Annotated in this window: 60 protein-coding genes and 2 pseudogenes (2 of these 62 cut by a window edge); 12 read left to right on the forward strand and 50 right to left on the reverse strand. The window is 66.7% G+C overall.

Annotated features, from left to right (window positions below; translation table 11 throughout):
• A protein-coding gene (locus NDR87_RS31195; protein WP_251917512.1) for a PhzF family phenazine biosynthesis protein crosses the window boundary here: on the forward strand, positions 1–474 show its 3' portion. It extends 363 nt beyond the left edge of the window; only the last 474 of its 837 coding nucleotides appear in the window; its start codon lies beyond the left edge, outside the window; the stop codon is at positions 472–474.
• 19 nt (positions 475–493) lie between these two features.
• Here NDR87_RS31195 and NDR87_RS31200 read toward each other — a convergent pair whose 3' ends face one another.
• Positions 494–1,534: an S-adenosylmethionine:tRNA ribosyltransferase-isomerase gene (locus NDR87_RS31200; protein WP_251917442.1), complete on the reverse strand. Its 1,041-nt coding sequence runs from the start codon at positions 1,532–1,534 to the stop codon at positions 494–496.
• A 39-nt stretch (positions 1,535–1,573) separates the two neighbouring features.
• Positions 1,574–2,263 (reverse strand): SDR family oxidoreductase, encoded by a 690-nt coding sequence (locus NDR87_RS31205; RefSeq protein ID WP_251917441.1) that lies wholly within the window; start codon positions 2,261–2,263, stop codon positions 1,574–1,576.
• A 273-nt stretch (positions 2,264–2,536) separates the two neighbouring features.
• Between NDR87_RS31205 and NDR87_RS31210 the strand changes: the two genes are divergently transcribed.
• On the forward strand, positions 2,537–3,178 hold the full coding sequence (locus NDR87_RS31210) for a class I SAM-dependent methyltransferase (protein WP_251917440.1): 642 nt from the start codon (positions 2,537–2,539) through the stop codon (positions 3,176–3,178).
• Positions 3,179–3,228: 50 nt separating this feature from the next.
• Here NDR87_RS31210 and NDR87_RS31215 read toward each other — a convergent pair whose 3' ends face one another.
• The 5 genes from NDR87_RS31215 to NDR87_RS37475 form a co-directional block, all read right to left on the reverse strand.
• The gene (locus tag NDR87_RS31215; protein ID WP_251917439.1) at positions 3,229–3,663 is read right to left on the reverse strand and encodes a VOC family protein; all 435 of its coding nucleotides are present in this window, start codon (positions 3,661–3,663) and stop codon (positions 3,229–3,231) included.
• A gap of 112 nt (positions 3,664–3,775) precedes the next feature.
• Positions 3,776–3,913, reverse strand: coding sequence for a DUF6461 domain-containing protein (locus tag NDR87_RS37950; protein ID WP_372494349.1), 138 nt, complete (start codon positions 3,911–3,913; stop codon positions 3,776–3,778).
• Between the two features lie 161 nt (positions 3,914–4,074).
• Positions 4,075–4,263, reverse strand: a complete 189-nt coding sequence (locus NDR87_RS31220) for a tyrosine-type recombinase/integrase (protein ID WP_251917438.1) — start codon at positions 4,261–4,263, stop codon at positions 4,075–4,077.
• A gap of 94 nt (positions 4,264–4,357) precedes the next feature.
• Positions 4,358–5,038 carry a hypothetical protein gene (locus tag NDR87_RS31225; RefSeq protein ID WP_251917437.1) on the reverse strand — a complete coding sequence of 227 codons (681 nt, stop codon included), beginning with the start codon at positions 5,036–5,038 and terminating at the stop codon, positions 4,358–4,360.
• Between the two features lie 947 nt (positions 5,039–5,985).
• Positions 5,986–6,705, reverse strand: a complete 720-nt coding sequence (locus NDR87_RS37475) for a DUF4232 domain-containing protein (RefSeq protein ID WP_286014261.1) — start codon at positions 6,703–6,705, stop codon at positions 5,986–5,988.
• Between the two features lie 301 nt (positions 6,706–7,006).
• Between NDR87_RS37475 and NDR87_RS31240 the strand changes: the two genes are divergently transcribed.
• Positions 7,007–7,159 (forward strand): hypothetical protein, encoded by a 153-nt coding sequence (locus tag NDR87_RS31240; protein ID WP_251917436.1) that lies wholly within the window; start codon positions 7,007–7,009, stop codon positions 7,157–7,159.
• A 99-nt stretch (positions 7,160–7,258) separates the two neighbouring features.
• Here the strand turns inward: NDR87_RS31240 and NDR87_RS31245 are convergent, their stop codons facing one another.
• Genes NDR87_RS31245 through NDR87_RS31265 form a run of 4 tightly spaced genes read right to left on the reverse strand, consistent with a single transcriptional unit; the run spans position 7,259 to position 10,369 of the window.
• The gene (locus tag NDR87_RS31245; protein ID WP_251917435.1) at positions 7,259–7,975 is read right to left on the reverse strand and encodes an ESX secretion-associated protein EspG; all 717 of its coding nucleotides are present in this window, start codon (positions 7,973–7,975) and stop codon (positions 7,259–7,261) included.
• Positions 7,972–9,366: a hypothetical protein gene (locus NDR87_RS37480; protein ID WP_286014262.1), complete on the reverse strand. Its 1,395-nt coding sequence runs from the start codon at positions 9,364–9,366 to the stop codon at positions 7,972–7,974. Before NDR87_RS37480 ends, NDR87_RS31245 begins: the two co-directional genes overlap by 4 nt.
• 2 nt (positions 9,367–9,368) lie before the next feature.
• Positions 9,369–10,004 (reverse strand): DUF3558 domain-containing protein, encoded by a 636-nt coding sequence (locus tag NDR87_RS31260; protein ID WP_251917432.1) that lies wholly within the window; start codon positions 10,002–10,004, stop codon positions 9,369–9,371.
• Positions 10,001–10,369: a hypothetical protein gene (locus NDR87_RS31265; protein ID WP_251917431.1), complete on the reverse strand. Its 369-nt coding sequence runs from the start codon at positions 10,367–10,369 to the stop codon at positions 10,001–10,003. The genes NDR87_RS31260 and NDR87_RS31265 overlap by 4 nt, the downstream gene beginning before the upstream one ends.
• A gap of 231 nt (positions 10,370–10,600) precedes the next feature.
• Here NDR87_RS31265 and NDR87_RS31270 point away from each other — a divergent pair, with 231 nt between their 5' ends.
• The 3 genes from NDR87_RS31270 to NDR87_RS31280 are packed head-to-tail and all read left to right on the forward strand — an operon-like array spanning position 10,601 to position 12,617.
• Positions 10,601–11,485, forward strand: a complete 885-nt coding sequence (locus tag NDR87_RS31270; protein WP_251917430.1) for a helix-turn-helix transcriptional regulator — start codon at positions 10,601–10,603, stop codon at positions 11,483–11,485.
• A complete protein-coding gene (locus tag NDR87_RS31275) occupies positions 11,482–11,685 on the forward strand; it encodes a DUF397 domain-containing protein (protein WP_251917429.1) in 204 nt (67 codons plus the stop codon). The genes NDR87_RS31270 and NDR87_RS31275 overlap by 4 nt, the downstream gene beginning before the upstream one ends.
• Before the next feature lie 47 nt (positions 11,686–11,732).
• Positions 11,733–12,617 carry a helix-turn-helix transcriptional regulator gene (locus NDR87_RS31280; protein ID WP_251917428.1) on the forward strand — a complete coding sequence of 295 codons (885 nt, stop codon included), beginning with the start codon at positions 11,733–11,735 and terminating at the stop codon, positions 12,615–12,617.
• A gap of 72 nt (positions 12,618–12,689) precedes the next feature.
• On the opposite strand, the gene NDR87_RS31285 is transcribed toward NDR87_RS31280, so the two are convergent.
• Together NDR87_RS31285 and NDR87_RS31290 are read right to left on the reverse strand one after the other, a co-directional pair.
• Positions 12,690–12,890: a hypothetical protein gene (locus tag NDR87_RS31285; RefSeq protein ID WP_251917427.1), complete on the reverse strand. Its 201-nt coding sequence runs from the start codon at positions 12,888–12,890 to the stop codon at positions 12,690–12,692.
• Between the two features lie 108 nt (positions 12,891–12,998).
• Positions 12,999–14,303, reverse strand: a complete 1,305-nt coding sequence (locus NDR87_RS31290; protein WP_251917426.1) for a D-alanyl-D-alanine carboxypeptidase family protein — start codon at positions 14,301–14,303, stop codon at positions 12,999–13,001.
• A 280-nt stretch (positions 14,304–14,583) separates the two neighbouring features.
• On the opposite strand from NDR87_RS31290, the gene NDR87_RS31295 reads away from it, so the two are divergent.
• Both NDR87_RS31295 and NDR87_RS31300 read left to right on the forward strand, forming a co-directional pair.
• Positions 14,584–16,104 carry an MFS transporter gene (locus NDR87_RS31295; RefSeq protein WP_251917425.1) on the forward strand — a complete coding sequence of 507 codons (1,521 nt, stop codon included), beginning with the start codon at positions 14,584–14,586 and terminating at the stop codon, positions 16,102–16,104.
• A complete protein-coding gene (locus NDR87_RS31300; protein ID WP_251917424.1) occupies positions 16,094–16,714 on the forward strand; it encodes a TetR family transcriptional regulator in 621 nt (206 codons plus the stop codon). Before NDR87_RS31295 ends, NDR87_RS31300 begins: the two co-directional genes overlap by 11 nt.
• Before the next feature lie 87 nt (positions 16,715–16,801).
• On the opposite strand, the gene NDR87_RS31305 is transcribed toward NDR87_RS31300, so the two are convergent.
• A complete protein-coding gene (locus NDR87_RS31305) occupies positions 16,802–17,695 on the reverse strand; it encodes a phenylalanine 4-monooxygenase (protein WP_251917423.1) in 894 nt (297 codons plus the stop codon).
• Positions 17,696–17,917: 222 nt separating this feature from the next.
• On the opposite strand from NDR87_RS31305, the gene NDR87_RS31310 reads away from it, so the two are divergent.
• Entirely contained in the window at positions 17,918–18,691 is a 774-nt protein-coding gene (locus NDR87_RS31310) for an ATP-binding protein (RefSeq protein WP_251917422.1), read from the forward strand.
• Here NDR87_RS31310 and NDR87_RS31315 read toward each other — a convergent pair.
• A pseudogene (locus NDR87_RS31315) lies at positions 18,679–20,537 on the reverse strand (CheR family methyltransferase). The gene NDR87_RS31310 and the pseudogene NDR87_RS31315 overlap by 13 nt on opposite strands.
• 33 nt (positions 20,538–20,570) lie before the next feature.
• Positions 20,571–21,557, reverse strand: a complete 987-nt coding sequence (locus NDR87_RS31320) for a chemotaxis protein CheB (protein ID WP_251917421.1) — start codon at positions 21,555–21,557, stop codon at positions 20,571–20,573.
• A gap of 215 nt (positions 21,558–21,772) precedes the next feature.
• On the opposite strand from NDR87_RS31320, the gene phoA reads away from it, so the two are divergent.
• Entirely contained in the window at positions 21,773–23,254 is a 1,482-nt protein-coding gene (gene phoA / locus NDR87_RS31325; RefSeq protein ID WP_251917420.1) for an alkaline phosphatase, read from the forward strand.
• A gap of 58 nt (positions 23,255–23,312) precedes the next feature.
• Here the strand turns inward: phoA and NDR87_RS31330 are convergent, their stop codons facing one another.
• Positions 23,313–24,713 carry an alpha/beta hydrolase gene (locus NDR87_RS31330; protein WP_251917419.1) on the reverse strand — a complete coding sequence of 467 codons (1,401 nt, stop codon included), beginning with the start codon at positions 24,711–24,713 and terminating at the stop codon, positions 23,313–23,315.
• Between the two features lie 588 nt (positions 24,714–25,301).
• Between NDR87_RS31330 and NDR87_RS31335 the strand changes: the two genes are divergently transcribed.
• Complete coding sequence (locus NDR87_RS31335; RefSeq protein WP_251917418.1) at positions 25,302–25,922, forward strand: hypothetical protein; 621 nt, start codon at positions 25,302–25,304, stop codon at positions 25,920–25,922.
• A 95-nt stretch (positions 25,923–26,017) separates the two neighbouring features.
• Here NDR87_RS31335 and NDR87_RS31340 read toward each other — a convergent pair whose 3' ends face one another.
• The 7 genes from NDR87_RS31340 to sdhC form a co-directional block, all read right to left on the reverse strand.
• Positions 26,018–26,347, reverse strand: a complete 330-nt coding sequence (locus tag NDR87_RS31340; protein ID WP_251917417.1) for a hypothetical protein — start codon at positions 26,345–26,347, stop codon at positions 26,018–26,020.
• A 16-nt stretch (positions 26,348–26,363) separates the two neighbouring features.
• Entirely contained in the window at positions 26,364–26,756 is a 393-nt protein-coding gene (locus tag NDR87_RS31345; protein ID WP_251917416.1) for a hypothetical protein, read from the reverse strand.
• Between the two features lie 23 nt (positions 26,757–26,779).
• Complete coding sequence (locus NDR87_RS31350; protein WP_251917415.1) at positions 26,780–28,039, reverse strand: amidase domain-containing protein; 1,260 nt, start codon at positions 28,037–28,039, stop codon at positions 26,780–26,782.
• 138 nt (positions 28,040–28,177) lie between these two features.
• A complete protein-coding gene (locus tag NDR87_RS31355) occupies positions 28,178–28,951 on the reverse strand; it encodes a succinate dehydrogenase iron-sulfur subunit (RefSeq protein ID WP_251917414.1) in 774 nt (257 codons plus the stop codon).
• Positions 28,951–30,735 (reverse strand): succinate dehydrogenase flavoprotein subunit, encoded by a 1,785-nt coding sequence (gene sdhA / locus NDR87_RS31360; RefSeq protein WP_251917413.1) that lies wholly within the window; start codon positions 30,733–30,735, stop codon positions 28,951–28,953. The genes NDR87_RS31355 and sdhA overlap by 1 nt, the downstream gene beginning before the upstream one ends.
• A gap of 16 nt (positions 30,736–30,751) precedes the next feature.
• On the reverse strand, positions 30,752–31,192 hold the full coding sequence (locus NDR87_RS31365) for a succinate dehydrogenase hydrophobic membrane anchor subunit (protein ID WP_251917412.1): 441 nt from the start codon (positions 31,190–31,192) through the stop codon (positions 30,752–30,754).
• 2 nt (positions 31,193–31,194) lie between these two features.
• Positions 31,195–31,596: a succinate dehydrogenase, cytochrome b556 subunit gene (gene sdhC / locus NDR87_RS31370; protein ID WP_251917411.1), complete on the reverse strand. Its 402-nt coding sequence runs from the start codon at positions 31,594–31,596 to the stop codon at positions 31,195–31,197.
• A 308-nt stretch (positions 31,597–31,904) separates the two neighbouring features.
• Between sdhC and NDR87_RS31375 the strand changes: the two are divergent.
• A pseudogene (locus NDR87_RS31375) lies at positions 31,905–32,054 on the forward strand (cytidine deaminase); the annotation flags it as partial.
• 167 nt (positions 32,055–32,221) lie between these two features.
• Here NDR87_RS31375 and NDR87_RS31380 read toward each other — a convergent pair.
• The 26 genes from NDR87_RS31380 to NDR87_RS31505 form a co-directional block, all read right to left on the reverse strand.
• On the reverse strand, positions 32,222–33,166 hold the full coding sequence (locus tag NDR87_RS31380) for a hypothetical protein (RefSeq protein WP_251917410.1): 945 nt from the start codon (positions 33,164–33,166) through the stop codon (positions 32,222–32,224).
• Entirely contained in the window at positions 33,163–33,720 is a 558-nt protein-coding gene (locus tag NDR87_RS31385; RefSeq protein ID WP_372494348.1) for a M15 family metallopeptidase, read from the reverse strand. The genes NDR87_RS31380 and NDR87_RS31385 overlap by 4 nt, the downstream gene beginning before the upstream one ends.
• 637 nt (positions 33,721–34,357) lie before the next feature.
• Entirely contained in the window at positions 34,358–34,552 is a 195-nt protein-coding gene (locus NDR87_RS31390; protein ID WP_251917409.1) for a hypothetical protein, read from the reverse strand.
• Positions 34,553–34,638: 86 nt separating this feature from the next.
• Complete coding sequence (locus NDR87_RS31395; protein ID WP_251917408.1) at positions 34,639–35,307, reverse strand: hypothetical protein; 669 nt, start codon at positions 35,305–35,307, stop codon at positions 34,639–34,641.
• Positions 35,308–35,388: 81 nt separating this feature from the next.
• Positions 35,389–36,006: a hypothetical protein gene (locus NDR87_RS31400; RefSeq protein WP_251917407.1), complete on the reverse strand. Its 618-nt coding sequence runs from the start codon at positions 36,004–36,006 to the stop codon at positions 35,389–35,391.
• On the reverse strand, positions 36,003–36,590 hold the full coding sequence (locus NDR87_RS31405) for a hypothetical protein (protein ID WP_251917406.1): 588 nt from the start codon (positions 36,588–36,590) through the stop codon (positions 36,003–36,005). The genes NDR87_RS31400 and NDR87_RS31405 overlap by 4 nt, the downstream gene beginning before the upstream one ends.
• Entirely contained in the window at positions 36,587–37,204 is a 618-nt protein-coding gene (locus NDR87_RS31410; RefSeq protein ID WP_251917405.1) for a hypothetical protein, read from the reverse strand. The genes NDR87_RS31405 and NDR87_RS31410 overlap by 4 nt, the downstream gene beginning before the upstream one ends.
• Entirely contained in the window at positions 37,204–37,755 is a 552-nt protein-coding gene (locus tag NDR87_RS31415; protein ID WP_251917404.1) for a hypothetical protein, read from the reverse strand. Before NDR87_RS31415 ends, NDR87_RS31410 begins: the two co-directional genes overlap by 1 nt.
• Positions 37,756–37,874: 119 nt before the next feature.
• On the reverse strand, positions 37,875–38,882 hold the full coding sequence (locus tag NDR87_RS31420) for a hypothetical protein (RefSeq protein WP_251917403.1): 1,008 nt from the start codon (positions 38,880–38,882) through the stop codon (positions 37,875–37,877).
• Positions 38,879–40,135: a sugar transferase gene (locus tag NDR87_RS31425; RefSeq protein WP_251917402.1), complete on the reverse strand. Its 1,257-nt coding sequence runs from the start codon at positions 40,133–40,135 to the stop codon at positions 38,879–38,881. The genes NDR87_RS31420 and NDR87_RS31425 overlap by 4 nt, the downstream gene beginning before the upstream one ends.
• Before the next feature lie 3 nt (positions 40,136–40,138).
• Positions 40,139–40,294, reverse strand: coding sequence for a hypothetical protein (locus NDR87_RS31430; RefSeq protein WP_251917401.1), 156 nt, complete (start codon positions 40,292–40,294; stop codon positions 40,139–40,141).
• Positions 40,295–40,304: 10 nt separating this feature from the next.
• Positions 40,305–46,244, reverse strand: coding sequence for a hypothetical protein (locus NDR87_RS31435; RefSeq protein ID WP_251917400.1), 5,940 nt, complete (start codon positions 46,242–46,244; stop codon positions 40,305–40,307).
• Between the two features lie 41 nt (positions 46,245–46,285).
• The gene (locus NDR87_RS31440; protein WP_251917399.1) at positions 46,286–46,696 is read right to left on the reverse strand and encodes a hypothetical protein; all 411 of its coding nucleotides are present in this window, start codon (positions 46,694–46,696) and stop codon (positions 46,286–46,288) included.
• The gene (locus NDR87_RS31445) at positions 46,693–46,923 is read right to left on the reverse strand and encodes a hypothetical protein (RefSeq protein ID WP_251917398.1); all 231 of its coding nucleotides are present in this window, start codon (positions 46,921–46,923) and stop codon (positions 46,693–46,695) included. Before NDR87_RS31445 ends, NDR87_RS31440 begins: the two co-directional genes overlap by 4 nt.
• A 13-nt stretch (positions 46,924–46,936) precedes the next feature.
• A complete protein-coding gene (locus NDR87_RS31450; protein WP_251917397.1) occupies positions 46,937–47,458 on the reverse strand; it encodes a hypothetical protein in 522 nt (173 codons plus the stop codon).
• Complete coding sequence (locus NDR87_RS31455) at positions 47,458–48,210, reverse strand: hypothetical protein (RefSeq protein ID WP_251917396.1); 753 nt, start codon at positions 48,208–48,210, stop codon at positions 47,458–47,460. Before NDR87_RS31455 ends, NDR87_RS31450 begins: the two co-directional genes overlap by 1 nt.
• Positions 48,211–48,244: 34 nt before the next feature.
• Positions 48,245–49,492 carry an SGNH/GDSL hydrolase family protein gene (locus tag NDR87_RS31460; RefSeq protein WP_251917395.1) on the reverse strand — a complete coding sequence of 416 codons (1,248 nt, stop codon included), beginning with the start codon at positions 49,490–49,492 and terminating at the stop codon, positions 48,245–48,247.
• 2 nt (positions 49,493–49,494) lie between these two features.
• The gene (locus tag NDR87_RS31465) at positions 49,495–50,001 is read right to left on the reverse strand and encodes a hypothetical protein (protein ID WP_251917394.1); all 507 of its coding nucleotides are present in this window, start codon (positions 49,999–50,001) and stop codon (positions 49,495–49,497) included.
• A gap of 11 nt (positions 50,002–50,012) precedes the next feature.
• Complete coding sequence (locus tag NDR87_RS31470; RefSeq protein ID WP_251917393.1) at positions 50,013–50,813, reverse strand: hypothetical protein; 801 nt, start codon at positions 50,811–50,813, stop codon at positions 50,013–50,015.
• The gene (locus NDR87_RS31475; RefSeq protein WP_251917392.1) at positions 50,813–51,916 is read right to left on the reverse strand and encodes a hypothetical protein; all 1,104 of its coding nucleotides are present in this window, start codon (positions 51,914–51,916) and stop codon (positions 50,813–50,815) included. Before NDR87_RS31475 ends, NDR87_RS31470 begins: the two co-directional genes overlap by 1 nt.
• A 389-nt stretch (positions 51,917–52,305) precedes the next feature.
• Complete coding sequence (locus NDR87_RS31480; RefSeq protein WP_251917391.1) at positions 52,306–52,635, reverse strand: hypothetical protein; 330 nt, start codon at positions 52,633–52,635, stop codon at positions 52,306–52,308.
• 8 nt (positions 52,636–52,643) lie between these two features.
• Positions 52,644–53,003 (reverse strand): hypothetical protein, encoded by a 360-nt coding sequence (locus NDR87_RS31485; RefSeq protein ID WP_251941266.1) that lies wholly within the window; start codon positions 53,001–53,003, stop codon positions 52,644–52,646.
• Positions 53,004–53,077: 74 nt separating this feature from the next.
• On the reverse strand, positions 53,078–53,512 hold the full coding sequence (locus NDR87_RS31490; protein WP_251917389.1) for a hypothetical protein: 435 nt from the start codon (positions 53,510–53,512) through the stop codon (positions 53,078–53,080).
• Positions 53,509–53,835: a hypothetical protein gene (locus NDR87_RS31495; protein ID WP_251917388.1), complete on the reverse strand. Its 327-nt coding sequence runs from the start codon at positions 53,833–53,835 to the stop codon at positions 53,509–53,511. Before NDR87_RS31495 ends, NDR87_RS31490 begins: the two co-directional genes overlap by 4 nt.
• Before the next feature lie 3 nt (positions 53,836–53,838).
• Positions 53,839–54,579 (reverse strand): hypothetical protein, encoded by a 741-nt coding sequence (locus NDR87_RS31500; protein ID WP_251917387.1) that lies wholly within the window; start codon positions 54,577–54,579, stop codon positions 53,839–53,841.
• 99 nt (positions 54,580–54,678) lie between these two features.
• A protein-coding gene (locus NDR87_RS31505; RefSeq protein WP_251917386.1) for a major capsid protein crosses the window boundary here: on the reverse strand, positions 54,679–56,356 show its 3' portion. Its footprint extends 401 nt past the window's final position; 1,678 of the gene's 2,079 nt are visible here — the last part of the coding sequence; its start codon lies beyond the right edge, outside the window; it ends in the stop codon at positions 54,679–54,681.

Below are 56,356 nucleotides of genomic sequence, written 5' to 3' on the forward strand. Positions count from 1 at the left end.
ACGGCGACAGCGAGCGACCCGGTGCTGACCGCCGTGGGCATCGACCCCGTCGAGGCGTCCGCACCGCGCATCGCCTCGCTGGGGCGGCCACGGATGCTGGTGCAAGTCCCCGACCATGCCGCCTTGACGAGCCTCAGACCGGATATGGCCCGGCTACGCGACGCGTGTGACCGGCTGGGACTGCTGGGCTGCTACGTCTACAGCACGCCGACGCCGGACGGGCACGCCACCGCACGCATGTTCGCACCCTCGATCGGGGTACCCGAAGACGTCGCCAACGCCAACAGCACCGCCTGTCTGGCAGCACATCTCGCCGACCACGGCTTCACCACACTGCGAATCGATATGGGCGATTCGCTCGGTCGACCATCGACCATCACCGCCACCACCCGCCCCGGACCGCGAGGCCCACTGCTGCGAGTCGGCGGCACGGCAACAATCCTGGGGCCCATCGACGCCCGATCACACACCTGAGGGCCGAAATTTTCCACGGTCAGGACAGGGCTCGGCCGGCGGCGAACAGTAGTGCGGTGTCGCCGAATTCATGCCAGAGATAGCCGGTGTCGAGGGCGGCGCGGTAGGCGGCGCGGACCGACTCGGCGCCTGCGACCGCTTCCAAAAGGTGCAGATGCGAAGCCCCCGGCTCGTGCCAGCCCGTGATCAACGCATCGACCGTCCGAACCGGGCGGGTGCCGTCGAGGACCAGATCGGTCCAGCCGGCCCGGGGACGGACACGACCGGATGGCTCGGCGGCGGACTCGAGTGCGCGAGTGACCGTGGTGCCGACGGCGACGACGCGGCCACCACGGGCGTGGGTCGCGTTCACCAACCCCGCGGTGACCTCCGGAACCGCGTAGCGTTCGGGACTCGGTGGCTCGCCGGTCTCGGGTGAGGACACACCGGTGTGCAGGGTGATCGGTGCGACGGTGATACCGGTGGCCACCAGGTCGGTCACCAAGGAGTGCGTGAACGGCCTTCCAGCACTGGGCATTTCCGCGCTTCCGGGTTCGCGACCGAAAACGGTTCGGTAGTACTCCGGCGACCATCGCTGAGTCACATAGGCATAGGCGATCGGGCGGCCGTGTCGGGTCAGTAGTGGTGCGATATCGGTGTCGGCAGCGGCGATCCACAGCCGTCGCGCGGGCGGCAGCCAGGGGTTGCGCAGCGTGACCTGCGCACCCGGTAGCTCGATGCGCGCACCGGATGCCACGACGGCATCGGTGAACGGCATGCGATTCGGCGAGCGCAGCTCCACCACCCAGGTGCCGTCATCGAGCCAGGTCGCGAAGTGCAGCACTACCGGATGACCGCGATAACGTCCGTCCACGGCCGCGGCCAGGGTGGCCGAGTTGTTGATGACCAGAAGGTCACCCGGCCGCAGAAACCGCGGCAGTTCCCGGAATGTGGCGTGCGTGATGGTCTCTTCCACGGAGACGAGCATTCGCACCTCGTCGCGCATCAACCCACGCGCTTCCGGCGGTGCCGTCGCCGCGCGATCTGCGGGGACGGCGAAATCGTGCAGTGCGAGAGTCATTGCGCCCTATCTCTTTCGGTGCATCGAGGGAGTGAAGTCTCATGGCGCGACGGGCAGCTCCGCGGCCAGGTACCGCCCGCTCGGCGGGCGCGCATCGATCAGGTGGAGGAGAGCGGGAACGACGGTTTCCGGTTCGGGGCGATCGGAGATGTCCTCGTCCGGAAAGGCCGCCTGATGCATGGCGGTGCGCATATCTCCGGGATCGAAGGCGTAGATGCGCAGCTGCGGGTTCTCCGCGGCGAAGATCGCGGTGAGATGATCCAATGCCGCCTTCGACGAGCCGTAACCGCCCCAGCCCTCGTACGGGCTCACCGCGGCATCGGAGCTGATATCGATGGCGATGCCGTCGGACGCCCGAAGTTTCGGTAAGGCCATCTGCAGAACAGCCAGTGGCGCAATGACATTGGTGGCGAGAACGCCGGCGTACACGTCGAGCGGATAGTCGGACAACCGCGGCATGGGACTCGGGCCCAACGCGCTGGCATTGTTCATCACCAGGTCCAGCCGGTTCAGTCGAGCGACGACAGCGGCCAGCCTGGCGCGGTGTGCCGGATCGGCCACATCGCCGCTGAGCGTCGTCGCACCAGTAGCCTCTCGAACCTGGACGAGGGGGTCAGGGCGCCGGGCGGTGAGGATCAGATCCCAGCCCCGGTCGGCCAGTGCGATCGCGACCGCGCGACCGAAGCCGGCGGATCCGCCTGTGATGAGGGCAGTTTTCGTAGCAGGCATGCCACCATCGTCGAACCTGAAGATAACTTCAGGTCAAGGGCCCGGGCGACGGGCCGACGAATTCCGCGTCCCAACGCACTCTCCTGCCGTTGGCCGCGCGTTTGTCGAGTGGGGCCCGGACTTCGACCCGCTCGACGCATGCCGCGGGCTGGCCACCGACAGTCCGCCTCGATGAGTGCGCCGATTGCTGGCTCGGTTCCCAACCCCTGTAATGGTGATACACACCTTGCCTCGTTCTATCCTTGTCGGCCCCGGCGGGTTACCGTGAAGCGCATGTGTAGTCCGTTCTTCGGTAGGTGGTACTCGGCGTTGATGTCCGTGGCCGAGCCGGTCTTCCTCCGGCCCACGAGGAACAAGCTGCTGGCCGACGCGCGCGGCCGGGTATTGATCATCGGGTTGGGTCCCGGCCATGACCTGCCGTACTTACCGGAGGCCGTCACGTCGGTCGCGGCGGTCGAGCCCAACCCGACGATGCGGTCGGTGGCCTCCGCGCGAGCACGGCGACACGGCATCGCGGTCGATATTCACGATGCCTTCGCCGAGGATCTGCCCTTCGCCGACAACAGCTTCGACACGGTGGTGCTGCCCCTGGTGCTGTGCAGCGTGCGAGATATGACCGCCGCCCTCGCGGAGGTCCGGCGCATCCTGCGGCCGGACGGCCAGGTATTGGTGATGGAACACGTGCACGCCGGTGACGACGGCCTGCTGAACCGAGCGATCGGCGCGGCGCAGGACGCGATGGAACGGCCGTGGATGGCGCTGGCCGACGGCTGTCACCCCAACCGGCGCACACGAGAAGCGTTGCGCGAGGCGGAATTCGACGTGAGCGGGTTGCGTCGGGTGGTGCCCCGCGGGCTGGTCCCGGGCCCGATGAGCATCCTGCTCGTCGGTCGCGCTGTTCCCGCCGTGGCATAGCGGCGGAGTCCACCACCGGTTGCGAGGGTTTCCAGTCGTCGTTCACGCAGCTACTTGATGTTCGACAAATGTCGGTGGGCCGTGATGTTGAACATCCAGCTGATCCCGAACTTGTCCACGAGCGAGCCCGCCTCGTCGCCCCATACCTGCCTTTCGAGTGGCAGCGTCACGGTGCCGCCGACCGAAAGGTGCTCGAAGTAGCCGCGGAGTTCGTCGTCGCCACCGATGAAGATCGCAACGTTGTTACCCGGCCGATAAGGCGGGTGGCCAGGCCGGTCGTTCGGAAAATCCCACCCCATCAGCGTGTACCCCGCCGGTGTGTCGAGCCGGGCGTGCATGACGTTGTCGGCGCCGGGCGATTCCGGTGAGCCGTAATCCGCGATCGTTTCGACCTCCAACTCGCCGCCGAAGACCTCCCGATAGAACTCCATCGCTTGCCGCGCGTTGCCGTTGAACACGATGCATGGGCTGACTCCAGAACTCACTCGACGCTCCTTCGTGCTGGGACCGTTCGGGCCGTCCGACGGTCGCCAAGCCAGCGTTTCAAATAAACACGACACCTTCTGTCGTGATTATTTGTAGAACCCGGGTACCGCCTTAGCTGTTGGTGGCCAGGATCTCGTGCATAGCGGCCCCGCGCACGACAGTCAAGCAGAATGCCTTGAACAGCTTGTCGCCCGCGATCCACTCGTAGTCTTCAGCAACTGCCGTCGACCGTCCGTGATTCAATGCCACGGCATCAACCTATCTGCCATAGGCCCGCGACTGCTCCTGTCCCACCTCATTTTTCGATCATTCCGCTGCGCGGACGAGCAGGAGACCCAACGGCCATGCGTCGCTCGAGCTTCAGCACCCTGTGGGGCGCGCGCTTTTCGGCACGTGCGTGCGTCGAGTTGTCATGTGCCCGAAGCCATGTAGGCAGCGAAGATGCAGTTCGGATGCCGGTCGAGGTTGGTGCGGGCGCGGTCGTAGCGCATGGTGGTGCGGGGGTCGGCGTGGCGTGCGGCGATCTGGACGTCGCGCAGATCGACTCCGGCGTCGAGCATGGTGGTGACGAAGGTGTGGCGCAGCATGTGCGGGTGCATAGGTGACAGGCTCGAAGCTGGACGATCAGCCGGGCCGCTCGACAGCATGGAGTCCGAACTGGTCGAGGCAAATCAGAGAACCGCCCGCTCGAGGTTACGTGGCGAGTGCTCGCAGTGTTTCCAGGTCGCCGTGGAGTTTGTCGACCAGCTCCCGAATCGCGGCCGCCAACCCGGCTGCCTGATCGCTCATATGTTGTAGTTGCCCGGCCGCGAGCTCGTTCGCCACGGAGCTGGTCATCAGCTCGGCCAACTCGTCGTCCATGTCCAAGGCCTGCCGGGCGAGCCCGGCGTTGCGGAGTTCGGCATCGAGTTGTGCGAGATGGGAGGCGAACTCCGCCAATGCCGCGACTCGCCGACACAACGTCGCCCATACCACGTCGAGCTGGCGACGGGCGGCATCCTGTGCTGAGCGGGCCAGTTCGGCGGTGGTCGAGGTCCCGGTCGGTTCGGACCGCAGCTTGACCGACATGGTCTGGAGCCGGGCCGCGTGAGATGCGATCTGGATGACTTCTTCGCGTACATCGAACCGCGCCCGATGCGGTTGCAGATACCGGCTCGACCACGCCGGACTCGCGCCGATCGCCGTCCCCAGATGCGCTGCCACCGAGACGAGTTCGGGGATGGTCCCGGGAGCCTTGCCTGCCAGCAGCAACTCTCTCGCCGCCGCCCGGCTCACGATCGGCACCCGATGGGTGGCGGCGTGGATCAGCTCGATTTCGGAGTCGCCGAGACGCAATGGATCCCAGGAGCGTATGCGGCGTGCGAGCGCGAGCATCGCGACTACCGGAGGGACCGATAGCGCCAGAGCGGCCGCCATCACCGGCCCCGGACCCAGCTGCTGGACGCTTCCCGCCACGCTCGTACCGAAGAAGATTCCGCCTCCGACAAGCGGCGATGCCCACCACAAGGCCGTTGCCAGTATCGTCCGAGCCGGGCCGGCGGGAACATCGTCCGCCGATTGCAGCGCCCCGAATTCCTCGCCGGGCCCCGGCACCGGATCGGGGTATCCGGCCTGGGTGCGAGCAGTGAGCTTTGCCCGCAGTGGCGACGGCAGTGACCGAAAGTCGATGTACGACAGGCAGTGGTCGTCGATATGAAGATCCGTCACATCAATCACTAGGCCACAGGTCGCCGTCTACGGGCATCAAGGTGCACGAAGGTTCCTCCGGAGCGAGATCGGATGCATGATCCCCCAGCAACAACCGATCTGTCCATTTCTGTACAAGACTGACCCCATCCTGATGAGCGCTCGGTGAACACGCATCGGCGCGATGCATCAGTCAGGACCAAGCTTCCCTCCACCAATCGTCCAGCGCTGAAGCTGATCCGGAACTCGGCTACAGTGCCACTGGTCGTCGCAGTCAAGTCCCGGAAGATGAAGAAGTGCCGTCGGATTCACCTTGCCCCCCAGATGAGTTGCCGAAGATCGGGACCATTGACCGATTGGAGGGTATAAGGCGGACGATCTGGCTCAGTGCCGTGCTCGTCGCGGCCGCGATCATTGCTCACGGCGTGTTGACATGGCAGCCCTGGGCGAAACCCATCGAAGAGCGGGTGGGAAACCGCATGTCCCCCTGTGTGATCTATAAGAACTCGGTGACCTGCAACCAGTAGCGGCGCTGGGCAGTGACCACCGCCCACGTCGCTCGTTGCCGCCCGCGCCTGCTCCATGACGGGCGCGTTGCCGCATTTGCCGTGGCCGGGTGAGTCGCTACGCCTCGCCTACATTGGCGTGATCGCCCGGACGATGAGCATGCGCTGTGGGCTGGGGCAGATCAGGCCGTCCCAGGGTAGCCACAAGGACTCGGTGTTGTCGGGCGGGTAGACGCGCAGTGTGTTGGTGCGCAGGGCGGCGCACTCGTTGACCTGCTTGGGGTAGGTGATGAACTCGAATTGTGCTGCTCCGCCCGGTGCGAGGGTGACCGGGGCAGGTTTGGGCGCCTGCGGGCCCTGGTCCCGAACGGCGGGCTCGCCCACCGGCTCACCGATGGGGTCGTTGGTTTGCGAGACGCCCGGGAATCCTTGCAGGACACAGGTTCGTGAGCTGGAGTTGACGAACTTCAGGAACCAGGTCCCGCCCACCGGGCCGCCCCTTCCGGGATCCAGGGTGAGTTGGGCGGTCACGCATTTGGGGGGTGTGGTGTCGGCGGGAGGGTTCGGGCGTGCGGCGGGGGTTGCTGGCGCGGGCGCTGCGGGGGGTGCGGGCGCGGGTGGGGCGGGGGTGCCGGGCGCGGGTGCAACGCTGGGTTTGGGAGCGCTGCCGCCGGGTTCGCTCGCGTGCCCTGGTTGGGTGGGCTGTCCGGTGGGTGCCGGTGGCTGCGGGGCTTGGGTCGCCGGGGTGGCTGTGGGCGTCGGCGCGGGTGTGGAGGTCGAGCCGCAACCGCTGACGGTGATCGCGATGCCCGCCGCTAAGCCGGCGACGATCAGTGACTTGATCCGCATGAGGTCCCCCTCGAGTTCGGTACTGCAACCGTTCGTGTACAAGCTGCACATCGAGCCGTGTGAGCCCTTGTTACGTCATGTGTCGGTGAGGATCTGGGTAATCGGCTGCAAGGCCAATGCGGTTCGCCGTGGCTGCGCCCAAAACTCCCTGCTCCCGGCATCTTCGGGCAAAGCGTTGACAGCAGGCGGCGGGGCCCGCGCCCTAGGAAGTGGGGGCGGTGAGAAGCGGCCAAGCCGAGATGGCGGGCGGAACGTGAAGTCTGCTCGCGGTCGAATTGCCGTCGACACTTGATGATCGATCATGTCGCCGCTGTTCCGATCCACCTCCGCCGTCAACGTGCTCGCCAATCATCTGCTCGAGCATCGCCTGCTTGCTCCCGCTCGGATCGTGATCACCGTTGGTGGAGATTTCAAGCGCAACATGGGCTTTGCCGGGGGTAATCAGCTTCGCTAGCTTGAAAATCGTCGACAGAGAAATGTGCAGCGACGCTTGATGATTCCGTATGCCGTGGTCGGTTCGGTGACGAAGGTGGTTGCCGGTTGGTGTGGCGGCTCAGTCGGTGGGGACGGGTTGGGACAGGCGGGTGATCTCCCGGTGGAGGCGGTCCGGGGAGCAGGGTTCGATGTGTAGGTCGTTGTGCTGCTGGTAGTAGAGGTAGCGACCGTCGTTTTCGATGTCGATCCAGCTCAGGTAGCGCGGGGGGTGGGGGCGGGAGGTGTGCAGGGCCTGGCGGGCCTCGAGGTGGCCGATGGCGGTGCGGGGGAGTTGCAGGAGGCGGCGCATGCGGTCGGTGACCGTTTCCCTTGTGCCGGTCCAGGATTCGAGGTCCAGTTGGATGCGGTCGAAACTTTCGACCATGGCCGGGTAGCGGCCCGCGGGGGTGCTGCCGAGCACGGCGAGGAAGACCTTGGGGACGATGGCGGGGGAGCCGACCTCGATGACGACGTTGCCGCCGACCTCGTCCCGCGGCCCGGGGCGCTGGACCAGCGTCACGCCGACGGTGGTGTCGATCGCCGCGTAGACCCGGACCGGCCGCTTGCGACTGCCCGTAATGGACAGGGCCACATCGGGATTCGCCGCCACCCGCAAAACGGCCGACAGATCCGGATCGCCGCCCCTGGGCAGCCGATCATCCAACTCCCGGGCGAGCCGCTCGGCCTCGCTCTGCCAGGCCGTCGACGAGTACAGGCTCAGTGGGAACGGATACCGATCCCTATCGGTCTCCTTCCAGACATGCATGAACTCGTCGGGAGTGAACTCCCATTTCACTGCCGTCGTTCCTCACCATTCTCCGGCTGCGTCTGGGCCGCGGGAATATCCGCACCGATGGCCTGCGGAACCGTGCGCTCGCGCAGACCGAACAGCTCTTCCTCACGGTCCATGATCAGATAGTCGGGCGTCTTACGCTCCGACTCGTCGTCCTCACCCTTCCGCGCCCCCGCCCCGGGCATGCCCATCCCCGGCATCCCCGAGAGCCCAGCCCCGGCCCGTCCCGCGGCCGCCGCCGCGGCGGCGGGATTCCCGCCGCCCGGCACTCCGGCACCCGGCATCCCCGACGCGCCCCGCCCCGGACCACCGCCCGACCCGAAACCGCCGCCGCCCCCACCGAAACCACCACGGCCCCCGGCAGACCCACCGGATCGCGATCCCGGCCCACCACCGACACCCGCCGCGGTGGTAGCGGTATCCGCCCCCACCGGTCGAGTGCTGGCATTCGATCCGCCACCGCTGGAATTCGAAGCCCCTTGGCCGCCAGCGGAATCCGAGCCCTGCGCCGAACTCGGCGAGACACTGGCGGGGTCGGTCTGCTGCTGGCCTTCGGTGTTCGAGGGGTCGTTCGGATTACCGGACTGGCCGCCGGTACCGTCGCCCGCGCCGAGTCCGCCTGTGCCGCTGTTGGTTCCGCCTGTGCCGCCGTTGGTTCCGGGCCAGTTGGTGGTGCCGGGGGCGTTGTCACCGGGAGAGTCGACTGGGACGAAGGTCGGGACGTTCTCTCCCGCAGGGCGGTAGGTGGGGTTATACAACGTTTCCATGGCGAGGATGGCGGCCCGGCGTGCACTGTCTGCGGATCTGCCGCCGCTGTATACCTGGGCGGGTGCCTCGGCTCCTAGCAGGACAAGCGCCGCTGACATACCTGGCTGAGGATCCTCTTTCACGGGCGGCGGCACGCTGGCCCTTACTGCCTCGGCACCGTACCCTGCGGCGTGAATTCGAGCCCCGACGGTCTGCATGACCTCCTGCACATTGGTGCCCTGCTGGACGAACTTGCGCGCAGCATCACTCGCGGCGTTGGCGAACTGGCCTTGAAATCCGTCCGAGAGTGCCTTCTGAATGGACAGATTCAAGCCGAACAGCGCGCCACCGAGGGCGGCCGACATCTCGAGCCACTTCTTGGCCTGGGAGTGCATCGCCGTCGGACTCATGGTGTTCTGGACCGTGTCGTAGATCTTCTGGTGGGTCATGTCGACGCCGTCCCACTTCTCGAGATCCTTGATGTAGGTGGGATCTGTGCTCGAGTGTTGAAGACCGCGCTGAACTGCTTCCGCGCCCTGCTGACTCTTGGCGGCCTTCTGATGGTCGATCGCTGCGCCGGGGCCTACTGGCAAAGTCAGTGCGAGCGCTGCTAGCGGATCGGTAGCGGGATTGTCCTCATTGGCCACGGTCAGTTGTCCTTCCCTATGGACGGCTCGATGGCTGTAGCGGTTTCGAGGAGACCGTCACAAGGTTTCGCAAGTTCGCCGCGACCGCTGAGGGTCAGGGTCACCCCGACGTCTACGAACCCAGCCTTCGTTCGTAGATGAATATCGCAACCGATCGGAAGGCCAGGGTCCCGAACCCACATCGCCTCCCGGCCATTGATGGTGATCGGTTCGCTCCATGAGCTGTTCTTCTTAAGGTCCTCTTCCCAGCTCACGTTTCCCGAAAGGACGGAAAGGGTGCGTTGCTTGGAGGAAAAGTTGCAGATCAAGAACGTATCTTCGGCGATCTGATCGCCGCCGCGTGTGCGGCTCTGCGGGTCGTAGCCAGCCTTGGCGATTGCGTCCTCCGGTATCCACGTACAGGGATCGAAGACCACTTGTGGCCTTCTGGACGTGATAAACCGACTGGGTTGCGTCGGGGGTTGAAGACTGGGTGCCGTCAGGGTGGGGCGGGACTGCGCTGCGGAGGTTGAGGGGGTGCTCGGCTCGGACGATCCCGTGGTTGGGCCAGGGTCGTTGCCTTGGTTCGACGAGCACGCAGCTGTGAAGGCGGCGGTCAGTAGAAGCGGCAGACACCACCTGTACCTCGAACGCTTCATCCCTTCAGCCCCGCTGACGCCACATTGATCGCCCGGGTATTCATCGCTTCCGCCTCCTCGAACAAGTCGCCTGCTCGTAGGTACGCAGCCGCCATCCGTAGCGCGGCTTCCTGCATGCCGGTGAGGGCTGCGGTTAGTTCGCGGCCCTTTTTGCTGAACCCATTCTGTAGCTCTATCGACGACTCGAACTCACCGAATCCGGTCAGCCTCTGAAGAGTTGCGGAGCTCAGGACATGTGGATCCAGCGACTCCGCGAACCGCTTGAAGATATCCGCGCACTTCTGCGCCGCCCCCTGCTCCATCTTGAAGGTGCCGTCCACGGCCTGCTGGTACAGCGCGTTCGCAGTCGATTGGCCCACGTCCATCGAGCCGTCCCTCCCTTCGTGCGCTCAGATCCACTTACCTTACTGGACGCTGTGGGACCCAGGGTGGTTCCCCTTCGGGTTCAGATTGCTGTGGAAAGTGCTCGGAGGGTGAGAACTTTCCTGGGGTTATATGGGGATTGAATGAATCTGCTCGATGGCGGGGACGGGTGGGATGGCGTCGTGGTCTGCTGTCGGCGGTCAGGACGAGCTACCCGGGAGGAAGGCGGGGGTATGAAGGAGGATGATGAGCCGACCTTGGCTCGGCGGCAGCTGGGGAAGTATTTGCGGGATGGGCGGAACGCGTTGGGGCTGACGCTCGAGCAGGCGGGGGCAGCGTTCCAGCGGAGTGCGAGCACTCTACAGCGGATCGAGAAGGGGGTGGTGGTGAATCTGCGGGATGTGGACATCGAGGCGTTGTGTCGGATCTACGAGTTCGATGAGGAGAAGACGGCGGCGATGCTTGCTCTGGCGGTTCAGGGCAATGAGCTGAGCTGGTGGCGGGAGTACAGCGATCTCTTCCCTCGAAGCTTCGAGTTCTTCGTCGGGCTCGAGGCGACGGCGGATCGGGTCACCACGTATGAGTCCGAACTTGTGCCCGGCCTGCTACAGACGCCTGCCTACGCTAGCGCTTTGATCCACGCCGTCTTTCCCGACGACACAGCCGAAGAGCATGCGCGCCGTTTGGAGTTGCGGAGGCGGCGGCAGGTCAGGATCAAACGGAAGTACTCTCCGCTCAAGATCGATGCGATCTTGCGGGAGTCTGTGCTCAGAGGCGTGGTTGGTGGCCCTCGGGTGATGGCGGGTGCTCTCAGGCACTTGGCAGACCTAGGGACGCTTCCGCACGTGAACGTGCAAATTCTCCCCTTCAGTGCAGGTTCTCCGTTGGGGCTGCCCATCAGTCCGTTCGTCGTCCTCGATTTCGGAAAGGATCGGAAGGGTCGATCGCTCGAACCACCTCTCGTCTATGTGGAGCACCTCACGGGTGAGTTGTATCTGACGAGGTCGACAGCCGTGGAGCGATACCATGACGTCTACGAGAGCCTTCGGCGCAGCGCACTGGATCCGGCGGCCAGCCGAGCTCTACTCCGGCAGATGGCAAGGGAGTACGGGTCTTGACGACTGATTTTTCGGGTGCAAGATGGTTCAAGAGCTCCCATAGCGGCGGCGACCGCAACTGTGTGGAGGTCGCGTTCCTCCCCGACGACTCTGTCGCCGTACGTGATTCGAAAAACCAACCCGGCCCAGCTCTGATCTTCACCTCAGCAGACTGGGCGAGTTTCACAGCCGCCGCATCCCGCGGCGAACTGGACTACTGACAACTGACACCGGCAACCGCGAGGTTGTCCATAAAGGGGGTGCGGGCGTGGGGAATTCGGTGCTGGCTCGGAGGCGGTTGGGGAAGTCGCTGCGGGATGGGCGGGTCGGGTTGGGGTTGACGTTGCAGCAGGCCGGGAGATCCATTCGGCGCAGTGCGAGTGTGGTGCAGCGGCTGGAGAGGGGGTTGGCGGCGCAGGTGGGGGATGGCGAGATCGAGGGGTTGTGCCGGGTGTACGAGTTCGACGCCGAGCAGACGGCGGAGGTGCTGGCGCTCGCCGCGGAGAGCGAAGAGATCAACTGGTGGTCGGAGTATCGGGAACTGATGTCGCGGGAGGTCGCGACCTATGTGGGGCTCGAGGACGCCGCGTGCCGAATGACCAGCTACGAGGGCCAGCTCGTGCCGGGGCTGCTGCAGACGCCGGCGTATGCGCTGACGCTGGTGCAGACCGGTCATCAGAGCGAAAGCCCGGAGACCCACGCGCGCCGGGTGGCGTTGCGGATGCGGCGGCAGGCGTGCCTCACGCGCGAGGACGACCCGCTGATCCTCGACGTGATCATCCACGAGTCGATCACCAGAACCTGGGTCGGCGGGACGCGGGTGATGTCCGAGCAGTTGGAGCGATTGGCCGAGATGAGCACTCGTCCCAACATCACCCTGCGGATCCTGCCGTTCGTCGCGGGTTATCCCCTGGGCCGGGAGGACGGTCCGTTCGTACTCCTGGAATTCGGCGCGGACAACCGGGGACGTGTGATCGAAGCGCCGCTGATCTATATCGAGAACTTCGTGCGCGAGCTGTATCTGTATGAGCCGGAAGCGATTCGCTATCACCGCGAATCGTTCGAGACGCTGCGGCGACATTCGCTGGATCCCGACGCCAGCCGGGCGTTGCTGCGACAGGCGGCGAAGGACTGCGCGAACAAAGGTCCCTGACAGGCGAAAGCCCTTGGGAAGTAAGGCCTGTACTTCCCAAGGGGCTTTTCGATCAATCAGCCATAACGCTGATCAGCGGTTGGCGTGGCTGTGCTCGCCGCCCTTCACCTTCGCTTCGGTGGGCTGGGCCGCGGCACCCTTCTTGCCGGCCTCCGAAGGATCGGCGCTGTTCTTGTCGCCGAAGCTGCCGGTGCTGGCCTGACCGCCCTTGCGGGCCTGCTCCTCGGTGTCCGAACGGTTGCCGAACTGACCCGGATTGTTCTTGTCCGCCATTGCTTAGCTCCTTTCTTCGGTTCCTACTGAAGCCGTACAAGCGGCTCGTTCAGCGGATGCCCTGGCAATCGCGAGTCAAACAAACGGATTTGCGAAAAGTGACCCACGCTACCGTCGCGAACGTCCGGTGAGCGACCACGCGGCGATCACCAGCGCGATGACCAGCACAAGTGCGGCGACTGTCGCGAGCGTGCCCCAGTTGTCGTGATCGCTCGTCGGCATGGCGGTCGCGTTCGGAGTGTCGGGTCCCGGCGGAGAGGCAAGTGGCACACCGGTATTCGCCGACGTGCCGGTTTCGCTCGGCAGCGTGCCGACGCTCGCGTCGCGGGGCAGAGCGAAGCCGTAGTCGAGCAGCCGGGCCGCCTGTTCGGCGGGACGGATCGGCAGCACATCGGCCTTCAGCAACGTCACGACCAACCGGTGTCCGTGGCGCTGGGCGGCGGTCACGAACGTTTGCCGGGCGTCGTCTGTGTAGCCGGTCTTGCCGCCCAGATCGCCCTCGTAGTTGTAGAGCAGATGGTTGTCGTTGGCGATCGCGAAACCGGGATGGTCCTTGTCGCCGGGGATTTCGGGATTGGCGGGGTAACCGGGGAAGTCGGCCTGTTCGGTGCGGATGATCTCGGCGAAGGTGGGGATGGTCATCGCCTCGCGGAACAGCACGGCCAGATCGTAGGCCGAGGTGCTCATGCCCGGGCCGTCCAGCCCGGAGGGGGTGGCGGCGCGAGTGTCCAAGGCATGCAGGCGTTTCGCGAGTTCGTTCATCTTGGCCACGGTGGCGCGATCGCCGCCGAGCTGGCTCGCGATGGCATGCGCGGCGTCGTTGCCCGAGCACATCAGCAGCCCCTGCATCAGCTGCTTGTTGGTGTAGCGGCCGCCGGGGCCGATGCCGACGCGGGTGCCGTCGGCATTGGCATCGTCCTCGGTGCCGACCACGACCTTGTTCAGATCGATGCTGCGCAGCGCGACCGCCGCCAGCAGCACCTTGATGGTGGAGGCGGGACGGTAGCGGCCGTGCGGATCCTTCGCCGCGAGCACGCGCCCGGTGTCGAGGTCGGCGATCGCCCACGCCGTGGCCGAGATGTCGTCGGGCACCGGCGGCGCCTTGTCCGGCAGCACCAGACCGCAGTTGCCGAGCCTGGCCCCGCCGATCGGAGACGAGGGCACCGGCAGCGGAGGCGGGGCGGCCTCACCCGGCTCGGGTACCTCGGAGCTGTCGATGGCCGGGGGTGTGGCCGTCTTGTTCGGACAGGAGTCGGTGTCCGGGGTGATGAACGGCGTCGTCGTCGGCGCGGTCGGTTGCGCGACGGCGGTCGGCGACAGGGTCAGCGCCGACGTGCCGATAAGTCCGGCGGCCAGCGCGGCGGCCGCGAACGATCTGGTGCGGCGATCACGCCGGGTCATGCGGGTGCTCATCGCTTTGGAGCTTAGGGGGAAATGGGCGAGTCGCGCAGATTGCCACGCATGACATGACATGTGTTGACAGTCGCTACAAACTGGAAGCTACTATCAAAACCTAGTTGCTATCATATGGTGGTTACTGCCACAGGCTCTCATTCGCTGGTAAACCCGCGACTCAGAGTCGTAACCAGGGGAAATGTCCGCGAATCGGAGCGGCATGCACCGGTTGGGTGGCGTACTCGGACGGGATCTCGGGCGGTGTGTAGCCGTCTCGGGTGGCAGGAGAGGAAAGACAATGGCTGCGAACAGGGCGGGGAAGGGGCGATGGCTGGCGTTGGGTGCGCTGGCCGTCACCATGCTCACGATCGGCTTGGACATCACCGTGCTGGTGGTGGCGTTGCCGACCATGGCGGTGGATCTGGACGCGAATACTGCTGCGCTGCAATGGTTTACGACCTCTTATACGCTGGCGCTGGCGGGGTTGATGTTGCCCGCGGGGGCGTTGGGGGATCGCTACGGGCGTAAGCGTTTTCTGGTCGGGGCGATGGTGCTGTTCGGTCTGGCCTCGGTGTTCTGCGCCTTCGCGAGCACGTCCGGTCAGCTCATCGCGGCGCGCACGCTGCTCGGTATCGGGGCGGCGATGATGATGCCGCTGTCGATGGCGGTGCTGCCCGCGATGTTTCCCGACCGCGATGACCGCCAACGGGCGTTGACGATCTGGGTCACCTCGACGGCGATCGGACTGCCCCTGGGGCCGATCGTCGGCGGATGGTTGTTGCGGCACTTCTGGTGGGGCTCGGTATTCCTGATCAACGTTCCGCTCGTGATCATCGGACTGCTGGCCGTGGCCGCGCTGGTGCCGGAGTCGCGCAGTGACAACGCTTTTCGGATCGACCTGCCCGGTGTCGTACTCTCCGCCGGAGGCATGCTCGGATTCACCTACGGTTTCATCCGCTTCGGCGAACAGGGCTGGGGCGAGGCGATCGCGTGGGCCGCTGTTGTGGCGGGTCTCGTACTGCTGGCGGGTTTCGCCTGGTGGCAGCGGCGGGTGGCGCATCCGCTGATCGAACCGGGGATGCTCGAGATCGCCGGTTTCCGTTGGGGTACGGCGTATTCGGTGTTCATCTCCTTCGCGATGTTCGGCATGTTCTTCACCGTGCCGCAGTACTTCCAGGCGGTGCTGGAGGTGGATTCGCTCGGCAGCGGGCTGCGATTGCTGCCCCTGATCGCCGGGCTGATCGTCGGTACCCGCGTGGTGGACAAGCTGCTGCCCAGGGCAGGTTTGCGCACCGTGCTGACGGTCGGATTTCTGATCCTGGCGGGCGGCCTCGTGCTGGGCGCGCTGACCCGGACGTCCAGCGGTTACGGCTACACCGCCGTCTGGATCACCGTGCTCGGCGTCGGGATGGGTTTGGTGATGCCCGCGGCGATGGGCATGGCCATGGGCGAGCTGAGCGCCGAGCGATCCGGCTCCGGATCGGCTCTGCTGCAGGCGCTTCGGCAGGCGGGCGGCACCATCGGCGTGGCGGTGCTGGGTACGGTGCTGTCCACTCGGTACCGCTCGGAGCTGGGCGCCTACGACCGGGAGCCGGTTTCTGATGGGGTGAACGCCGGGGTCGAGGTCGCGCACCGACTCGGCGATGCGGTGATGCTGAGTCAGGTCCGGTCGGCGTTCGTCGGCGGCATGGGGGCGATGCTGTGGGTGTGCGCGGCAATCTGTCTGGTGGCCGCCGTCCTGGCGGTGATCTTCACCCGCGGTCGGGTGCCCGGCAGCGTGCCCGCGGCCGATGCGGGAGAATCGGTCCATGCCGGGTGAGACGAGGGTGACCGCGGGGTTGCGCGAGCGGAAGAAGGAGCGCACGCGCCGAACGATTCGCACCGAGGCGATGCGGCTGTTCAAGCGGCAGGGTTACGCCGAGACCACCATCGAGCAGATCGCCGAGGCGGCCGACATCTCGCCGAGCACCTTCTTTCGCTACTTCCCCTCCAAGCAGGACGTGGTGCTGGCCGACGACCTCGACCCGATCATGGTGGAGGCCATTCGTTCGCAGCCGCCCGAGATGCCGCCCCTGACCGTATTCCGGAACGCCTTCCAGAACACCATTGCCGCGCTCGACGACGAGGAGGTGCGGTTCGAGCAGGAACGGATGACGTTGATCTGGAACGAGCCGGAACTGCGCGGCGTCATCGCCCGGGAAACCGAGCGCAACGTGCAGATGGTCGCCGGACTCGTGGCCGAGCGTGTGGGTCGTGCGCCCGACGATTTGGAGGTCCGGGCGTTTTCCGGGGCGTTGATCGGTGCGGCCATGACGGCCTGGGGTCCGGACGGGCTCGACTTCGACAAGGTCGACAGGATCGTCGATTTCCTCGCGGCGGGCATGCCGCTGCCATCCGCCCCGAAGACCGACGAATCATCACCACGCTGAGGATTTCGGCCGCACCCCTGCCCGCGCTTCGCACCCCCTTCAATCGGCCGGGGCACGGCCGGTGCGGAGTGCGGGCAGGGGCGTCGGTCAGGCGGTCCGGTGGGCCGCCTGATCTCGGGCGACGACCTCATCGGTCATCGTCGAGAAGAATCCGCCGACCACATCCTCGATCTCGGAGATCGACTCGGCGCAGTACAGCACGGGCTGGTAGTGGGTGATGTCGTAGACCGCCGTGCCCATTTCGTGAATGTTCAACGGGCGCAACTGCGCGCTGCGGAACTCCTCGATCTCGCCGTAGGACGACAGCAGGCCCGCGCCGTAGCAGCGCACCTCGCCCTGCTCGCGCACGACGCCGAACTCCATCGAGAACCAGAACACATTGGCCAGGAACTTCAGTGCCGCTTCGGTTTCCAGTCGGGCCACCGCCGCGCCGACCTCGGCGTAGATCGCCGCGAAGCGCGGGCTGGCCAATTGGTTGGCGTGGCCGATGATCTCGTGGATGGCGTCCGGTTCAGGGGTGTACAGCGGGGCCGAGTGATGGCGAATGTACTGGGTGGAGTGGAAGGTTCGCTGGGCGAACGAGCCGAAGAACTGCCGCAGCGGCACCAGTCCGGCCGCGGGGACGTACTGGAAACCGCTGAGCGGCACCAGCTTCGCGGTCACCTCGTCCAGTTGCGGGATGTGATCGGTGGGAAGTCCCAGTCGCTCCTCACCGGCCAGCACCTCCGCCGAGGCGTATTTACGGTGCTTGCGGGCCAGCTCGGCGGAGACGATCCGCCAGACTTCCTGTTCCTCGTCGGTGTAGTCGACGTGCGGCAGCGGGTCGCCGGGCCGATACGACATCGCCATGGCGGCGATGGAATTGCGGCGAGCCCGATATACCTGATCGTGGACGCCCGGGTGCTCGTCGCTCAGGTGCACCGTCACGTCGCCGTCGGTTCCCGTGGTCACCGGAGAGTACAGCTGAGCTTCGTTGAACATACTTCGATGCAAGCACTACCGGACGATTCAGACAACAAACCCTCGTTTTGCTGTGCAGATTGAATAGGGGGTCGGTGTCGCGGGGAGTTGGCGTCGTATCTGTTCGAAACGAGTGGTACTGGGTACCGTCCAGACTGAGACTCGAACAATGGAAAAGGCCGTCGTAGTGGTGCCGAGCAGCGGAGGAGTCGGGGGCACGGTGGCCGACCGACAGTGGTGGGGATGAGCGATGTGACGGCAGAGCACGAGATCAAGTGGTCGGTGCACCGGCTGCGGGGATGCTCGGTGGTCCGACCGGTGGGTGAACTCGATGCCACGACGTATCGGGGCTTCGGTGACGACCTGGTCAAGTTCACCCTGGATCTGCCGCGTGCCGTGATCGTCGTGGCCGACGAGCTGGTGGTGCGGGCCGAGCCGCTGCTGACCGCCTTCGCCAATGCCTGGATGCGCGGCAACGACTGGCCCGGCGTGCCGATTCTGCTGGTCGTGCAGGATTCCGGCAATCGGCGGGTGTTCGAGTGCAGCGCGATCCGGCGGTTCGTCCCGGTGTACGCGTCGGTAATCGCGGCGCTGCGGGGAGCGGAGGAGCCGCCGCTGCGCCGCCGGATGAGCATCACGCTGGTGCGCACCGGGAACTGTGCGCAGCGGGCACGTCGCTTCGTCGACGAGGTGTGCGAGGAATGGAAGATCGTCCAGGTGCGTTCCGACGCCGAGCTGGTGACCACGGAATTCGTGGAGAATTCGCTCCGGCACAACCGGGTCGGCACCGATCTGAGCGTGCGGCTGGAGCTGCACCAGGACCTGCTGACCGTCGCGGTGGGCGACGATGATCCGCGCGAGGCCGTCCTGCGTGAGCCGCTGCCCGGCGATACCCGCCTGTACGGTCTGCATGTCGTCGCGCGCATGGCTCGGGCGTGGGGCTGCGCCCCGCGCTGGCCGGTCGGCAAGGTCGTCTGGGCGGCGCTGCCGATCGGACCGCGTTGTCAGCTCGGTTGAGCCGGAGATCCGTCGCCGAGGGGTTCCATCGAAAGGATCGCGCCCGTCGCGGCACCGCTGCGGTCACGCAGGGCCGTGCACACTACGCGCAGCAGGATCCGGCGACCGCGGCGATTGACCCCTTCGAGTCGAATCTCGCGGCGGTAGTGCGGATCGCCGAGCGCCGGGCGCACGATCGGGCGCAGTTCGGCCACGGGCAGCCCGATATCCAGATTCAGCAGGTGGTCGCCCTCGGCCTCCTCGGGGCGCAGACCCCACAGATTCTCCGCACCGGCATTCCACACCACGATGCGCATCGAGGTGTCAACCACGATCACACCCGCGTACCAGGAACTCATGACGGCGAAGAAGAATTCGTTGACCTCGTCGAGTTCGCTACTGCGCTCGCGTAATTCGTTGTTGATGGTCTGGAGCTCGTCGTTGGTGGACTGGAGTTCCTCGTTGGTGGTCTCGAGCTCCTCGTTGGTGGACTGGAGTTCCTCGTTGGTCGTCTCGAGCTCCTCGACCGTGGATTGCAGTTCCTCGTTGGTGGTCTCGAGCTCCTCGTTGGTGGATTGCAGTTCCTCGTAGGCCGATTCGCGCTGCTGGTTGGCGTGGTTGAGCTCGGCGAGCAGGCGACGGGTCGCGGTGATGTCGTGGAAGACCAGGGAGACGCCGAGAATGAGATCCTCGGACAGCAACGGACTCACATGCACCTCGAGCGTCAATGTCTCGCCCGGGCCGCGCTGCCATTCGATGTCCTTGATGCGCAACGCCCTTCGCTCGGCCCGCGCCTGCGCGATGTAACCGCGCAATTCCACGGCCGGTACGACAGCTCCAAATCCCGCATGGGACGGCCGATATCGCGCTCGGTCAGTCCGAACAGGTGCTTGGCCTGCTGGTTGACCAGCGCCACCGCATCGTCGTGGCCGAGCACCACCTGGGCGACCGGCCCGGTCGAAAACGACAGTCCGCGCAGGGTTTCCAGGTGATCCGGTTCGCGCCGATCCGCGACCACGGTACGGCCGAATACGTGGCCGACGTCCATTCGGCTGCTGGGCACCTTGCGGAAGATCCGGCGCTTGAGATCGACCGGATCGAAGATGCGGCTGTGGCTGAGCAGCATTTCGGCCTTGCCCAGGAATAGCAAACCCCGCGGCGAGAGGGCGAAGTGGAACTTGTCCAGGATCTTGGTCTGGGTCTCGGCGTTGAAGTACATCAACGTGTTGCGGCAGGCGAGCAGGTCGATCCGGGAGATCGGCGCGTCCTGCACCAGATCGTTGCGGCCGAAGATCACCGAGCGGCGCAGATCCTTACGGAAGGCGTAGCGCCCACCCGTCGGCTCGAAATAGCGCTGCACCAGCTTCTGACCGAGCGGGGCGACCTCCTTCTCGCTGTAGAGCGCGTGCCGGGCGGTGCTCAGGGCCTCCTCGTCCACGTCGGTGGCATAGATCTTGACCCGCTGGCGGAACTCGTCGATGCTCAGCGCCTCGGCCAGGACGATGGCCAGGCCGTAGGCCTCCTCACCCGACGCGCAGCCGGCACACCAGATTCGCACCGGCTCGTCGGGGCCGCGCTCGGCCAGCAGCGTCGGTACCACATCGGTTTGCAGGAAATCCCAGGCGTCCGGGTCGCGGAAGAAACCGGTCACATTGATCAGGATGGTATTGAACAGGGAGACGAACTCGTCCGAATTCGCCTGCAGCACATCGAGATATTCCGCATAGTCCTCGATGCCGAGCTGATTCATGCGCCGATCGACGCGACGCATGAGGCTGCTGCGTTTGTAGCCGGTGAAATCGAAGCCGCGGGCTTCCTTGAGGTACTGCAGGATCTCCTCGAAGCCAAGGGTGGCGATCGGCGACATGTCCTGGTCCACCAACCCAACGTACCGGGCTCGTCAGTCGGCGCGGCGGTCGACCAGCAGCTTTCGAAGAATTTCTGCGGCGTGGGAGTTTTCGGCGCTCTGGTCGGCGAAGCGAGTGGCCATGCGGTCGTCGCCGTGGCGCTGAGCGTCGGCGCGCATCCGGTCGGCCAGGTGCCGTCGCTCCTCGAGAGCCCGTAGCGCCGTCCACAGGGCCTTCTCCACCTCCAGGCTCTGCTCGAGCAGCAGCGCCTCCGCGGTCCAGGCGTGACCGACGCGGCAGCGATAGCGCTTGCCGTCAGCGAGGGCGTAGAGCGAGCCGTTGCAGTCCGGGCAGCTCAGACCCGCTGGTTGGGCCATGGTTGTCACCTCGTTGCGCAGCAGCCCACCGGCGTCGATGCGGGCTTCGAGACGATCGAGTTCCGATGGTGGGGCGGCGGTGAATTCGATCCGTTCGACCAGGCTTTTGGACACCGCGGCGCCCAGTTCGCGGGCGGGCAGCACCAGATCCGCGGCGACGTGGGCCAGTGCGTTGTCGGGCATGCTGCGGTACAGCGCCTCGGTGGGCTCCTGCACCGCGGCGAGCCCGCCCCGGGACTTGATCAGCGCCAGACCGGCGGTGCCGTCGTCGAGGGATCCGGACAGCACCACGCCCGCGACCCGGCAGTCCCAGGTCATCGCGGCGGAACGGAACAGCGCGTCGATGCCAGGACGGTGGCCGTTCTCGGAGGGGCCGTGCGAGAGCACGATGTGCTCGGCGGTGACCAGCAGGTGATGATCGGGGACGGCGGTGTAGATGATGCCGGGCGCCAGTGGCGCGCCGTGGTGCGCGGGCCGTGCGGGTATCGGTGCGACCCGCTGCAGGGTCGTGGCCAGGACCGAGGTGCCGCCCGACGGCAGGTGCAGCACCACCAGGACCGCGGCCGGGAGGTCCGGTGGGAGGCCGGATACGAATTCGCGCAGCGCCTCGACGCCGCCCGCGGAGGCGCCGACCACGATCACGTGGGTAGGCTTGGTGCTCACGGTCTTTCCTCTCGGTCGACCGGCCCTGCCAGTGTCCACGCTACGCGCGGTTTCCAGTTCATGGGTCTGGACTGCCCGTTGCGCACTACTCCACACAGGCTGCGAGCTTTGTCCCTTTCATCCAGAATTAACCGAAGTGTTGCTATCGGTTCAGTGTGGCCCGGCACTATCCGCACGGTTTGTGTCCGCCGGAAAGTAGATTGGGTATTTTTCGTATGTCGTTCTCCTCCTCCAGGTCTCGATGGATTCGGGTCCTAGCCGTTCCGGGCGTGGCCGCCGTGCTGATCGGAACGATGGCCGGTTGCGGGTCGGATTCCGGTAAGCAGTCCAATGGTTCGCTGATCACCCCGGGGGCGCAGGGCACGCTGTCCGACAATGGCGGCGCGCGGCGACTGACCGGCGATCGCAGTGCGGCGCTGCGGGATTCGATCAACGACAAGCAGGCCAAGAACGTCATCCTGCTGATCGGCGACGGCATGGGTGATTCGGAGATCACCGTGGCGCGCAATGTGGCCGAGGGCGCGGGCGGCTACTTCAAGGGTATCGATGCGCTGCCGCTGACCGGTTCCTACACCCACTACTCGCTGGACAAGAAGACCGGAAAGCCGGACTATGTCACCGATTCCGCGGCCAGCGGGTCGGCGTGGGCGACCGGCACCAAGACCTACAACGGCGCGATCGGGGTGGACATCAAGGGTGCGCCGCAGACCAATCTGGTCGAGATCGCCAAGGCCAACGGCAAGGCCACCGGCAATGTGACGACCGCGGAGATCCAGGATGCCACCCCGGCGGTGCTCGGGGCCCATGTGACCGACCGCAAATGTTACGGGCCGGACGAGACCTCGACGAAGTGTCCGACCAACGCGCTGGAGCAGGGCGGGCTCGGCTCGATCAGCGAGCAGCTGCTGGCGACGCGGGCCGATGTGACGCTGGGCGGTGGCGCCAAAAGCTTCGAGCAGAAGGCCAAGGCCGGGGAGTATCAGGGCAAAACCCTGCTCGAGCAGGCGAAGTCGCGGGGCTACAACGTCGTGTCCGATCGTGCCGGGCTGGACGCGGTGACCAAGGCCGATCAGACCGCGCCGGTGCTGGGGCTGTTCTCGCCGGGCAATATGCCGGTGCGGTGGGCCGGGGAGAAGGCCGTGCGCGACGGGCTGAACCTGCCCGCGCAGACCTGCAAGGACAATCCGGACCGCCCGGCGACGCTGCCGGATCTGGCGGGCATGACCCGCAAGGCGATCGATCTGCTGAAGGACCGCAAGGACGGCTTCTTCCTGCAGGTCGAGGGGGCTTCGATCGATAAGCAGGACCACAATGCCAATCCGTGCGGGCAGGTCGGCGAGACCGTCGATCTCGACGCCGCGGTGCAGGCGGCCCTGGAGTTCGCCAAGGCCGATGGCAACACCCTGGTGATCGTCACCGCCGACCACGCGCACTCGAGCCAGATCGTCCCGCTGGAGACGAAGTCCGCGTCGCTGATGAGCAAGGTGGTCACCAAGGACGGCGCCGAGATCGGCATCTCCTACGGCACCTCCGAGGAGGCCGGATCGCAGGAGCACACCGGCACCCAGCTGCGCGTGGCCGCCTACGGGCCGCGGGCGGCGAATGTGGTGGGGCTGACCGATCAGACGGATCTGTTCTTCACCATGACCGATGCGTTGGGGCTGGATCGGAGCAAGAAGTTGGCCGCGGCGAAGTAGTCCGCGGGTCTGCGATGGGCCGCCTTCGTCAATGAGGGACGAAGGCGGCCTTCGCGTTTCAGGAAGGGGAGCAGGTGGTTTCCGCGGGCGGCGGGGTGAGGTCGGTGAGGTAGCGGATCAGCGGCTCGTCGACGCACGCGGTGCCCCGGAAGGCGGCACCGTGCTGGGTGCCCTCGTAGGTGATGAGGGCGGCGTCGAGATAGCGGGCCAGGTTGCGGCCGCCCGCGTACGGCGTCGCGGGGTCGCCCGTTGTCGCGACGACGACGGTCTTGGGCAGGCCCGCGGTGTTGGGGACGTGCGGTTGGGAGAACGGGGGGAACGGCCAGAAAGCGCACACGGGCAGCGGGGTCAGCCCGGTGGCCCGGCCGTCGTCCGTAATCGGTGCGGCGGCGCGGGTCCGGAGGTCGAGGACAGTGGCTGTCACGTGGTCGGTGATTCGCGGTTCCTCGCCGCACAGGACGGCCTGTTGGAGATCCCGCTCGACCGAACTCTCGAAGAACTCGGTCACTCCGGCCAGTGCGTCGCCGCGGCCTTTACGTAACTGGTTGAGGCCCTTGGTGATCACCGGCCACAGCGAAGGCTGATACAGCAGGTTCAACACGGCCCCGGTCGCGCCGAGGTATCCGAGGTTCTTGCCGTCGGCCGCGGGTACGGGCTGATTCTGAAGCGGAATCGTCAATGCGCGGAACTCGGCGGTGGCTCGGCTCGGATCGGTGCCCAGCGGGCAGTCGGGCGAACGCGTGCAGTCGGCGGCGTATGCGTTGAAGGCATTCTGGAAGCCGGTGGCCATCGCCACTGGATCGAGCATGGTTGCCGTCGGATCGATCGCGGCGTCCAACACCATGGCGCGCACCCGATCCGGATACGTTTCCGCGATGGTCGATCCGAGCCGCGAGCCGTAGGAGCCGCCGAAATAGGTCAGCTTCTCGTCGCCCAGCACACCGCGGATCACGTCGAAGTCCCGCGCGACGTCGGCTGTTCCGATGTGCGCCAACAGTTTCGGATCGGTCCGGCGGACGCAGTCGGCGACGTAATCCCGGAATCGCTTTTCGGTCTGGGCGATTCCGATGGGCGACCTGTCCCAGACGGGATCCTCGCGATGCGCCCGATGCTCCTCCGGCGTACGGCAGGTCACCTTCGGCGTGGACGCTCCGAGGCCGCGGACATCGACACCGATCACATCGAAGCGTTCGGCGAGCGGCGTCTCGGCCAGCAGCTGGGGAATGCCCGCCAGCCCCGGCCCGCCGGGCCCGCCGGGATTGGTGAGGAGTGACCCGATCCGGTCGCCGCTCGCTCGATGTCGCGAAATCGCGATCTGCGCGGTCTCGCCGTCGGGTTCGGCGTAGTCGATCGGTACCGTGACGCGTGTGCATTCGAATCCGTGCGCGTCGAGTTCTTCTGCGCCGGAGAAGCTTTCGCATGAGCCCCAGGCGAGTCGCTGGTGGTAGTAGCGGTCCATGCCGAGATCCGATTCCGCGGCGGCGTTGCCGCACCCGGCTGCCAGTAGGACGGCAACGGCTGTGAGGATTCTTCGCGAGCGTCGTCCGTATTGGGCAGATACCTTGTGCCGGTTGGTCATTCGTCCCCCCTCGTAGATCGGAAGCGGCCTCATTCTGTCAGACCCGCTCGGCCTCCGCGATCTTCTTCCGGGGATAGCGGGCCGAGGGGGCTGTGGATGGCTGGGTGGTTCAATCCGCGCTCGAGCTGGTGGCCCGGTCCGTATGATCGCGACATGGGGGAGGTCTTTCATCATCTCGTTCGCCTGCTGGAGCCCTTTGCCGGGTTGCTGGATTACCTGAGCCCCTGGGGAATTCCATGGCCGTTGACCTTCGCGCTGGTCTTCCCGGTGGTCGCCGGGGTGCTTTCCGTGATGGTGTGGTGGTCTCGTGGGACCGCCTGGCCCGTTCGATGCGACTACCCGATCACGACCACGGGTCATCCGTGCAGAAACCGTGTGTTGGGCGAATGGGGGCGGTGCCGTTATCACCGTCCGGGTACTCGGCGGCGCAGCGGCCGTGCGGTACGGGAACTCTACCGGTGGCAAACAGTGCAGCGCGGTGGCCGTCTCGTCGAACGAGACGATGTCCACGGGCGCGGTTTCCTCCGTGATCGGTCAGGGATCCGCGGCCTGCTGTACTACCGGGGGTTCGCCCGGCCGCCGCGCAATGTACGGGGAATCTGGCGCACCTGGCTCACCGAGCGCGGCGATGATTGGCGCAAGCTCATCGCACAGCTCCGCGATGACGGCGTACTGGACTTTCGCGTGTTGTTCACGGGCGCGGCGAGTGCCTCGGCCCGCGTAGGGGTTTCGTCCCGGCTGACCCGAGTGATCCGAGCGACCAGATTGGTTTTGCTGCTGGCCACGGCCGGACTCGTGCTGGTCGGCTATACGGTGTGGCGGAACTATGATCCGAAGAGCACGCTCAGCTACGTCGCTGCCCTGATGTTCATCGCCGCCTGGGCCGTGGCTCGATGGGGTATCTGGGCAGAGGTGGCCTCCGACACCGAGATTCGGTGGCGTGGTGGTTGGTTGCGCAATGCGGCTATCCAAACCGTGAAATGGTTCGCCGCCTTCATGCTCATCTCGGTCCTGGCCGGAGAGCTGATCACCCGAATCGAAAAGCTCCTGCGTGGCCCCGGCCAGTTGGACATCGGCGGCATCTGGTAGCGAAGTGGCAACCCTTCCGGCGAGCGGCGAAAGGTAAGGCCGCACGATGTGGGTGCGAAGGTGCTCGGATAGACGGTAGGTCTGTGGCTGGGTGATTACTGCGCCATCGTGCCGACGGCGTCCTCGATGCGTTGCAGGTTGTCGGCGTACCTGGCGTCGACGGATACACGACTCTGGACGATCTCCACGATCTTCTGGCCGATGCTCTCCAACTCGGTCAGGCTGCTCAGGATTTCTCGGTGCCGCACGTGGGCGAAATCGACCAGGGCAGGTCCGGTCTTCCATCCCGGGTTGGCGTCGGAGGCGGGCTGGACATTGCGGAACTGGTTCTCCAGAAGGGCTTTGGCCTGGTTACCGTGATCGGTGATGGCGGTGCCTGCGTCGGTGGCCGAGGCCGGATCCACGCAGATGCCGATGTTTCCCATGGCCGGCTCCTATCTATCAGATGCGGGATGCGCAGGGGTGGTAGTCGGGTGACAGCGGTTCGGACGGGCTGGGGGAGATCACTCCGAACAGCACGATCACCGTGTAGAGGCCGGTAATCACGGCCGCGACGATGGCGACCGTGGAGCCGAGCCCGCGAAACCTGCTGGCACGCCTTGCGATCAACATCGTGAGCACAATGAAGGCCGCCGTCGATACGACCATCAGCACGACGCCGAGATAGTCACCGACGAGCGCGATGCCCGGCACATCGATCCGCATGCTGCATCGGCTGGCCACCAGATCGTCGGTGCGCTGCTGCAGCACCGAGTCGGCCCATACGAACAGGATCGTCGCGACCACGAACGAGAGGATGGCCGTAACGGCCGTTACCGCAACATCTTTCCGCATCCGCGTACCGTATCGAGGCTCGTTCACCAGGTCTCCTTGGGTCGTACCACTCGTACTTTTTGTGTCCCGCCGTCCTGGTCGGCGAACCCGATGCGGTCGATCAGACTCAGGTCCTTGCCGTTGGTGGTGTGCTGGGTGTAGAGGACGTCACCGTTCGGCAGGACCGCGGTGACAAGGGCGGTGTGATGCGCGTCGCCGGGGCTGTAGCTGCCCACGGACCGAGTGTGTTCGAAATACAGGACGTCCCCCGGTCTCGCCCCGGCGATGCCGACCTCCTGGCCGCCGTTGTTCAGGAAGAATTCCTTCTGCTTCTGGGCGTTGATCCAGGTGTCGCTGTGTGTGAGACCTTGGAGTGAACCGGGGCCGGGCGGGTCGAAATCGATATGTCGCTCGCCCAATTCGGATCTCATCCAGCCGTTCGAATCGAGAGTGGATGATCCCTTCTCGTCCAAGCCCGCATCGTGCAGTGCGGATGAGACGAAGTTGGCACAGTTGTTCTCGAAAATGTCGATCGAGGTGTCGTTCCAGTGATCGCGGGCGTACTCGACCGCCTTGACCGCGTCGTAGCCGTTGGAACCGCGCAGCTCGGCTTTCACGTTGTCGGGTATCCCGTTCAGATCGTTCAATTCGACCGGGACGGCGAGCATGAGCTGGCGGCGCCCGGTGTCGGACAAGGAGCTCCACCACTGCGCAACGATCTCGGGCGATTGGCCCTGGGGCAACGTTTCCCGGATGGCGGCCAGTGCGGCTTGTACGGCCTCGCCCTGCTGGCGGCGCGCCTCCTCGAGCGAGCTGCTGTCGACGCTGATGTTCAGCTTGCGAAGCGCTCCGGCCACATCCTCGTCCGCCTTGTTCGCGGCGTCCAACGCATCCTTGATGAGCGTGTTGCAGTGGTCCATCGTCGTGGTGGCCGCAGCGGGATCGGCATGGTCTTCGGGGAGTTCGAAGCTATCCCCGACGAGCCGCAGACCCGCAATGATGCCTGTGTCGATCGCGGATCGCACCTGTGACTGCGCGGTACGCGCTGCGTCTTCCAAGGTGTCCAGAGCGGTGACGGCGCCGCGCAGCAATACCGCGACCTCTTCGAGCCTGCCCGTTACGTCGGTAACGCGCTGGCGCACCAGTTCGCCCAGGTAATCCGGCCACGAATCCTCGAGTCGCTTGGTGCCGTTCGCATGAATTTCGCTCACTGCCTCCTCGCAATTCTTGGCGGAGGTCAACAGGTCGTCAGCCACGGTCTGCCATCGGCCCGGGTCGGCCGAGCGAAGTTGGTTGAGATCCAACGGTTCCCCCCTCCACGAAGAAGATGTAGATCAAGATCGTGACGATGCGGCACGCTATCACCAAAGGCCGCCTTCATCGCGAGATGAAGGCGGCCTCGGTCCGGGTGTTTTATGGGCCCGGCGTGCTTTCTGCCGGGGTCAGCGGGCGAACAGTAGGGCGCGCTTGACTTCCTGGATGGCCTTGGTGACCTCGATGCCTCGGGGGCAGGCGTCGGTGCAGTTGAAGGTGGTGCGGCAGCGCCAGACGCCTTCTACGTCGTTGAGGATGTCGAGGCGTTCGCGGGCGCCCTCGTCGCGGCTGTCGAAGATGAAGCGGTGGGCGTTGACGATGGCGGCGGGGCCGAAGTAGCTGCCGTCGCTCCAGTACACCGGGCACGAGGTGGTGCAGCAGGCGCAGAGGATGCACTTGGTGGTGTCGTCGAAGCGGGCGCGGTCGGCCTGGGACTGGATGCGCTCGCGGGTGGGCTCGTTGCCGTGCGTGATGAGGTACGGCTTGACGGCCTTGAACGCGTCGAAGAACGGCTCCATGTTCACCACGAGGTCCTTCTCCACGGGCAGGCCGCGGATGGGCTCGACGGTGACGGTCAGCGCCTTACCGCCCTTGGGCAGCATGTCGCGCATGAGCACCTTGCACGCCAGGCGGTTGACGCCGTTGATGCGCATGGCGTCGGAACCGCAGACGCCGTGGGCGCAGGAGCGGCGGAAGGTGAGCGTGCCGTCCAGGTAGGACTTGATGTAGATGAGCACGTTCAGGAAGCGGTCGGTCGGCAGGACCGGGACCTGGAACGAATCCCAGTGCGCGCCTTGGCCGTCCTCGGGGTTGAACCGCGCCACCTTGACGGTGATCATGGTCGATCCCTCGGGCACCGGAGCTGGTTTCTGGGCCGCAGGGGCCTCTGCTACGGCAGTCATCAGTACTTACGCTCCATCGGCTCGTAACGGGTCTGCACGACCGGCTTGAAATCGAGGCGGATATCGGCGATCAACTTGGCGTGCTCGCCGGGCTGGACGTCCTTGTAGGCCATGGTGTGGCGCATGAAGTTGACGTCGTCGCGGTCCGGGTAGTCCTCGCGGGCGTGGCCGCCGCGCGACTCCTTGCGGTTCAGCGCGCCCACCACGGTGACCTCGGCCAGCTCCAGTAGGAAGCCCAGCTCGACGGCCTCGAGCAGATCGCTGTTGTAGCGGCGGCCCTTGTCCTGCACGGTGATGTGCTCGTAGCGCTCCTTGAGCGCGTGGATATCGGTGAGCGCCTGCTTGAGGGTCTCCTCGGTGCGGAACACCGCGGCGTTGGCGTCCATGGTGGCCTGCAGTTCGGTGCGGATGTCGGCAACGCGCTCGTTGCCGTGATCCGACAGCAGCCGGGCCAGCCAGCCCTGCACGTAGTCCGCGGGGGCCTGCGGCATCTCGACGAATTCGCTGCGCTGGGCGTACTCGGCGGCGGCGATACCCGCGCGGCGGCCGAACACGTTGATGTCCAGCAGCGAGTTGGTGCCCAGGCGGTTCGCGCCGTGCACCGATACGCAGGCGCACTCACCCGCGGCGTAGAGGCCGGGGACGACGTCGGTGTTGTTGCGCAGCACCTCGCCGCGGATGCGGGTCGGGATGCCGCCCATGACGTAGTGACAGGTCGGCATGACCGGCACCGGCTCCTTCACCGGGTCCACGCCCAGGTAGGTGCGGGAGAACTCGGTGATGTCGGGCAGCTTCTCCTCGAGCACGTCCTCGCCGAGGTGGGTCACGTCGATGTAGACGTAGTCCTTGTTCGGGCCCGCGCCTCGGCCCTCGAGGACCTCCTTGACCATCGACCGGGCGACGATGTCGCGCGGCGCGAGGTCCTTGATGGTGGGGGCGTAACGCTCCATGAACCGCTCACCCGAGGCGTTGCGCAGGATGCCGCCCTCGCCGCGCACGGCCTCGGAGATGAGGATGCCCAGGCCCGCCAGGCCCGTCGGATGGAACTGGTGGAACTCCATGTCCTCCAGCGGAAGTCCCTTGCGGAACACGATGGCCATGCCGTCGCCGGTCAGGGTGTGGGCGTTGGAGGTGGTCTTGTACATCCGGCCCGAACCGCCGGTGGCGAACACGATCGACTTGGCGTGGAAGACGTGCAGATCGCCGGTGGCCAGCTCGTAGGCGACCACACCGGTGGCGACCGGGCCGCGATCGGTGTTTGTCAGGACCAGATCGAGGACGTAGAACTCGTTGAAGAACTCCACGTCGTGCTTGACGCAGTTCTGATACAGCGTCTGCAGGATCATGTGGCCGGTGCGGTCGGCGGCGTAACACGCGCGGCGGACCGGGGCCTTGCCGTGGTCACGGGTGTGGCCGCCGAATCGGCGCTGGTCGATCTTGCCCTCGGGCGTCCGGTTGAACGGCAGGCCCATCTTCTCCAGGTCGAGCACGGCGTCGATGGCCTCCTTGGCCATGATCTCCGCGGCGTCCTGGTCGACGATGTAGTCGCCACCCTTGACGGTGTCGAAGGTGTGCCACTCCCAGTTGTCCTCTTCGACATTGGCCAGCGCGGCGCACATGCCGCCCTGGGCCGCGCCGGTGTGGGAGCGGGTCGGGTACAGCTTGGTCAGGACCGCGGTGCGGACCCGGGGGCCGGCCTCGATCGCCGCGCGCATCCCCGCGCCACCCGCACCGACGATCACGACGTCGTAGCGGTGCTCCTGAACGGGACGGGATTCACTCATCGGAGGTGGCCTGTTCCTAACTGATGTTGGGGTCGAAGGTGAAGATGACGTAGGTGCCCACGCCCATGATCAGGATCATCGAGATGGCCAGCAGGGTCTTCAGCCAGAAGCGGGTCGAGTCCTTGCGGGAGTAGTCGTCGATGACCGTGCGCAGGCCGTTGCCGCCGTGCAGCTGGGCCAGCCACAGCATGGTCAGGTCCCACAGCTGCCAGAACGGGCTCGCCCAGCGGCCCGCGACGAAGCCGAAGTTCAGTCGCTTCACGCCGCCGTCGAGCATCAGCATGATCGTCATATGGCCCAGGACCAGCACGACCAGCAGCAGGCCCGAGAAGCGCATGAACAGCCAGGCGTACTTCTCGAAGTTGTTGCCCGCGGTACGCCGGGGCGCGCGGGGGGCGTCGAGGCTGGCGGGGCGGTCGTAGGACTTGCCCAAGACGGGCGCGGCAGGTGTCGTCATGATCAGTGCTCCGTCAGCAGGTAGAAGAACTGGCGTCCGACACCGGCGCCCGCGACCAGGATCCAGATGGTGAGCACGATCCACAGCATCAGGCGCTGATAGCGGGGGCCCTGGGACCAGAAGTCGACGAGGATGACCCGGATGCCGTTGAGCGCGTGGAACAGCACGCACACCACGAGGCCCATCTCCATGAGGGCGACGATCGGAGTCTTGTACGTCTCGATCGCCCGGTTGTAGGTGTCCGGGCTGACCCGCACCAGCGCGGTGTCGAGCACATGGACGAACAGGAAGAAGAAGATCGTGACGCCGGTGATCCGGTGCAGCGCCCAGGACCACATACCCGGGTCGCCGCGGTACAGGGTCTTCCGCTTCGGCTGAGCCGGAGCTTCGAGGGTGGTCGTCATAGAGTGCGGTGCCTCCAACGTCGTTGATGGACCCGGTCGCGGTTTCGGCGCGCGGGCGGGAGCCGTTGGATCTGGAAAACACCAGCTCGTGCCCGGAGCCAACACCCCGGAGGCTGTGGTCGACCCGCCGCCGGGAACCTGAACCGATCTGTCTGGAACTCTAATCCCCGGGCAATCTCGGAACTAATTCGGCGTGCCGCGCGTTGGAGCACAATTCGGCCTAGTTAGGTTTGCCTAGCCTTCGAGATTGACGTGGCGTTTTCCCCTTCTCTACGGTCGTGTTCGAGTCACTCGAGCGGAGGTCAGGTATGTCGGAAATCGATTGGAATGCCTTGCGTAGCAGGGCATTTGAAGTAATGCAGAAAGCGTATGCGCCTTACTCCCGGTTTCCGGTCGGGGCGGCGGCTCTCACGGCCGACGGCCGAATTGTGAGCGGGTGCAATGTGGAAAATGTCTCAATCTATCGCAACTGACCTACCATTCAGTAGGTGATCCACTCCACTCGATTACAGCGGGTTATCGTCCGTTATCGGTGGTTCGGAGTGCCCAAAACGCGACCCGCGCGACCCTTGCGGCACGCGACGACTGCGCCAACGGGACCGTAACGGGACGGTGGCGGGACGCGCTAATCCGCTCGGCCGCTTCGCACCTCATCCAGCATCGCCTCGATGCGCCGGACGCGCGCCGCGGTGTCGAGCACCCACCCCATCAACGACTTCGGTTCGTCGTCAACCTGCGCGGGCAGCGTGAACCCATCCCACACAGTCTCGTTCCATACGTCCGCCGACATGTCGTAGGGCCATGCCTCGTTCGGGTTACGGGTCGAGGGGTTGACGTGTTCGGGGTGGCGGATCTGGCGCAGGCGGCCAGGATGCGGGTGCAGCTGCCCGGCGGCCTCGGTGAGCGGGTCGGACATGGCGTTGTCTCCTATTCCGAGCAATGCCAGCAGGTCCGGCAGCTCTAGTCGGGAGTAGTTCAGGTCCACGTCGCCGGTCCATGGGGCGCAGCGCCCGGCGTTGGTGAACTGCTGCGCGAACGCGACGGATTCGAGCCACGGCGGCGGGGTCGCAGCCCACCGGCCCGGCGTGCCGGAGTAGGACGGGACCACGAACCGCATCCCTTGCGGACGGGTCTGCCACAGCTCGGGATCGGCGACGCCGTTCAGGTAGCCGACCACGCGGCGGGTATCGCCGTACCAGCTGGCCAGGCGGGTCGCTTCGTCATTCACCTCCACCGACTGGTCACCGGTGATGCGTTTGCGGCCGCCCAGGAGCGCGCCTTCCACATCGATCATCGTGACCAGCCGCGGATGCCCCCACAGCCCGGCCTGTGTCAGCAGCTCCCGGTGAAGGTCGCAGTTCGCGCCGCCGGGCCAGAAGAAATAGTAGGCAATGACCAGCTGGAGCCGTCCTCGGTCGAGCATGTCCAGCGCGCGGCGGGCGTTGTCCAGCGCCAGCGCGTCGGTGGTGTCGCCGGAGTTGGTGCGGAACGACCACACCTGATGCGGATATCGGTCGTCGATCGGCGCGCCTTGGTATTGGCTGGTGTCGGCCCAGAATGTGCCCGTCACATCGTCCTCCGGCTCGGCGGTAGCAGTTGCTGGAACCCCTCCATGACGTACCGGCTCACCGGCGGGGCCGCGGTCGGGTAGATGCCCAGATATCCGCGGCGCAGCTTGGCCGCGAACACGTCCAGTTCGGGCGCGCCCTCGCGGTAACCGATCTGGTAGTGCATCTCATCCGGCCGCGACCATGCCCGGCCCCAGAACACCGTGCCCTCGAACAGATCCAGGCCCTGATGCACGCGTGCGACACGGTCTATGGGCATCGTGAGGCGACCCCAGGGGTAGCGTGGTGCGTTGATGTCGATGGCGACACCAGCCAAATGGTTGGAATCGGGCACGGCGTTGGTGGCCGACCATCCCCATACCGGGGACTCGATTTCCTCAACGTGGCGGTCGTACCAGACCATCCACGCACCGAGGATGGTCAGCGGCGCACCGGATCGGATGGGCGCGGTGTCGATGAATTCCAGCGGCACATCAGCGATCTCGCATTCGTCGCGGTTGCACATCCGCCACCCGGCTTCGGACCAAGCCCGGTCGTAGACGATGCGGAAGCTCACGAGACCGGACGGTAGGAGGTGGGGGTGCATCCGGCGTCCGCTGCCTACCCCGCCGGACCGGGCAGCGAACCGGGCGCTGCGAGCGGCCGGGCACCCGGACCCCGGTCACCGCAACTGGACAGACGATCACCTACATGCTGTACGGCACACACTCACATATGTACATTGATCATCGGAAAGGAGGTCACCGTGACGCTGGAATGCCTTGGGAAAGCTGAGGTAGCGGCCATGCTGGGGGTCAAGCCCGCCACCCTGAACCGGTACAAGCTGCCTCACCCGACCGTACGTATCGGCAAGATCCGCGGCTGGCTGCCGCAGACCATCGAGGAACACCAGCAGCGGCGGCCCGGGAAACGCACCACGGACCCGAACTGGCATCTAGCCGAAACGCGTAGCGAAACGATCGAGATGTGGGGCAAATCCGAGGTGGCTGCCGCATTGGGCGTCAAGCCAGACACCCTGAACCGGTACAAGCTGCCCAACCCCGATGCTCGAATCGGCAAGATCCGGGGCTGGCTGCCCCAGACCATCGCGAAGCACCAGGCGCGGCGGCCCGGGAAGCGTACCGCGGACCCGAACTGGCATCTGCCTCCCGGCGACAGCGCCCGGCCCGCCGCCAACCGGGCAGCTGGCCGCGCTACCCGTCCCCGGCCATCTGCGCGAACGCGTCGAATGCCGCCAGTTCGGAGTCCGCGTCGAACCCCGCCGGTGCCGTAGTCGGCGCGCCATCCACTGTCTCCGGCCCGTATACCTGCCGATGGAACGCGACCAGCTGTTCTTCGGTCATGCTGTCGGTCAGCAGGCATTCGGCGACATCCAGAATTGCTGTCATGTCGGGTAGCTGCCGCAGCGGGTCCGGGATGCCCGACAGGATCAGGCGGCCCCGGATCGTGCGCCAGTTCCGCGCCGCGAACCCCGCTAGGGACGCGACGGCCCGGTAGGGCGCGCCGTCCCCAGGGTCGCAATCTTGGTCATGAGCTCCCCGAAGTGGTCGATGGTGAACGGGTCGTCCGGGTCCATCATCGCCGCCAGCAGCTCGTTGTAGGACCGGTCGGAGATGTGGTTGCGGACGAACATGGCGACCATTTCGTTCTGCAACCGCGGCGGGGTGCCCTTGGAGGTGGCCATCGAGAACGCCTGCAACGCGACCGGTTTCGGGGTCCGCGCCTGGATCACGCGGCCCTGCAACTCGACAGTGTCATACGGCCACGGGCGCAGCGGATTGCCATCGTGGTCGAGAACCACCACACCGTGCTCGTCGCGGTCGTAGTCGCCGACCGGAATCGGCTCCCCCCGGCCGTCGAGCAGCGGCGTGCCCTGCGCGTCCAGCTCGTATTCGCGGCCCTGAGGGTCGATCACCGGCCCCACCGCAGGCGGCGGCATCATCAGGCCGTGCTCGTCCACGGTCAGGGTGCGCGCGGCCACGTCTTCGCGGGCGCGTTGGGCGTCCGCGTCGGCCCGCCGCGTCCGCATCAACACCACATCGCGTTCGTAGTGAGCGCGGTCCCGTGCCAAGTTCTCGCGTTCGACATCGGCGGTCTGGCTGGCCAGATCTTCCCCGCCGTGCGGTGGCTCGAATGTGGTCATGCTGTCCTCCATCCCTCGTGGGCTGCCCTGGATCGGACGCGCACGGTAGAACGCAGGGGCGCACACACGGTGTTAACGCTGTTACGGGATCATCGGAACACTGAACAAGTCCACGCGTACCGGCCCGACTTTGCCGACCCGGTTCGGCACCGGGTCACCCCAGGCAGGGGTGTACCAGTCGATACCCCATGCCGACGTGGCCCAGGACACCTGAACCCGGGCCTTCATGGTCTGGCCGGTGGGCAGGGTGATCAGGTCACCGATCGGCACGCTGGCAGTCGGCTGCCGATCCTCCAGCAGCACGAAAATGGCTGCTACAGGCCCGCTGGGGGTCGCGTTCGCGCTGCCGAAATCCGGGTAGCCGCGTACCCGGGACTCCTCGGTCAGGGTCGGATCAGCCGGGGCCACACCGCTACTGGTGCCCCACTGGTAACGGATGAACATGTGTTTCAGCCCGTCCAGCACGTACCGGACCGGACCCTGTGTCATCACCGCGTATACCCGCTGGGAGACACCGGTGGTGTTCGTCCATGCGGCCTGCACCGTGAACAAGGTGGTACCGGCAGCGTTGTTAGCGGGTGTGAACGTCGCGCCGCCGCCGGTCGCGCTGGCGCGGTGCTGCCACTGCCACTGCCGTTTAGGTGATAACACCCCGCCGGGTACATCGAAGAAGGTGGTATCGACACACGGAAAGGTCATGGGGTGTCCTTCGGGGCAGCGAACAACCGCAACCGCGCCCAGTAGGCGCGGACCACCTGCAACCCCTGATTCGGGGCGCGCCACGATCCGGGGGTGGTGTAGAGCGCGGCGTATCGAACATGAACGGTGTGTCCAGCAGGCACATCCCCGATCTGATCGACACGTACCGAGTCGTCCCACCCTCGGAACAGCCGGGTGTAGCCCACCTGGTTGGCCGCGAACGGGGTGGTTTGGCAGCGCGCGCCGACCCCGTCCTCCGCCGCGAACGGGGCGGGCGCGTCCGGGGACAACGCGACATCCCAGCTGATCGCGTCGTCCAACACGTACGTGTTGGGGTTGGCCGCGACGATGACCCGCGGCGCACGGTGCGTTCCGATCCAGCATTGCTGTACCGCGCCGGTGGTGTTGGTCCAGGTCACCTCGCCCTGAATGAACGGCACGGGGTCGGGGGCGCGGGCAACGTCGCCGTCACGGGTGGAGGTCAGGAACCGTTCGGCCACGATGCGCGGGTACCAGCCGTCCGCCAGCGCGGTGCCGCGCGGCCCGGAGATCATCCACTCACTGGAACAAATCGTCACGCTCATCGGACCGCCTCATCCATGGTCGGAAACGCCCACAGCCGCAGCTTCACCCCGCGGCTGTGGGCCTCATGCAGCGGGTTGTTCGCGCTGGCGTTGTTCGACCATGGCGGCGGTGTCCACACATAACACCGGTAGTGCACGTTCAGCGTCGACCCGGCCGGGAGCTCGTACCATTCTTCCGACGCGGTGACCGGGTAGTCCTGATGCACGCGCCCGTACACCGGCTGCGCGACATTGTCGGTGCCGATGTCGATCCCGAGCGTGCACAGGCTGTTGACCAGGTTGTAGGCGTCCGGGACGCGCGCGGCCCGGTCGATCCCGTAATTCCAGCTGTCCCAGATCTGGACGGCGTTCGGGTTGCTGCAAACGATCGTCCGGTAGGAGCGGATCACCTGCAACCGCATCATCGACGGCAACGGGCTGTCGGATACCCAGCTGATCTGCGCGTTGATCATCAACCGGCCGGGCTGAGTGGTCAGCCCCGCCCCGGTGATTGCCCCGTCACCGGTCGAGGAGGCCGACACCTGCGACACCATCCGCGGCGCTGACCACGGTTCGAGTCCCAGCTGTCCCGCATCGGTCGACAGGTCCCGCGCTACGCATACTTGCGGCGGCATCAGCCGCTCCTCTCCGACATCACCAGCGACATTTCCGTAGGCACGTTGGGCGTGAAGAATTGGCTGGACCCGATATTCATGTTCGCCCCGGCGTAGGCGAACATCTGCACCGACTGGCCCGCAGTCAGCGGCATTCGCGCCGCCACGGTGACGGTCGGCCACACGTTGCCGCCGCTGTCGGGGCAGCGGCCACCCTGGAGGAATCGGCCGTCCACGACGATGCCCGCCGCCAGCACGCCAGTACCGGAGGCGAAATGCACTGCGCCGGTGATGGTGTAGGTGCCCGACACCGGCACCGTGACCGCGTCGAACACGGTTTTCCCGGCGGTCCAGTCGCCGCCGTTTTCCGCCCGCACCCCGTCGAACACGACGTATGCGCCGTTCGTGCCGATCGCCTGAGAGGCTGACCGCACCACTGTCACCTCCGGGATCACGTCGTCGGTGATCTCGTCCGGGTCCACCTCCCCGCCTTCGGGTTTGCGGGCCAGGACGACGCTGCCGCCGTCGACATGGCTGGCGATCAGGTGGCCCTCGTTGGAGGTGGACAGCACCCACTGCCCGACCCGCTGGCTGGTCGGGTTCTCCAGCGAATCCAGGCGACGCGTGGTTTCTCGAGCCCATTCCGCGTCATCCTTGGCGGGTCGTACCGGTTCGTCTGTCCCGCTCATCCCTACTGTTCCCCCGCCTGCTCCAGCTCGGTACGGTTGTCCGGGGTGGACAGCGTCACTGCCACCTCCATGCCAGACGGTGATCCAGTCATCTGGACCTGGTCCAGGCGCAGGATGGTACGCAGCCCCAGCGCACTGACCGCCAGATTGATGCCCGGTACCAGCATGTCCAGCTCCACCGGAGCGTCCGGTGTCAGCGTCGCGGTCTGCGGTATCACCAGCTCGTCGCGGATCGTCGCCGACCGGGCCACATAATCCTGGGTCGCGCGCCGAATGTTGGACACCCCGAACAGGTCATCGAGGCTGACGATCGACTGGAGATGCAGGCCGCCCAGCGGCACACGTTCGGTGTGTGCCCCGTTCTTGCCCTGCACCCGCACATCGTTCGCGGTCTTCGCGCCGGAACGGCTGATGGTCGCGGCGGCGGTGAAATCGCAGTCTGCCAGCTCTGCGGCGAGATCGGTCGGCTGAGTGCCCAGGATCGGGCGGCCACGAACCACGGTCCACCGCAGTCCCAGCTTGGACAGCTGGGCCATGTCCTGCTGCACCAGCTTCATGTCCGCTTGTACCGCCACGTCGTAGCGGCCGTGGGACGCCAGCGCGGGCAACACCACCGGGTCCGCGTCGATCGCGTGGAAGGTCAGCATGTCCCGCCACATGTCGGCCGCGATCTCGGCAACGTTCAGCTGGCTCCACTGCCGCGTGATCTGGGTGCGGGTATGCCACATCAGCACCGACACGTCCCGGGCGTCTACCGTCATCGCGGCCCGGTCCCGGGTCACCGACACCACCGGGCCGATCCACTGGAGCGCCTGACCGTGCCAGCACGACACCCAATGCAGCCACGGCGTCACGATCTCCGACAGCTCTTGAATCGGGGCCTCCACCCGGCATCGGCTGACTTCGTTGAGCTCCCGCGACCAGGTCAGTTGCGTCGGGCATTCCAGGACACCGAGTGTGGACCCGTCCACGATCGAATGCACCGCCACCGCGGCGGCCTCCAGCTTCATGCCTGCCTCCCGCGCACGCTCACCTGCACGGTGAAATCGATCCCCGGTTCGTGCTGGGCCACCAGCTCCCAGCAGCCTCCCGCATCCAGCACGGTCGATGTCCATGGCGCACCGGAGGGGGTGTGCACGATGCCCACCTGACGCACCTGCTGCCCGGACACCAGCCCGTACGCCCGCCCCGACACGCTGTCCGCAACCACGGTCGCGCCTGCCGGGAGCCCGGCCAGCGACAGAAACCCTGTGCGGTCGCACAGCGCGGTGGACCCGCACGGCCTCACCCAGAAATTCACGCTCACCGGCTCAGCGCCTGCCGTCACCGTGTAGGAGACCACCTGGTCACGGCAGATCACCCCGGCCGCCGCGGGCAGCGCCGCCACCCGGGTCTGTACCTGACACAGCGGGACGCAGCCCGCGCACACCGGCGGCTGCACCGGGGTGATATCGACGGTGGCGGGAATGCAGGTAGCCGATGCCAGCAGCGGGATTTCCGAGCACGACTCAGGGGCTTCACAGTTCGGTGGGTGCGCCCATTCGATCTGCTCGACGACGCTGCTGGCCCAGGTGATCGTCTGGTTGGTGGCAGGCCCATACGTATACGGGTCCAGCGCCCCCATCTCCCAATCCACCGCCGCCACCGCGCCCTGCCGATGTTCGCTGCGCCGGGTCCCGAACATCTGGGTGATCCGGATCTCCCGGGTGAGTACGACCCGGGACAGGGTGCGCCGCAGCGACGCCGGGTCCGCGGCCGAATCCTCCGGGTGGGCGGCCAGATACTCCAGGGTGGTGCCGGACAGCCCGGCCGCGTCACGCAGTCGGCACGCCAGCCATTCCGCGCCGTAGGTGACACCAGCGTGGGTGCAGCCGACCAGCACCGCCTCGATGGTCAGCGCGCGGGCCTTGTCCCGGTGCGGGCCAGTGACCCCGCCCGCGCAGATCGCGTCGCTGACTGTCCGCTCCACCGGGGCTTGCCCGAACCCATCCACCTTGACCACCCAAATACCCAGGAACTCGCTCGATTGCGGGATATCGGGGTCGTACCAAGGCGCATTGTCCAGAACGTACGGGTCGTCACCGAGGAACGCGGCCAGCCCCGGCCAGGAATCGTCGTAGCGCACGTAGTCACGCACCCCGGCGCACCGGCATTGCGCCAGCGCCTCCTCCATCGACTGCGGCACCCCCGGCCGGGCGTGCGCGACCAGACGGGAGGTGTTGGTCAGCTCGGCACCGGCCAGCGCGAGATAGCCACGGAACACCCGTTACTCCTCTTCACCAGTCGGGGGAGTGACCGTGGGGGGCGGGGACAGCCCCAGCACCCCGTACCACACCATGGGCGGCTCGGTGTCCGGCTCGGACACGGCGTCCGGGTCGGAGAACGAGCGCGCCGCCAGGTCAGCGACTTGTCCTGCGTCCATCACGGTCTCCTCACAGCAGGCTCAGCAGATGGTTTTGCACGGCCTGCCCGGTATTAGGCCCGCCGCCCACGACGTGGATCGGCGCGTTCACATGGGTCGTGCGGTGGGTGGACCGGTCCCCGGACTCCAGCGCCGACACCATCCGATCGAACAGCTTCGTCTGAGCGGGGGACAGGACGCGTTCTGGCTCGACGACATCCTTGGCTAGCAGGCCCTTGCCCACCGCGACACCACCGGAGTCGAAGCTGTCGATTGCCGCGCCCGCCCCGATCGCCAGCGCCCCGGTGAACACGGCCGCGACCCCGGCGAGGGCGGCACCGATTATCGCGCCGATCGCCGCGCCGATGAACGTGCCGATGCCGGGGATGATCGACCCGATAGCGGCACCGATCGCGACGGCGGCCAGCTGGATCATCGCGCCCAGGATCGCGGTAATGATCGGCAGCAGCACGTTCAGCACCAGGTACCTGAGCACCGCCTTGATCAACTCGCGGTTCAATCGGTTCATCTCGTTCACGACCAGCTGCAACGATGATTCGTTGCGTTGGATCAACTCGGCGGTGTCGGAGATGATGCGGCCAGTGGAGTCGAACGCCTGGACCTGATCGCCCCGGAATTTGCGCACTTCCTCCAGGGTGTCGATCAGGGTGTCGAGGATTTCGATTTCCACGCCGGTCAGCCGGACGATCATGTCCACCAGCGGGCCACCGGAGATGTCGCGCCCGAGCACGCCCTTACTCTGGTCGACCCGCGACGGCTTCTGCGCCAGCGCCGCGTTGGCCACCTGCTGCGCCACCTGCTGGAAGACCTGCTGCGCGGTGTTCGCCACCGATACCACGGCGTCGCTGATCGCCTTCGCCGCGTCGAATGCCGACCCGGGCGCGCCGAACGGGGCGGGCGCACCTGTGCCCGGATCGGCGCGGATGTCGAGGTTCTGCACCGCGGCGGTGGTGCGGTCGGTGCCTTCGCGGATCACCGACGCCGCCGCCCGTAACCAGTCCTCCACCACGCCGATTGCGGCGTCCACCGCCGACTGGACGATCGGCCGCAACGCGGCGTCGGTGAGCTTGTCCGCGATCCCGTTGAGCAGCTGGCGCAGCTGCTCGGTTTGTTCCTTGATGACCAGCTCGTGATTGGATTCGGTGCGCTGCACCAGCTCACGGGTTTCGGCGGCCAACCGCCCGGTCTCGTCGATCGCGGCCTGAGTCTGTTCCCGCTGCGCCGCCTCCTCCGGAGTGGGCGTGGTCTTGCGCCGCTCCAGTTCGATCCCGAACGCTTGCGCCAGCGCGTCGATGCCCGCGCTGAACACCGTGTTGGTGAGCAGGTCGAAGTTCTCGCCCGACACCCGGCTACCGCCCGCGATCTGCTGCAAGCTGATCACCAGCGCCTCGAACAGCCGGGTCTGCTCCGGGGACAGTACCCGCTCCGGGTCGATGACATCCTTGGCCAATAAGCCGGTGCCGCGTGCGATACCGCCGGAGTCGAACGGGTTGACCGCGTCCAACGCGCGCCCGGCCAGCTCCCGCGCCGCCGTCCACGCCCTCGGCAGCCGGTCACCCAGTCCGCCGACCAGACCGGACAGGTAATGCACGGACCCGTCTTGAACGGTGGTCAGGAAATCGCCTGGGATCTTCCGGAATTCAGGCGGCGGCGGCCCGATCTCGGATTCGATCCGACGCCGCAACGGACCCACCACAGCGTCGAACACCTTCGCGATCTGACGTTCGACAAACCCGCGCTGATCGGCCGGGGCCGGACCCACCGACCCACCACCGCCGCCGCCCGCGCCGGGCTGGAAAAACCCGTTCGCACCGATGGGCAGCCCGTACATCGCCGCGAACGACCGCGGATCTGTGCCCGACCCGTAATGCACATCGCCCAGTGCGCCACCGGATTCCACGCGCATCGGGGATGGGATACCGAGCTCCGGCAGCGCACCGAGCACGCCCGCGGTGTGGCCGCCGCCGGGGCCGCCCGGGTCGTCGGTCACACCGATGACCATCCCGCCATCGAGCGCGCTCTTGACGAACCCCTGGGGGCCGACCGGCGGGTAGCCAGCGAAGCTCGCTGTGGCCCAATAACGTTGCCACGGATTCAGGCCCAAAATCACCGCCGCGATCGACCCCATGAACCCCGAGCAGTCGAACGAGTCACCGGCGAACCGTGGCCCCGCCCACTGATACGGTCGCCCGTGCTGCGCGCGCGCGAACTCGTGCCCGCGCAGCAGCTGATACATCCACGGCAGCACCGCGCCGCCTTCGGCGAACCGCGGCGACAGCGGGCCAAACAGTCCTTCCGGTGGCACGTTGCCGATGCCGCGGGTCTTCACCGCGGCCCCGTAGGCGTCGAGGTTGTCGCGGCCCAGCAGCGATACCACCCGGCCGCCGTCCCACTGGAACGGGATTCCGCGCGCGATCATGTCGCGGATCGCGTACAGCACGTTCTGGCCGCCCGCCTTGATCACTTCGGCGGCGGTGACGACGTGCTCTCCGTTGGACAGCCATGCCAGGATGTCGTCACTGGTGCCGCTGCCGGGTCCGGACACCGAACCACCGGTCGCGAATCCCAGCTGCACCGGCGCGAGCTCGCCGACGCCGGGCAGGAACTTCGCCACTGTGTTCCACGCCTTCAGCAGGCCCTGGTTCCACACCGTGTTCACCACGAACCGGACCGGTGCGGCGGCGGCCTCGCGCAGACGATCCCAAGTGCTCGTGATCGCGTCGACACCTGTGGTGAACCAGCCCTTGACCCGCTCGAGCGCCGATCCCAGCGCCGGGAACACGGTATCGGTGAACCAGTCCTTTACCGCGGTGACCGCGTCCGACAGCGACCCCCACGCCGATTTGACCGCGTTCAGTACTCGGTCGACTATCGCGTTCCAGGTCTCGAACACGTTCCCGACGAATTCGAGGTTGCTGGCGATCTGGTCGGCCATGGACTGGAAGTAGGGCAGGACCAGCGGAATTATCACCTCGCGGATCAGCCATGTCAGTACGTCGATGATGCGCAGGAAATGCGGCGTCATCTGAACCAGCACGTTGATCAGTGGGGGCAGGATCTCGGCCGCCAGGCGCGCGAATTCCGGCAGCAGCGGCAGCACGGCCAGCAGCAGCTGCGAGAACGACCCCACCAGCTCCGGCAACATTGGCGCTATCTGCCGCAGGGCGTCGGCCAGGGCCAAGCCGACCGTCCGCGCGACTTCGGCCAGGATGGGCGCGATCTGGGCGATGACCGGCCGCATCTGATCGGCAAAGGACCTGATCACGGGGGCCAGGGCGCGCGCGATTTCGGACAAAGCGGGCGCGAGTGCCTGAAGGGCGACGGACAGGTTTTCCGCGATCAGCGGGACCAGTGGTGCGGCGGCGGTGATCAGATCGGCGAACGCCTGTCCGATCGGCCCCATACTCGGTGCAAGGGCGCGCAGCGCATCGGCCAGGGCGGTGCCGACGACCTGCGCGACCTGCGATATCGGGCCGATCAGCGGCTCTACTGCGGTCAGCAGTGATCGAATCAGCTCGGCAATCACCGGCAGAACCGGCCGCAAACCCTCAGCAAGCGCACCGATGAATCGGGACAAATCCGGCATAATGGCGGACAGGGACTGCGCGAACACCGCCCCCAGATCGCCCAGTTCCGGCGCGATATCGACCAGCGCCGCACCCAGCGACTCGAACAGCGGGGAAAGCGACGGCAACACCCGATCGGCCATCGTCAGCAGGCTCGATATCAGGCCGCCCAGCAGCGGACCGGTCGACTCGAGCAGCTGGGTGAATCCCCCGAACACCGATTGCAGCTGACCGCTAGCGGCGGCTTCGGAGAACACGCGCCCGATCGCGCCGCCGATACCGGACAGCGCCGACCCCATCCCTTCCAGCGCGGGCTCGGACACTGCGACGAAATCCAGCAACCCCTGCGTGGCTTCGCCCGTGCCCGATCGCAGGCCAGCGAGGAAATTAGCCGATCCGGCGAAGGTGGACCGCAGTCCCTCCAGTCCGCGCGCCGTGCCGATGAAGTTCGTGAATTGTGTTGTTGCGCCGTTGATCTCGCGGGCTACCTCGATCATGCCGTCTCGCACGACCGGGATGGCGCGGCCAGACACATCGGCCAACGTCGCGCCCAGCCCCGCGAACCCGGTGTTTTGCACCGCACGCGCCGCGTCCTCGAACGCAGGCTTGATCCCCCGCACCGCGGTGACGAACTCCCGCGCGTTCGGTGCCAGCTTGGCCATGGCCGCCGCTGCCTTCTCCGACGCCGGAGCCGCCGCGTTCTGCGCCTCGGCTACCGCCGCCGCGGCCTTCGCGACCTGCTCACCCGCTTTCGCCGCAGCCTGCTGGGCCTGCGTGACGCGTTCCTCCGCGGCCTGCTGACGTTCCTTCGCCGCCACCACCGCGTCCGCGCCCTCGAGGCCCTTGGCCTGCGTCTCGGCATTGTCCTCGTTGGCGCGGGTGGACTCGCGTACCGCCCGGTCATACGACAGCTGCGCCCGCTCCAGCCGCAGCATTGCCTGCTCGTGCTCAGCCGGGTTGAGTCGAGATTCCCTCTCCTCTTTCTGCGCTTCCCGCAGATCGAGCGCCGCCTCTTTCTGGCTCAGCGTCGCGCCGCGCGCCCGTAGCGCCGCGTCCTCGATGTCCCGTCCGGCCTGCCGATAGGCTTCCCCCACATCCTTCGCCGCGCGGGTCGCGTCCTTCTGCGCCGCCGCCACCGCCCGCTGCGCCGATTCCGCTGATTCGGCCGCCGACGCGAGCTGTTCTTGCGCTGCCGCAACAGCTTTGGTCTTCGCGACCGCTTCGGCCGGGGCCGCTTCGGCTGCATCGGAGACGGCTTTGAACGCGTCTTTCAGCCCGGCCAAGCCAACCGCGGCAGTAGCGGCGATAGCCCCGGCCGCCGGACCGATCGCTGACAGCCCTACGACGAGGCCACCGACCGCACCGCCAGCCAGCCCGGCCGCACCGCCGATCGCCGCCACCGCGGCGGTCACCGCGGACAGCCCCGCCGCAGTCCTGGTCGCCGTGCCGATCGCCGACCCCAGTCGCGTGAAGGACGCGCTGGCGGCGTCGGCGCGGCCACGCAGCCGATCCACATCGGCACCCCCGCTCACCGTGGGGGCGACGATCCCGATACCCCTTGCCCGCTGCGCCAGCGTTTCGGCCTGCCGCGCCAGATCGATCCCACGTCTACGGGCCTCAGCGACACGGTTTTCCGCCTGCTCCACCCGCAGCGCCGCACGCTCGCGACGCAGCGCCGCCGCGTCCTCGTCCGGCGCTGCTGCCGCCGCGGCCCGCTTCGCTGCCGCAACCGACAGTTCCGCCGCGGCCACCCGCTGCGCCGCACGCTCGCGCGCCTCTGCCTTGGCGTCCGGGTCATCATCGACGGCCGCCGCCGCCTTCTTCGCCGCTGCGAGCGCCGATTCGGCGCGGGCCACGCGCAGCGCTGCCCGCTCCTGTTTGAGGGCCTGCGCCTCGGGGTCCGGCACAGCGGACGCCGCCGCCAACTTGGCTTGCGCCAACGCGAATTGAGCGTTCTTCTCGGCATCCGCCGACCGCCGCATCTGCTCGGACACCCGGTCCAGCTGAGCGGCGGCCCGCGCGCGTTCGGCCATCACCGCCCGCGCCGCGGCGGCCGTGTCGCGATGCGCACGCTGCATCGACTGCTCACCGGCCACCACCCGGGCCGTAGCCGATTGCGCCGCAGCGACCCCGGCGCGGTCCACGTCGACCACCACCCGCTGGGTGATCGGACGCGCTTCGGCCTGGAGCCGGTCCCGCAGCTGCCGAAGCTGCGCTTCGCTCCCGGCAGTATCGAGGTTGACCGACGCCGACACCTCGAGAGGGGACGCGTCCAGACGGACCTGCACGCGGCGCATCGCTTGGATGACGACCCGGGTCAGATCCTCCGGGAATCCGCGACCGTCAGCAGTGATCGGGATGCGGATACCACCGGGCGCAGTCACGCGCGCACGGTGGCAAAACGGGGTGCAAACCCCCGGTCAAATCAGGTCAATTTCGCGCGCGCCAGCTCGTCGCGGACCGCCGACGACAGAAACGGGTTGCCGCGATATCCGGGATGCTGGACGCGGCGCGCGAACACGGTCCGGCCGCCGACCTCGAACCGCAGTACGGCGGCGCGGCGCGGGGTGATCACATGCGGGCGAGTGCCGTCGTGCACATACCGGGCGTGTCGGGCGGTAGCGAACACGTCCAGCCGCACCACCGGTCCCGCTGGTGTCACCCGGTGGCCGATTGTGGACCGTAGCCGCCCCGACCGGACGTTGACCCGCCGCCGCGCGGTCGTCGTGATCGCGCGCCCGAGCCGCCGCATGATCGGTACCGCCTCAGCGGCGGCCCGCTGCCCGGTTCCGGCTGGCGCGGACCAGTCCTGGTGCACTCGGATTCTGATCGTCATTCGCTGGTCTGCCGTCGCCCGCGCCGTTTCCGCGACGCCGGGGCGGGCTCGGACTCGGACTCGGACTCGGGCTCGGGCTCGGGCTCGGTGGTGTCGTGGTGCCATTCGACGACCTTCACCACCCGCGACTGCACCAGCCCGGCCAGCCGCGGCGTCCACTCCACGGTGTGCCGCTCACCGCGCCCACACACATCCGACGCCACCACACCTTCGATCGTCACCTGCATCGGTCAATCCCTCCTAGAGTTGTGCGTGCGCTACTTGAGTCCAGGCCAGCACCAAACCCTCCGGCCCGTACGGCTCCCCGGGACCGAGTGCGGAATCAGTGGCCGCCCCGGCGTCTTCGGCGTCACGCAGCGCCGCGCACAGCGCCGCGTCGATCCGCCACGAGTCGTCCCACTGGACTGCCGCGGCCTGCTCCAATGCGGCCGGGGCCGCCTCGAACGGGTGACAGCGCGCTATTCCGGCCTCGATCGTGCAGGCCCGCCGATCCATGCAACTGCCGGTGGCGGCCTCAGCCGGGAAATCGCCTGTCCGCCACCGCCGCACCAGCCGCACCCACAGATACGGGCCGCAGCCTTCGCACGACGCTGAGGAGTCGTCACTGAAACCGACCCACGGGGGAGGCACCACCACCTCCCCGGCCAGGATGTGCACCCTGTCGGTTCCGCCGCCCAGCGGCGGCACGTCCTGGGTGGGGTCGAACTGTGCCCGCAATCGGGTCACAGTCAGACCGACGATGGTGGCCACCTGATCCGGCATTACACACCCGCCCGGTAGTCCGGAGACGACACCGCAGACGGCGCGGACAGGCGATGCGGATTCACCGAGGCGATCCACAGATCGACCTCGGGAATGCCGGTAAGCATGTCCTCGAACACCGCCGCCGGGTCTGCCATCTTCACTGAAACACCCTGCCGGACAACAGATTCCACGCGTCTCGGAAGTTGGCATTTCTGCTCGCCCGTGCAGGCGTTCCAGAACTCGCGGGCCAGCAGCGCCACCGACCGATCCGCCCCGGCAGGCGGGGGCGTCCCCCGAAGGTAATCAACTGTCCAGGTGCCGGGGGAGCCTGCCGCGACTGTGAGATCCTGTCGCGGCCACCGGCCACTGGCCGCGTACAACCGATCACCCTCGAGTGTGTAGGCACTCTCATCGACCACCGCGCCGTCGATGACGACCCCGGTCAGCTCACACACCGGTCCGGGCAGATGCACCACCCCCGGGCCGCTGGCCGTGCACCGCGGTCCACACCCGCACGGCCACTCCCGCCACACCGGATCGACCCACAGCGTGGACAACGCCAGACCGGGCAGCCACGACACCGGCCACCCCTGATCGTGCTCGCGCGGGCACGGCCGGAACGTGATCGGGCAACAACCGAACTGACGACCGGTGAAGCTCCACAGCACGGCTACCGCGGTGTCGACTGCCGATTGCAACCGCGCTTGGTCCTCCGGCGCGGTGACCGCGGGCAGGCAGGTGCGGTCGACAGGCCACGTGCAAGTGCTCACGGCCCGGAACCGTAGCTACGGGCGGCGCAACCGCTCAGTCCGGCAGCGCTGCGAGCAGCACGTCACGCATGGCGATATTGCCCAACCAGGAGGGGTGGATCGAATCCGGGGTGTACTGGTCGACAAGGTTCTGTGCGGACGTGCCCCGCGTCGCGCCGTCCCAGTCGATCACTTCCGAGCAGAACGTGGGATACGAGGATATCCATTCGTTGAACGTCAGACGAACCGCGTCGCCGGTCGCGCCGCGAGCCAGGTTGGTGGCCATGTAGAACTTCGGTGACAGGCCCAGGGTGGACTGGATGTAGTTCACGATGGTGGTCACGTCGGCCTGCATGTTCGCCAGCGTCCGTGATGCCTGACTCCAGTCGTTCGATCCGGCCGACAACAACACCTCGTCGACGGGGTGGGCGGTGATATCGCGGCGCGTCCACAAGTAGTTCGTCGCGGGGGAGGTAGCGAAATGCACGTAGCCGACACCGGCCAGCGACAGATTCACGATGATGCGGCCGGTCCGCGCGGCCCATTGTTCGACAGCGTTACGCCACAGGCTGGTTGAGCTGAGCGAGGAGTTTCCCCCAGCGATGCCTTCGCTGATCGAGTCGCCGACCACAACGCACACCTTGCGCCGAGTGGTCGTGGTGTATTCGATTTTCCAATCGAACGGGATGTAAGTTTGGGTGGCCCCGCTCCCGGCCGTGCCCGGGGTAGTGCCGGAGGTGCTGTTGCTCCACCACCAGGCCCGACCGGCACCCGTCTGGAGCGAGGTCAAAGAGCCGAAGGTATAGCCCACGCCCACCAGGAACTCGGTGTCCGCGGTGAACAGATCATCGGCAGAAAATCCGTTCGCGACCGACACCCAGGGCGAAAAATAATAGCCCGTCCCCGACGAACCAGGAATGGTCTGATCGGTGGATACGATCGTCGTAGCGGTCCCGCCGACGAAGTCCCCGGTTTCGCCCCATGTGCCGCTCGTCGACCGGGCGTGTTTCCCAACGATCAACTTTTTCAGGGTGGCCGAATTCTTGGCCCCGGCGCTGTATTCCTGATTTCGCAGACCGATCCGCCATTGGTCCACGTTGCACGGCAGCTTGACGACGAATCGGTAGCTGCCCGCGGTGCCAGCCGAAAGCGTGGTGGCCACGCTGCCGCCAAGCCCGCCGTTGCTGTGGGACAGCGTCATCGTCCGCTTCGGGGTGTAGAGCTGCTGGTCATAGAGCACGTCGGCGTCGGCCAGTTCACGGACGACTCCGCCGGATATGACCAGCGGTAATTTCGATGCCACGGTCAGGCCAGAACGATCGGCGGCTGTGCCTCGAAATTGAAAGCCGTGGCGCTGGTTGCGACGCCGACCACCTGCACCACCTGCCCCGAGCCGGAGGGCGCGGTAGAGGTGGCCTGTCCCGGTGTGGTGGACAGGAACAGCTTCCCCGGGGTGAGGCCGGTCAGCCCGGCGTTGGTGCCCTCGCTGTATACGTCCGCGTTGTTGCCGGAGGTGACCGCGGCGAGAACGAATCCGTGTGCTTCCTTCCCGGCGGCGGACGCGTCCGCTTTGCGTACCCGCGCGCTGCCGCCGACATCGTGAATGTTCACCAAGTCGTTCGCCGCTAGGTTTTCCGATGCCTGGATGGAGTTCACGTCGGCACCGAACCCGGTGGGCATCATGTTGGCCGCCAGCTTGCCGTTGCCGTCCAGGGCGGGGATCTTGCCTGCGCTGCCCGCACCAGCGGACGACACCGTGGCTTCTCTTTCGGTGATCGTGCCCGCGTTGTTGTACAGGTATTTGTCGGCCATGACTTTTCCTCCTAGGTGAGCGCGATGCTTGGCAGGCGATCGACGAACACGGTGTCCGCCGCGGTCGCGGCGGCAAGCTGGGTGAGAAACGCGGCCGTAGGGCCGGTGGGTGCGGACTGGGTCAGGCTCCCGCCGATGCCCAGGAAAACCGGTCCCGGCGTCCAGGCCCACGATGATTCGGTCATCTGGCCGAACATGACGATCTGAACCTGATCGCCCATCATGGCGGCGGCGGCGGTGATCCCGATCGGCAGCGCCATATGGGTGGGGTCGTCACAGCTGGCATACACATAGGTACCGTCCGGGAGCTGCACCACGGCCCGATGCCCCGACAGGGCGGCCCCGGCCGTGCCGGTGACGATGACGGTTCCGGCTCCGCTGCCGGGCGGCCCGGGGGGTCCGGGCGGGCCGGGCACGGGTACCGCCACCGCGCCGCTGTCGGGCAGCGGCACCGCGGCGACGTACCCGAACCCGCTGGCGTGGCACGACCCGATCAGGACGGGACCCTCCAGCCACACCAGTGGGGCAGCGTCTTGGTAGTCCAGCCACAGCTGGCCGTGCGCGTTCAGCGGGATCTCGTTCACGTCGTCGGGCTGCACAGACCACGACATGACCGCGCCGTCGATGTCGGCGGGCCAGATCCGTTCGAACGTGCTGCCGGGCACCGTGATTCGCAGCCAGGCCGACAGCCCCGGCGGCCACGGGGCCGGGGTGCCGGGTGGAGATTGGTATTCCACCCGGCCGGTGAACGTCGCGCCGGGCTGGAGGGTCAGACGGAGCGTGCCCGCTGTCCACCCCAGAGTCAGCGTCATCAGCTGTAGACGCCGCCCGCTTGAGTCTCGGTGACGGTGACAGACGGACTGGTGCCGCCGGTCAGGCCCGCCCCGCTCCCGGTCATCAGCGGCTGATTCACGCCCGCCAGATCACCCACGAACTCGCACGCCCACGGGCCGCTGCCGGTTACGGCGATATTGCCGGTGCCGATGGTCGACAGCGCCTCCAGCGCGGACTCGACCGCGGCGGCGGCTGCGTTGTACGCGATGTTCGCTGTGGTCTGCCCCGAGAAAGTCAGCGTGAATGTGCCGCCCGTGGGGGAGCCGGTCAGCGCGACGGTCTGGATCTCGTTGGACGCGACAGCGTCACAGTCGGGCTGGTCGGGTGCGATGGCGGCGGCGGTGGCACCGTAGTACGGGGACGGCAACACCAGCGGGCACGCGCCATCGGTGACATCGGGCGGCGCGATCGTGGTACGGAACGACCGGAAATGCTGCCCTTGCTTGATCGCGGTGAGCAGGCGGCCCGGGGTGTTGTCCACGTCGGTCGGCATGACGTTGTAGGGGCCGCGTCCCCAGCGGGTCCCGGCCGCGGTGATCCCGGACAGCGTGAACGTGCTCGCTTTCGAGCCGATTTCGACATCGCCGACCTGAGCCTCTTTCAGGACCGGCCACAGCAGATACCCATACGGCAACACGAGGTCACCGCCCGCGCCGACCAGGATGTCATCGGTGGTCGGTACGTCGCACGCGTCGTCGGAGCCAACGCCAGACCACAGTTCGATAGCGACACCGGTATCGGACGGCACTTCCTTTTGATCGGAAAAACCGATCGGCTTACCGTCCCAGGAGGTAACGACCTCCCAATCCAGCAGCATGTTGAACAGGTCGGTGTCCACGCCGCACAGCTCGATCGACAGAGCCCACCACTTTCGTTCGGGGGGCGTGCGGTCGGCCACACAGACGCGGCCTTCGGCGTTGGTCTGTTCGATGTCGTCGGCGTCTCGCATCACCGGCGACGCCTTCAGGGTCACAAAGCCTGAGGTCACGAGCCGCGAGCGCGGTCCGGCCAGGGGCATTCCACACGCATCCACCAGGGTTGCGCGTAGGCGCTTCCCCTTGACGACCGCGAAGTTCGCCACTTCAGCTCTCCTCTATATGTGCATGTCAGAGCGTTTCCGTGGCTGCCCAGGTCCACGCCGCGCACGATAGAGAGCAGGGGTGCAGTAGTCCCACATGCCGGATGTGAGTCCGGACGGACGCCGGACAGCAACCCGTTGTGGGATAGGTCGGGCGACTGGTTGAGTGGATGGTGTCGAGCTCAACGCAATCGGGTGTAGCGAGTCGACGCCGGGCGGCCCTCGTTGTGGTAAGCGGGGGCCGCCAGCTTGTGGCCCGGAGGGACGGGCACGCATAACGTGCCGACCGCCGCTGAGTCGGAGGTCAAGTCTCGGTTAGCCAGCCGACCGGCGGATTTTCGGGCGAAGAATTATTATAACCCGCTTGACCTGCGCGAATAGCGGTTCGAGGGTCAAGTCTTGTTGGGGTTGCCGTTGAGCACGGCCCGCATGGCGGATGCGTCTTGGCCGGTGGACTCGATTTGGCGGATCGCCAGCCACAGCGCATCGGTGAGTTCACTGACGCGACGCGCCAGCGCGTCCACCTTGTTCTCGAGCTTCTCGTTTTCCCGCCGCAGATCGGCCGCGATTTTCTGCGACATTTCCGCGCCCATGTTCGATACGCGTGCGGCGATTTCGGCGTAGTCGGCGGACTTCAGTCGGCGGGGGCGGCGGGCGGCGACGGCCTGGACCAGGGAGACGAGAACGGCTGACACCCCGCCACTGACCAGGATTGTTGACACATCAAATATCATGCTCGGACTTCTTTCACCAGGCGGGCCATCTCTCGCGCCCGCCGTAGATCCCGCGTCAGCAGAAGCACGGAATGCGCGGTCATCGCCGCCCCCGACCATGCGGCGAAGCTCGCTCGTTCGGCCCATGTCGATTGCAGGACAGCGACCACAAACGCGGCTGTCGCCGAAGCTGCCCCCGCCTCAGCCGCGATCTGCACCCATATCCCGCTGGGGTGCCGACGCAGCAGGAAGCCCAGCAGCAACAACAGCGGGCAGCAGATGAGCAACCCCGTCCACATGCCCGCTGCTATCGCTCCCATGGATTGCGCGACGGCGGTCGGCGGTGACCCCAAGATCAGACTCTGGATGCCCGCCACCAAGTAACCCGCGTACAGCACGGCCTGGTACGGGCGTACCGATTCTGAGTCGATTGCCCTGACGAGTCGCCGCCTCATTCCGTTTCACCCTCCCTGGGCACGTGCGGGGGTGACACCAGCCGCTGCACATACGCCGCGCCAGCAGCGATTCCGGCACCGAGCGCCGCCCCGGCCACCGCTTTCCAGTCACCGCTACTGGCCCAATCGAATCCGTCGCCGCTGATCGCCCCGGCTACCGCGAGCAGCACGGCTACCGCCACTGTCGCCACCGCGCCCTGGACCGCGGTGCGCTGCGCACGCTCCCGCGCGTCCATCTTCGCCGGGACCGCCGCCGCCGACCCCGGCGCGGGCAGCGTGGCCAGGAACTCGGCGAACTGCTGACGCGCCGCGGCGTGCACGTCAGCGCGCGCCATGTCTGCCGCGTAGGCGATGTGCGAGGCGATCTCCTCGCGTAGTCGTGCGATCACCTCATCCGCAACGAGGTCCACCACGTTGCGGGGATTGGTCACGACGCACCGGCAGGATCAGGCGACGCCGTTTTCCTGCTGGATCGGGCACCCGAGCGGCGGGCGGTTTTTTCCGCGGCCGGAACGGCATCGTCGGCCGGGGCCGGATCGTCCGCCGGTTCGTCGGCCGGGTCCGGGATGAACCCGGCGGCCTTGGCGATCTCCACTGGCACCTGGAAGCCACGCCCGCCCGTGGTGACGGTCCGCACCTGCCGCACCCGGTCCGGCCCGGCAGCGGCCAGCAGCGCCTGCGCTACCTGCCCATGACCGCCGCTCAAGGGGCGAACGATCGCGATGTCACCGCGAATCTCCGTGTTTGCCTTCATAATTCACGCTCCAATCGTTACCGCTTCGGTCCAGCATTCCCAGGACACGAGCACTTCGCGTTCCGCTACCGATAGCCGCGCGTTGTGGGGGTAGTCCGGGCCGTGGGTCATCGACACCGGGCCACGGTGCACCGTCACCGGTCCGGTGGCGACGATGGTTTCGCCAAGATCGGCATACCCCGCGCCGAACGCCCACCGGTGCCCCATCGGGCTCACCAAGTACGCGCCGGACCGGGTCACCAACTGCGCGGCCTGTACCGCCGCCGCCAGATGCGGGGCGGCGTGCAGCACGCCTGTGATCCCGAACTCTGCGACGGTTTCCTCCAGTGCCCCGACCGCCGCCACCAGCCCAGCTACCGTGGCCGGTGCCCCGGCCGCCGTCAGCAGTCGCGTCGTGAGCTGCTGCTCAACTCGCACCGGCTCGTGCAGCCGCAACAGCTGTTGCGCCCGCTGGGCCGCTTCGGTTTCCGGCACCAGTGCCGAGCAGTTGTCATCGGCCCCGATCACATCCCCGGTGAATGGGGTGTCGAGCCAATCAGTACGCGGTTCAGTGCCTTTTGGTGATGGATCGGGCTGTTCCGCCTCGCAGGCGATCGGCCACACCCAGCTGGGGCCGCAGTTCCAGGTGTCGACCACCACGCCGTGCGCCAGCCGCGGCGGGTCCCCGGCGTCGATGATCGTGGCCGCGGTGTAGAGGCCGCCGCCGGACGGATTGGCCAGCGGTGGCTTGTAGACCTCCACCATTGCCTCCCTTCGGGATTGAGGGGTCCGGCCGGGGCGGGTGAGTGTGGGCAGCCACCAGGGACATACTCACCCGCCCCGAACCGGAGATCAGGGCCGAACTCAGTTCGGCGCGCCCGCCGTGGTCTGCGCGACCGTGATATCGGGATCGGTGCCGCCGGTGAACGACCCGGTAGCGGTGATCAGCGTGACATTCGTTCCACCGAGCAGGCCCTGGAACGTGACCACGTACGACGTGCCCGGAGTTCCGGTCACCGCGACGTTGCCTGCGCCGATGGTGGGCAGGCCCGCCAGCGCGGACTGCACCGCGGCCAGGCTCGCGTTGTGTGGCAGCGCGGGCGTGGTCTCCCCGTCGTACGACATGGTGAACGTGCCGCCGGTCGGGGAGCCCGAAATGGTCGCGGTCTGCACCTCGTTGGTGGTCGCGGTGCAGGTGATCTGTTCGCGCGCACCCACAGAGCCGTTGGCGCACAACGGCACCGTCACCATTTCCGAGACACGGCACCGCTTGTCCACCGCGTACTCGTCCTCGGTGAACAGCTCCATGTATCGGTTCTTCTGGAGCATGGCCTTGTCGTAGAGGGTGCCGACCTCGATCACATTCTCCAGATGCTGCACGAACGCACCGGCCGGGTACAGCAGCGCCTGCACGCTGGTGGGCCACCGCACAGACGCGGTGGGCAGCTGCTGCCAGTGCTGCACCCACTGCATCCGAATGTTCTTCGTGGACAACCACGAGTCGATTTGCTGATCAGTGATGCCCTTGACATCCACGCCCTGCTGCAACGCCATGTCCGCCTTCGCGACCTCGAGCGCCCACGCCGGGGCTACACCCTCGATAACGGCGTCATTCGCGATGCGCTCTTGCTGACGAATCAGCGTGGCCCGCAGCGACAATCCGTTGAGGAACGCGCCCGCCGCGCCGACCGCACCCGCCGCCGGGATGGTGTACGGCGTCGACATCGCGACCATGTCCAGGATGCTCCACACGCTGACCTTGATCAGGTGCGCTTTCAGGACCTCCTGAAGGAACCGCTCCACCGCTTCGGGAAATCCGCGCTTCTGGAGGATGCCCGCGGTCACGCACAGGCCGATGGCCTCGACCTGGATCTCCTCCCATTCCACGCAGGGGATTTCGATACACGGCTTGGTCACCACCGCGGTGCCGTCCGGATTGGTTGCCACCAGCTCTTCCTCGGTGAACCGCCACGGCAGCGTGTTGTACAGCTCGCTGAAATCCGGTTCCTTCGGCCGCCGCTGCCCGCCCCGCGGCCCGAAATTCGCCGCCGGGAGCGTCAGCAGACCCGATGCGGGGGTCACGTCGCAGAACGTGTAGATCGTCTCCGGGACGGCGCAGTGGCCGCCCGACGCAACGAGCGCGCCGTCACGGTCGAACCGTGCGCCGCGCCACTCGGTCGAGCGCACCAGCTCATCGATACGGTGTCGCAGCTCCTCTTCGCTGCCCACGTCGATCTGATGGCTAGCCCCGAACCCGCGATCCAGCGTGGCCAGCGACAGCGGCACCATGCTGCCTCGTTCCCGATGCGGTGCCCGGTTGGCGTGCACACGAGTGCCGACCGCCATGGCATCGATCGACAGCGCCAGCTCACGGAACCCCACGGGGCCGTCCACGAACTTGGGCACCTGCGGGCGCATCCGGAAACCGATTTCGGGCGCAGGCGGCGCGGCAGCAGGACCCCGGCCGCGCCGGGCTCCCAGACCTCGGAACGACGGCGGCGGCGCGCTGGCAGCGGTCACCGGGGCCGCTGCATCGGCGACG

This window comes from Nocardia sp. CDC159 (assembly GCF_023740735.1).
In the GTDB taxonomy this organism is placed as follows: Bacteria; Actinomycetota; Actinomycetes; order Mycobacteriales; family Mycobacteriaceae; genus Nocardia; species Nocardia pulmonis.

Bases quoted from the DNA above. Each gene is read 5' to 3' on its own strand.
- NDR87_RS31495 (WP_251917388.1), bottom strand. From the start codon at position 53,835: ATGAAGGCAAACACGGAGATTCGCGGTGACATCGCGATCGTTCGCCCC.
- NDR87_RS31445 (WP_251917398.1), bottom strand. From the start codon at position 46,923: ATGCAGGTGACGATCGAAGGTGTGGTGGCGTCGGATGTGTGTGGGCGC.
- NDR87_RS31410 (WP_251917405.1), bottom strand. From the start codon at position 37,204: ATGCCGCCGCAAGTATGCGTAGCGCGGGACCTGTCGACCGATGCGGGA.
- NDR87_RS31365 (WP_251917412.1), bottom strand. From the start codon at position 31,192: ATGACGACACCTGCCGCGCCCGTCTTGGGCAAGTCCTACGACCGCCCC.
- NDR87_RS31240 (WP_251917436.1), top strand. From the start codon at position 7,007: ATGTCGCCGCTGTTCCGATCCACCTCCGCCGTCAACGTGCTCGCCAAT.
- NDR87_RS31270 (WP_251917430.1), top strand. From the start codon at position 10,601: ATGAAGGAGGATGATGAGCCGACCTTGGCTCGGCGGCAGCTGGGGAAG.
- NDR87_RS31205 (WP_251917441.1), bottom strand. From the start codon at position 2,263: ATGCCTGCTACGAAAACTGCCCTCATCACAGGCGGATCCGCCGGCTTC.
- NDR87_RS37475 (WP_286014261.1), bottom strand. From the start codon at position 6,705: ATGCGGATCAAGTCACTGATCGTCGCCGGCTTAGCGGCGGGCATCGCG.
- NDR87_RS31260 (WP_251917432.1), bottom strand. From the start codon at position 10,004: ATGAAGCGTTCGAGGTACAGGTGGTGTCTGCCGCTTCTACTGACCGCC.
- NDR87_RS31355 (WP_251917414.1), bottom strand. From the start codon at position 28,951: ATGACTGCCGTAGCAGAGGCCCCTGCGGCCCAGAAACCAGCTCCGGTG.
- NDR87_RS31285 (WP_251917427.1), bottom strand. From the start codon at position 12,890: ATGGCGGACAAGAACAATCCGGGTCAGTTCGGCAACCGTTCGGACACC.
- NDR87_RS31430 (WP_251917401.1), bottom strand. From the start codon at position 40,294: ATGGACGCAGGACAAGTCGCTGACCTGGCGGCGCGCTCGTTCTCCGAC.
- NDR87_RS31500 (WP_251917387.1), bottom strand. From the start codon at position 54,579: ATGGTGGAGGTCTACAAGCCACCGCTGGCCAATCCGTCCGGCGGCGGC.
- NDR87_RS31405 (WP_251917406.1), bottom strand. From the start codon at position 36,590: ATGAGCGTGACGATTTGTTCCAGTGAGTGGATGATCTCCGGGCCGCGC.
- sdhA (WP_251917413.1), bottom strand. From the start codon at position 30,735: ATGAGTGAATCCCGTCCCGTTCAGGAGCACCGCTACGACGTCGTGATC.
- NDR87_RS31450 (WP_251917397.1), bottom strand. From the start codon at position 47,458: ATGCCGGATCAGGTGGCCACCATCGTCGGTCTGACTGTGACCCGATTG.
- NDR87_RS31395 (WP_251917408.1), bottom strand. From the start codon at position 35,307: ATGACCACATTCGAGCCACCGCACGGCGGGGAAGATCTGGCCAGCCAG.
- NDR87_RS31340 (WP_251917417.1), bottom strand. From the start codon at position 26,347: ATGGGAAACATCGGCATCTGCGTGGATCCGGCCTCGGCCACCGACGCA.
- NDR87_RS31265 (WP_251917431.1), bottom strand. From the start codon at position 10,369: ATGGACGTGGGCCAATCGACTGCGAACGCGCTGTACCAGCAGGCCGTG.
- NDR87_RS31200 (WP_251917442.1), bottom strand. From the start codon at position 1,534: ATGACTCTCGCACTGCACGATTTCGCCGTCCCCGCAGATCGCGCGGCG.
- NDR87_RS31295 (WP_251917425.1), top strand. From the start codon at position 14,584: ATGGCTGCGAACAGGGCGGGGAAGGGGCGATGGCTGGCGTTGGGTGCG.
- NDR87_RS31210 (WP_251917440.1), top strand. From the start codon at position 2,537: ATGTGTAGTCCGTTCTTCGGTAGGTGGTACTCGGCGTTGATGTCCGTG.
- NDR87_RS31300 (WP_251917424.1), top strand. From the start codon at position 16,094: ATGCCGGGTGAGACGAGGGTGACCGCGGGGTTGCGCGAGCGGAAGAAG.
- sdhC (WP_251917411.1), bottom strand. From the start codon at position 31,596: ATGACGACCACCCTCGAAGCTCCGGCTCAGCCGAAGCGGAAGACCCTG.
- NDR87_RS31305 (WP_251917423.1), bottom strand. From the start codon at position 17,695: ATGTTCAACGAAGCTCAGCTGTACTCTCCGGTGACCACGGGAACCGAC.
- NDR87_RS31470 (WP_251917393.1), bottom strand. From the start codon at position 50,813: ATGACGCTGACTCTGGGGTGGACAGCGGGCACGCTCCGTCTGACCCTC.
- NDR87_RS31330 (WP_251917419.1), bottom strand. From the start codon at position 24,713: ATGGACCGCTACTACCACCAGCGACTCGCCTGGGGCTCATGCGAAAGC.
- NDR87_RS31465 (WP_251917394.1), bottom strand. From the start codon at position 50,001: ATGGCCGACAAATACCTGTACAACAACGCGGGCACGATCACCGAAAGA.
- NDR87_RS31420 (WP_251917403.1), bottom strand. From the start codon at position 38,882: ATGAAGCTGGAGGCCGCCGCGGTGGCGGTGCATTCGATCGTGGACGGG.
- NDR87_RS31440 (WP_251917399.1), bottom strand. From the start codon at position 46,696: ATGACGATCAGAATCCGAGTGCACCAGGACTGGTCCGCGCCAGCCGGA.
- NDR87_RS31310 (WP_251917422.1), top strand. From the start codon at position 17,918: ATGAGCGATGTGACGGCAGAGCACGAGATCAAGTGGTCGGTGCACCGG.
- NDR87_RS31400 (WP_251917407.1), bottom strand. From the start codon at position 36,006: ATGACCTTTCCGTGTGTCGATACCACCTTCTTCGATGTACCCGGCGGG.
- phoA (WP_251917420.1), top strand. From the start codon at position 21,773: ATGTCGTTCTCCTCCTCCAGGTCTCGATGGATTCGGGTCCTAGCCGTT.
- NDR87_RS31345 (WP_251917416.1), bottom strand. From the start codon at position 26,756: ATGCGGAAAGATGTTGCGGTAACGGCCGTTACGGCCATCCTCTCGTTC.
- NDR87_RS31390 (WP_251917409.1), bottom strand. From the start codon at position 34,552: ATGACAGCAATTCTGGATGTCGCCGAATGCCTGCTGACCGACAGCATG.
- NDR87_RS31225 (WP_251917437.1), bottom strand. From the start codon at position 5,038: ATGCTCGCGCTCGCACGCCGCATACGCTCCTGGGATCCATTGCGTCTC.
- NDR87_RS31290 (WP_251917426.1), bottom strand. From the start codon at position 14,303: ATGAGCACCCGCATGACCCGGCGTGATCGCCGCACCAGATCGTTCGCG.
- NDR87_RS31220 (WP_251917438.1), bottom strand. From the start codon at position 4,263: ATGCACCCGCACATGCTGCGCCACACCTTCGTCACCACCATGCTCGAC.